The sequence below is a fragment of the Streptomyces sp. NPDC028928 genome (assembly GCF_055564915.1).
Genome location: NZ_JBVHVI010000001.1, coordinates 788,309 through 845,979, shown reverse-complemented (window position 1 = coordinate 845,979; position 57,671 = coordinate 788,309). Strand labels below are relative to the sequence as shown.

Here is a 57,671-nt window from a genome sequence, read left to right as displayed (position 1 = left end):
TGCCCCTCGGTCACCTCGCCGGCGACCGGCGTGACGGTCATCCTGGGCGCCGGATCGTCGTCATGGACCGTGACCCCGCCCCGGTAGGAACCGACGACCGCACCGCGGACCGCCTTCACGAGCACGTCGTACGACACGTCGGCGCCGTAGCGGGTGTTGCCCTTCACCTCGACCGGTACATCGATGTCCTGACCGCCCGGACGCACCGTCACCAGCCGGTCCTCGGCCTTCCCGGTGGCCGGGTCGATCACGTACACCCGGACCTGACCACTGCCGCCCCGGCCCGTCACCTGGACCGGAACCCGGTAGGTGCGCACGCCCGAGTCACCCTCGTCCACGGTCGTCCGGCCGATGTCCACGCGCGGCAGCGCGTCGACCCGCACCGCCGGCGTCCCGGACCGCCAGCCCCACGCGTCCATCAGCCAGGCCCGACCGGACGCCGAACGAGGCGTCAGCTCAAGGGACTTGACCGAACCCAGGTCGAGCCCGGCGCGGCCGGCCGCGGTCAGCGGCACGCGGATCTCCTGCGCCCAGTAGGAGGCGGTCCGCTCACTGCCGGGCAGCCCGGCGGCCTTGACCCGGCCGAGCCTCGCCTTCTTGCCGGAAGCGTCGGTCAGCGACACGTCCACCTGCGCGGCCCCGGAGTTCGGCGGCACGAACAGCCGCAGCGCCAGCGCCTTCGAACCGGACAGCGAGACCGGCTTCTTCGCGGTCACCCGGGCCGGGGTGCCGGCGCGGGTCCAGCGCAGCGCGATCGCGTGCCGGCCCGCCTCCCGGTCGGTCTCCCACTGCGCGAAGTGCGGCGAGGACCCCTGGGCGCCCGTCCCCAGGCAGGCCTTGGCCGGGCTCGGGTCCACCGCGGCGCACAGCCTGCCGCCGGTCACCGACACCCCGCCGTCCGGCAGGAACCCACCGCCCCGGCGGGCCCCCACCGCGTGGCTGAGCACCCGGGCCGGGTCCGCCGACGGCGCCCGCTTCCCGGAACCGTCCAGCAGCGGCCGGACCCGGTCGTCCCCGGCGAGGAACAGCCGCGCCGCGGCCGCGATGTACGTCGAACCGGCCCGGTGCTGCTGGTCGGCGGTGAGCCGGGTCGCGGTCCGCTTGCCGCACACCGGATCGTGATGCTGCGGGTCGTCGGAGAAGTCGTCGTCGGCGGGCGCCGTCGCCTGGCCCGGCGTCCACTCCGAGTTGAAGAAGTTGTGGTTGGCGCCGATCACGTACACCGCGCTGTGCAGCGCGGAGCCGTTGCCGACCGCGCGGGTGCCGTCGACGTACACCTCGCCCTGCAGGTCGGAGACGTCGCCGTCACACCCCGGCAGAATCGTCATCGACGGCACGTCCGGCACCGGGTTCTGACCGAAGACGGTCGGGCCGATGAGGACGGTGCCCCGGATGTTCCAGCGCACCGGCCCGTGATAGCCGTCCTGTCCGGCGGGCGGCGGGGCGAGGCTGTCCAGCGCGGCCCGGTTGACGCCCTCGCCGCCCCGCGAGTGCCCGACCAGCAGCACCCGCGACAGATCGGCGCGGGGTGCCTCACGGACCACCTTCGGCGCGGTCTCGGGGTGCTCGGCCCAGCCGGCCCAGCGGGCCAGGTGCAGCCGCACCAGCGAGGACCGGGCCTGCGCGCCGCCGTCCTCCGCCGCGAAGTCCTGCCCGTTGATCCCGTTGGCCGAGATCGACACGGTCACATAGCCCTGGGAGGCGAGCAGCTTCTGGTCCCGCAGATAGCCGCGGTGACTGGGCACCGGCTTGGTACCGGCCGGGCAGGGCCAGGCACCGGTGACGTCCTCGCGCCCCTTGTAGCAGGTGAAGTGCCGGCCGTGCAGGAACAACGCGAGCGGGCGCTTGCCGGACGCACCGACCGGCGCCACGACCACCGCGCGCATCTCCACCGGCGCCGGGAAGCCCGGCAGCCGGACCGACTTCAGCCCGTACTCGCCGGTCCTGGTGCGGTACGCGCCCGGCTTGCCCGGGTCGACGCCGTTCGCCGGCAGCGGTGCCGGCAACCGGGCCGCCGACGCGGCACCGGACGCCTGCCGCGCGTCCAACCGCCGTCCACCGGACCAGACTTCCAGCCCGTCAAGCGCCGTAGTCCGCCGCCCCTCGAGCGGCAGCCGGAACGTGTGCCCGTCCGCACCCGGCCGCGGCACGCCCAACAGCTTTCCTCCGGCGCGGAATTCGACCCGCGCGTCCCCCATCGGCAGCCGCCGGTCCGACCGCCACACCAGCTGCGGCGCCGAGCCCCCGCCGGCCAGCCGCCACCCCGGCGGCAGCGGCGCGTCGCCGTCAGCCACCAACGCGCGTATTCCTCCGGGTGGTTGGGAGTGGGCGACTGCCACCCCCGGGGGTGCCCCCGCCACCGCGAGCAACGCGGCGGCGGTCACCCATATGCGCCGGGCACGGACCACATTTCCTCCTCGAACCCCGACCACGGACGTCCCGGCCCTCCCGGGCGTCCCTCGCCCCCGGAGGATGGAAAGCGAGGACTGTGGGTTGCCTGTGAAGGAGAGGTGATGGATCACATCGGGGGGCGAGGGCGTGATTCGGCCGGATGGGGGAGCGGGGTCGGCCCAACTGCGTTCGAAAGTCGTCCTGTTCAGGCTGGGAGGCCAGCTCGCCGCCCGCCCCGGACTGAGCCGCCCCTGCATTCGCGCCCACGGCGCCCGCGAGGTCCGGCCGGGCGCTCAGCGGTGTGCGGCGCGTAGGGCGGTCAGGTCCACGCCCGGTAGGGCTCGTCCAGCAGCTGGAAGACCGGCTCGCCGCGCACCGGGTCCTTGGCCGTGGACAGCCGCACCCGGTCGCCGCTGTGGATCCCGACCGGCGGGCCCATGACCCGGCCCCGTACGACGAACCCCTCGGCCATCTCTATCAGCGACACATTGCGCGCAGCCGGCGTGTTGCGGTGCACCACGGTGGAGTGGCGGACCGTGCCGACGCCCTCGCTGCGCTCGGTGCGCAGCTCGCTGCCCTGGCAGACCGGACACAGCAGCCGGTGGTACATCGCGGTGCCGCACCAGGTGCAGCGCTGGAAGAGGATGGCGTCCTTGGAGTCCGCGGCGGCGGGATCGAGAACACCCGCAGCGGAACCGGCCGCTGGATGCGAGGTGCTTGCTGAGTGGTGGTACACGCTGGTCAACTCCCTGCGCTCGGCCTCCCGCGTGCCCGGCGCGGACCGCGCACGCGTGTGCACGGTTGCCGTGCCACCGCGCACGCCGACAGGGTATGGCACTGAGTGTCACTCGTAAAGGCACTCGGTACCCAGAATTGTCGCCGGCGGGCATCCCCGGCGGGTCAGGTGCGGCCGAGGGCCGTCTCCAGTTCCTGCACCATCCGCCACAGCGGGGCGTCCCGGCGGGACACCAGCACGACCACGTCGTCGGGCTGCCCCGTCGAGGCCTCGGCGCCGCCGGGGCCGATCCAGGCGGCCGCGGCCGGGGTGGCTGTCGCCCGGGTGGTCGACGTCGGGGCGGCCGCGGCCTGGGGGGTCGTGGCCTGGGGGGTCGTGGCCTGGGGGGTCATGGCCGGGGTGGTCGCCGACCGGCCGAACGTCATCTGCACGTACCCCAGCGCGTGGTCCACCGCCGCGCCCGGGTCGCCCTTGCCGTCCGAGCGCAGCCAGGAGCGCAGCGCGTTGTTGTGCGCGGCGACGACCGCGGCCGCGATCACGTCGGCGCGCAGGGTCCCGTCGGGCCGTCCCGCGAACCGCGCGCGCAGGTACTCGGCGAGCGCGCGTTCGTAGCGCCACACCACCGACAGCTCGTACGCGCGCAGGCCCGGCACCTTCCGGGTGAGGCGGTAGCGCTGCACGGAGAAGGTCGGGTTCTCGGCGTACATCCGCAGCACCAGCCGGGCCGCGTCGCACACCCGCCGTACCGGCTCGTGCTCGGCGCCGCCCGCCGCGAGAAAGGCGGTCATGTCGGCCAGACAGCGCTCGTGGTCGGGGAAGACCACGTCCTCCTTGGAGGGGAAGTAACGGAAGAACGAACGCCGGCCCACCCCGGCCAGGGCCACGATGTCGTCCACGGTGGTCTGCTCGTACCCGCGTTCCAGGAAGAGCCGGAAGGCCGCCGCCACCAGGGCGTCCCGGATCGGCGGCTTCGCGGCCGGCGCCGCGCTGCTGGAGCTCATGGACGGGAACGTAGCACCCGGACCGGTTTCGTGACACTCAGTGCAGCGGGAGCACGCTGATGAGGGAACTGAGTGCTTCTGAGGTGAGCCACCCGAACACCGGAGCGATCGAATTGAATGGAACCGATCGATACGATGGGGGCCAGAAAAAGAACGTCTCCGGATCACCGAGCCCGGACCACCGCGCCAGGGGGAGCCCCATGCGACTGCACGTCGATCAACGCCACGAGCGGGTGCTCGAACTCGTCCGGGAGCGAGGCAGCATCCGCGTGGCCGAACTGGCGGCCGAGCTCGGCGTCTCCGCGGTCACCCTGCGCCGCGACGTGGAGACCCTCGCGGCCCAGGGCCGGGTGCAGCGGCTGCACGGAGCGGTGGTCTGGCCCGGCGACCGCACCCGCGCCACGACTCCGGCCGCCGCCGGCGACGAACGCACCGGGACCGCCGAAGGCGCCGTGATCGGCATGATCGTGCCGACCACCGTGTCCATCTTCGCCGACATCGTGCGCGGCGCCCGCGAGGCCGTCGGCGCCCACGGCGGACGCCTCGTCCTCGGCGTCTCCGGCTACGTCGACACCGAGGACTCCGTGCAGGCGGAGCACCTCGTCGCGGGCGGCGCGCAGGGGCTGCTGGCGGCGCCCAGCTGGTTCGGCGGCGTCCCCGCCGACGGGCAGGAGAAGTGGCTCGTGGAGTGCGGGGTGCCCAGCGTCCTGGTCGAACGCTCCGCCCCGCCCGGCAACCCCGCCGCCGAACTCGACCGGGTCCGCACCGACCGCGCGCACGGCGCCGCCGCGGCCGTCGGCCACTTCGCCGCCCTCGGCCACCGCCGCATCACCGCCGTCCTCCAGGAAGGCCCGCACGCCGAGCGGATCAGCGCCGGGTTCGAGGCCGCCGTCCGCGCCCGCGGCATCGGCATCGACCGCGGCGCCCCCAGCGTCCGCGAACACGGCGACTACGAGGCCTCCGTCGACTACCTGGTGGAGGCCGTCCGCGAACGCGGCGTCACCGCCGCACTGGTGCACAGCGACGAGGACGCCATCGTGCTCGTGCCCCGGCTCCAGGCACGCGGTATCCGCGTCCCCGACGACCTCGCCCTCATCGCCTACGACGACCAGGTCGCCGGACTCGCCGACGTCCCCCTCACCGCCGTCGCCCCGCCCACCCACGCGGTGGGCGAACTCGCCGCCGAGCTGCTGTTGCGCCGCATCGCCGAACGCAACGGCGACCTGCCGGCCGGGCCCCGCCGACACCTCGACCTCCTCCCGGAGTTGCGCATCCGCTCCTCCTGCGGTGGGCGACCGCCTGCTGCGGCTTCCTGAGCCGGTCCGCGCGAACCGCTCACGAACTGAGCGCGCCGCGATCGTTTTGATTATCTCGGTCGAACGCTCTTGACGTTGATCGGATGCGCACAAAGGATGTCCTGCGACCGCCTCTTCCCGTACGAGGTCTCACAGGAGCCGTGCCATGACGCGTACGTCACGATCGTTTCGCACAGTCACCGCCGCCACCGTCACCGCCCTGGGGCTGCTCGCCACCGCCTGCGGCGGCGGTGACAGCTCGACCGACGCCGCGTCCGACGGCAAGCCGGTGACCATCGACTACTGGACCTGGACCCTCGGCGCCAAGTCGACCGTCGACGCGTTCAACAGGTCCCACCAGGACATCCAGGTCAGATTCACCGAGATCCCCAGCGGCACCGAGGGGTACAGCAAGCTGGCCAACGCCGTGAAGGCCGGCAACGCGCCCGACGTCGCCACGATCGAGTACCAGATGGTCCCCGAGTTCGCCAGCCAGGGCAATCTGATCGACTTGACCAAGTACGCCGGTGAAACGGTCAAGACGAAATTTCCGAAGCCTGTCCAGTCGCTGGTGACCTTCGGCGGCCGGACCTGGACCGTCCCCTACGACATCGCGCCGCAGATCTTCTACTACCGCACCGACCTGTTCGAGAAGTACGGCCTCACCGTCCCCAAGACCTGGGACGACTTCCGTCAGGCGGCCGAGAAGGTCAAGCAGCGGGACAAGAACGTCCGCCTCGCCTCCATCCCGAAGAACGACCCGGCCCTGCTGGCCGCACTCGCCTGGCAGGCGGGCGGCAAGTGGTTCGGCACCGAGGGCGACGCCTGGAAGACCGGCGTGGACGACGCCGCCACCAAGAAGGTCACCGCCTACTGGGACGGTCTCGTCAAGGACGACCTCGTGCAGACCTTCACCGGCTACAGCCCCGAGGAGACCAAGGCCCGCGCCGAGGGCAGGACGCTGGCCTTCCTCGGCGCCTCCTGGTCGGCCGGCGGCATGAAGACCGCCCTGCCCGACCTCAAGGGCAAGTGGGCCGCGGCCCCCCTGCCCAACTGGGGCACCCCCGCCGCCGGCAACTACGGCGGCACCTCCTACGGCGTCCTCAAAGGCAGCGAACACCCCGAGGCCGCCGCCGAGTTCATCACCTGGCTCACCACGAACAAGGCCGGCGTCGAGGCCCGGCTCGCCGACCTCCAGTCCCCGAGCAGCGCGCTGCCCGCCGACCCGGACATGCGCAAGGTCGCCGCGGCGAAGTTCGACACCGCCTACTTCAACGGCCAGGACCTCTACTCCCTCGCCTCCCGGCAGGCCGACACCATCGTCCCCGGCTGGACCTGGGGTCCCGACCAGATGGACGTCTACACCGCCATCCAGGACACCACCGCCAAGTCGGACTTCACCGCAGGCGTCGAGGCGGGCGAGGACCAGGCCCGCTCAGGCATCGCCGACCGGGGTCTGAAGCTCACGAAGTAGCCCCGGCGGAGAGCGGCCGGGGACAGGGGGAGCGTCGGCCGCAGCGAGCTCCGCGCCGGCGGCAGGCGTCCCGGGGCGGGGGCACACCTCGCCTGCCGACAGCACCACCGGAACCGGCACACGCGACGCCTCCGGCCTTCGTCGCCCCGCTCCCGCCCCTGCCCCGCCCCGCGCATCCGGGCCCACACCCACCCCCACACCCACCGCCCCCGCCCCAAGGAGCCGCCGTGTCAGCCCCCTCGGCCCGCCCCGCCGGCCCACCGACCGGCCACCGCTACCAGGACCAACGGGCGCGGCGTCAAGCCGCAGCCGTTCTCATCGCGCCCTTCTTCCTGCTGTTCGCCCTCGTCATGATCGCGCCGATCGGATACGCACTCTGGATGAGCCTGTTCCAGGAACGCTCCTCCGGGCTCGGCTTCGGCGGCACACAGCGGGTGTTCGCCGGGCTCGCCAACTACACCGCAGCCCTCTCCGACGCCGGCTTCCGTGACTCCTTCGCGCACATCGCGCTCTACTGCGCCCTCTACATCCCGGTGATGATCGGGGGCTCCCTCGCTCTCGCCCTGCTCGTGGACTCCGCCCTCGCCCGCGCGAAACGTTTCTTCCAGTTGGCGCTCTTCCTGCCGCACGCGATTCCCGGACTGATCGCCTCGATCATCTGGATCTACCTCTACACCCCGGGTCTGAGCCCCGTGCTCGACTGGCTCGAAACGGCCGGCGTCACCTGGGACTTCTACGCGAACGATCACGTCCTGCTCTCGATGGTCAACCTGTCCGCCTGGCAGTGGACCGGCTACAACACGGTCATCTTCTACGCCGCCCTGCAGGCCGTCCCGCGCGAAGTGATCGAAGCGGCCGTCATGGACGGAGCCGGTGCCCTGCGCACCGCCCTGCGCATCAAGATCCCGATGATCGCCTCGGCGATCGTCATGACCGTCCTGTTCACCTGTGTCGGCGCCATCCAGATCTTCACCGAACCGAAGCTGCTGAACCAGCGCGGAGCACCCTCGATCGACACCGAGTGGTCGCCCACCCTGTTCATCTGGAAAGCCGGCTTCGTCCAGCACGACTACGGCATCGCGGCGGCCGGCTCCCTGCTGCTCGCCGCGCTCGGCATCGTCCTCTCCCTCATCGTCACCCGGCTCGGAAACCGCTGGAAGGCGGCGGCATGACCACCCTCACCCATCCGAAACCCGCCCCCACCCCCGCCCGCCGGTCCGCCACCGGCCGGCGCGCCCGACCCGGTGGCCGGCCCGGCACCCGCCGCCGCACCCCGGTGCCCGTCCTTCTCTCCAAGGGCGTCGTCAACGGACTGCTGATCCTCGCCGCCTGCTACACCCTCATGCCGGTCAGCTGGCTCCTCATCGCCGCCACCAAGAACCACCGCGACCTCTTCGCCACCTCCGGCTTCGCCCTCGGCGACCTGAACCTCCTCGCCAACCTGCACCGGCTGTTCACCTTCGACGACGGCATCTACCTGCGCTGGTTCGGCAACAGCGTGCTCTACTCCGTCGTCGGCTCCGCCGCCTCCAGCCTCATTTGCGTCGCCACCGGCTACGCCTTCGACAAGTACGACTTCCGGGGCAAGGAGAAGCTGTTCGGACTGGTCCTCGGCGGCGTCCTCGTCCCGAGCACCGTCATCCAGCTGCCCATGTACCTGCTCGCCACCAAGGCCGGCGTCGTCAACACCTACGGGGCGCTGCTGCTGCCCGCCCTCGTCAACCCGTTCGGCGTCTACCTCGCCCGGGTCTTCTCCGAGGGCTACGTACCCGACGAGGTGCTGGAGGCCGCCCGCGTCGACGGCGCCGGCGAACTGCGCACCTTCGCCCGTATCGGACTGCCCATGCTCGCGCCCGGCTTCATGACGATCTTCCTGTTCTCCTTCACGGCCAGCTGGAACAATTTCTTCGGCGCGCTCGTCATGCTCAACGACGATCACCTCTACCCGGTCAACCTGGGCCTGTTCATGTGGAACAGCGTCACCCAGCAGCAGCCCGAGTACTACGCGCTCGTGATCACCGGCTCGCTCGTGGCCGTCCTCCCGCTGATCGCCGCCTTCGTCTGCCTGCAGCGCTTCTGGCGCTCCGGCCTGACCGCCGGCGCGGTGAAGTGAAGGTGACCGTGACCCAGACCCAGACCCAGACCCAGACTCCAGCCCACCCGCGCCCTCGCTCCCGCCCGCGCACCGTCCTCGCCATGGGCACCGACATCCACCGGACCCTGCTCGCCGACGGTCACCTCGACCGGCTCCGCACCGTCGCCCGCGTCGACACGACCACGACGATCACCGCGATCAACACGGTCACCGACGCCGACCCGGCGCACACCGCCCGCCTCGCCCACGCCGAAGTGCTCTTCACCCACTGGGGAGCGCCCCCGCTCACGGAGGACGCGCTGCGCCGCATGCCCCGGCTGCGGGCCGTCGTCCACGCGGCCGGCTCCGTCAAGCACCATGTCACCGACGCCGTCTGGAAGCGCGGCATCACCGTGTCCTCCGCGGCCGAGGCCAACGCCGTCCCGGTCGCCGAGTTCACCCTGGCCGCCATCCTGTTCGCGGGCAAACGGGTCGTGGACATCGCCCGCTCCTACACCCGCACCCGCACCCCGCCCGCCCTCCTGCCGTACTACCGCGGGCACGGCAACTACCGGCGCACCGTCGGCGTCGTCGGCGCCTCCCGCGTCGGCCGCCGCCTGCTCGGCCTGCTCCGCCCGTTCGACCTGCACGTCCTGCTGCACGACCCCTACCTCGACCCCGCACGGGCCCGCGCCCTGGGCGCCGAACCGGCCGGACTGGACGAACTCGCCGCCCGCAGCGACGTCGTGACCATCCACGCGCCCCAACTCCCCGAGACGCGGCACATGTTCGACGCCCGCCGACTGGCCCTCCTCAAGGACGGGGCGACCCTCGTCAACACCGCCCGCGGCTCCCTGGTCGACACCGACGCCCTCCTCCCGCACCTGCTCACCGGCCGCCTCAACGCCGTACTCGACGTCACCGAGCCCGCCACACCCCCCGCCGGCTCCCCCCTCTACACGCTGCCGAACGTCCTGCTCACCCCTCACATCGCCGGATCCCTCGGCACCGAACTGGGCCGCATGACCGACTGGGCCATCGACGAAGTCACCCGCTACGCCGGCGGTCTGCCCTTCGCCCACGGCGTCGGCCCCGAGGAACTGACCCGCTCCGCATAAGACGGCCGCAAGACGGCCGCAAGACGGCCACAAAGACGGCCACAAAGACGGCCGCAAGACGCCCCGCCACCGTGCGAGCAAAGGAGCTTCATGCCCGACCGCCGCGTCCTCGTCGTCGGCATCGACGGCGTCCGCCTGGACACCCTGCGCCGCCTGCCCACCCCGCACCTCGACGCCCTCACCACCGACGGTTTCCTCACCCCGGTCGAGGTGGACGACGCCACCCCGACCATGTCCGGCCCCTGCTGGGCGACCGTCGTCACCGGGGTGAACGTCGCCAAACACGGCGTGTGGAGCAACGACCTCACCGGCCACCGCCTCGACGTCTTCCCCGACTTCACCACCCGGCTCGACCACCACGACGGCCGGCGCACCTTCGTCGCCGCCGGCTGGCGCCCCCTGCTCCAGCCCCGCGACGGCGGCCCCCTCTTCCGCGCACCCTCCCGCACGGTGTACATCGCCCCGCGCGCCGACACCCCCGAGGCCTGGGACGAGTGCGACGAACGCATCACCGAGGCAGCCGCACGCGTCCTCGCCGAGGACGACGTCGACGCCTCCTTCGTCTACCTCGGCGCACCCGACGAGACCGCCCACGTCCTCGGCTGCGCGGAGGCCTACGACACGGCCGTGCGCCGCGCCGACACCCGCCTCGGCCGGCTGCTCGACGCCGTACGCTCCCGCCCCGGCTTCGAGGCGGAGGAGTGGACCTACCTCGTCGTCACCGACCACGGGCATGCGCAGGCGGGCGGACACGGCGGCCGGTCCGCCGCCGAACGCACCGCCTGGCTGGCCGCCGCCGGCCCCGGCATCGGCACGGCCCCGCGGCGGCCCGTCCGGCACGCCGACGTCGCAGCCCAGGTCTACGCCGCACTCGGCCGCCACCCCGACCGCCACTGGACCCTGGACGGCCGCCCCTTCGCGGCCCGCCCGCACGCCGTCCTGCTCGACCTCGACGGCACCCTCGCCGACACCGAGTCCCTGTGGCTGCGCACCGTCCGCGAGACCGCACCCGGGATCACCACGGACGACCTCTTCGCCACCCTCGGCCGTTCCGTCGCCGACACCGCCGCCCACCTGCACACCCTCACCGGCACCGACCCCGGCCCGCTCGCCGCCGGCCTGGAGGACCGCTTCGCCACCGCCGTCCAGCAGGAGGCCGCTCCGCTGCCCGGAGCCCTGGAACTCCTCGCCCTCCTCCACGAGTCGGACATCCCGGCGGCCGTGGTGTCGGCGTCCCCGCGGCCCGTCGTGGACGCCGTCCTGAAGCGGCTGGACGCGCAGGGCGCCCCCGCGTTCGCGGCCACCGTCGCCGCCGGCGAGACCCCCCGCACCAAGCCCGCCCCCGACCCCTACCTCGCCGCGGCCCGCGCCCTCGGCACCGACCCGGCCGCCTGCCTCGCCGTCGAGGACTCACCCACCGGCGTCACCGCGGCCGAGGCGGCCGGCTGCCGGGTGCTCGCCGTCCCGTCGTACACACCGATCGAGACCGCACCGGGCCGCACGGTCCGCCGCAAACTGACCGGCCTCGGCATCACCGAACTGTGGGCGGCCGGTCTCTGAGGGAAGGGGGAGCGCGGGCGGTCGCCGGGGGCGCCGGAAGACCCCCGCACCCTGCGGCGTAACCTTTCTCCGCCACCGCCACCGCCACCGCCACCGCCACCGCCACCGCCACCGCCACCACCGACCCGACCCGAACCGCCCCCGCACCGCACCGCCCCGTCCCCGAGGAGCCCCCATGCCCGCCGCCCGCCCCCGCCTGCTGTACGTCACCGACCTGGCGTACCAGGCCCGCGGGCGCCGCTACTGCGACGAGGACATCCACCTCACCTCCCGGCTGCGCGCCCACTTCGACCTCGCCCTGTGCCATCCGCTGGACGCGGCGGCCCTGATGGACGGCTTCGACGCCGTCGTCGTCCGCAACAGCGGACCCGTCCTCGGCTACCAGAAGGAGTACGAGGACTTCCGCGCCCGGGCGCTCGCCGCCGGCACCCGGGTGTACAACCCGCTCACCGGGAAGGCCGACATGGCCGGCAAGCGGTACCTGCTCGATCTGACCTCCGCCGGCTACCCCGTGATCCCGACCGTCGACCGCGTCGAGGACCTGGACCGGCTGCCGGCCGCCGAACGGTACGTGGTGAAGCCGAAGTTCGGCGCGGACTCCCTCGGCCTGCGGATCGTCCCCGGCAGCCGGCTCGCCGGACTCGCCGCCGGCGACGTCCTGATCCAGCCCTGCGTCGACTTCGCCTACGAGGTCTCCTTCTACTTCGTCGACGACGACTTCCAGTACGCCCTGTACGCCCCCGACCCCGAGCGCCGCTGGGAGCTGAAGCCGTACGCGGCCACCGCCGCCGACCTGGAGTTCGCGCGCCGGTTCATCGACTGGAACGACCTCGGCCACGGCATCCAGCGCGTCGACGCCTGCCGCGCCCCCGACGGCGGCCTGCTGCTGGTCGAACTGGAGGACCTCAACCCCTATCTGTCGCTGGACGCGCTGGAGGAGGAGGCCAGGGACGCCTTCGTCACCGCGTTCACGGCGTCCCTGAACCGGTTCGCGCAGGGGGCGCTCAGCCCAGCCTGACCGTGACCCGCTGGGTGGCGCCCGCCGTCCCGGTCAGATCGCCGAAGGTCAGGGTCAGCGACGAACCGGTGGCCGCCGAGGCGAGCGTGGCCGGCGCGGACGTCACCGCCGTGACCGTCCGCCGCCAGGTCAGGGTCAGACCGGTCCGCATCCGCATCGGATCGCTCACGGCGATCACCGCGGTACCGTCGGCGCGCTCACTGATCATCACGCAGCACGGATCGCTCGCGGTGAGCGTTCCGACCGTTCCGCCCAGCCAGAAGTTCACTCCGGTGAAACCGAGCGAAGTGACCGCCACGCCCTGCCGGCTGTTCGTGTTGGCGAGCACGGTCAGCCACCGGGTGTCCGCGGCCCGCGCCTGCGTACGGGCGGCCGTCGCGCCGGGCAGCAACTGGTACGCGTACGAGGCGCCGGCCGGGTCGGTGCCGTGATCGACGTACAGGGTCAGGTACCTGCGGGTCACGACGGTCGTGGAGCCGCCCTTGTTGATCGTGCTCCAGCTGCCGTCCCGGGCCTCGCGCAGCGCCCGCACCGTCGCCCCGCCCGGGAAGACATAGCCGCCGTGCCCGCCGATGTGCGCCCACTTGGTCCCGGTGAGCGTCTCCGACCACGGGTAGGCGGTGGGCTTGACCGTTCCGTCCGCCGTGAACGGGGCGCCGCCGGTGGGACCGAGGTTGCGGTTGTCGACCGTCGTCTCCACCGCGGTGCCGTCGGTGCAGGTGATGCCCGCGCCCAGACAGACGACGGTGTCGTCCAGGAAGAACCAGGACTTCTTGGCGACCAGGGTCGACTGCAGGCCCTTCAGGTACTGGCCGACCGCGGCCCGCTGTCCGTCGGTCGCGCCGCCCACCCAGTTCACGTCCGGCTTCGCCGCGCCCCAGTCACCGCCCGCCGCGTCCGCCAGCACCGTGCGGGAGACGGTCGTACCCGGCAGCCGGTACGGGTCGACGGTGGGCCAGAAGGCGTCGCTGTACTGGCCGTTGGCGAACGTGTCGCCCCACCAGTACAGCATCCCCGCACCGGTGTGCCAGCCGCGCAGGTTCTCGCCGTTGCCGGTCTCGTAGTAGGTGATCCTGCGGTCCGCCATGCTCAGCGAGGCCGCCCAGCCGGGCCGGCGGTGGGTGGCCCGCGCCATGCACGGGAACAGCCGGTGCCCGGCCGGCTCGGCCACCGCCGGCACCGACCCGTCGTCCCGCACACCCCGCAGCCGGGCCAGGTGCGGCAGGCCCAGCATCGGGTCGGCGAGCGGCGGGCTGTAGTAGTCGCGCTGCATCCAGCCCTTCACCAGCCCCCGCCAGCGCGCGTTCTCCGCCGCGCTCGCGCCCTGCCCGAGCAGCACGATCGAGGCCAGGACGGGGTGGCCGCGCAGATGGTCGTCCTGCTGGATCCCCTTCGGGTCCGCCGCCGCGATGCCCCGGCTGATGGCCCGGCCCGCCACGCCGTCCATCACCAGCCCGTTGTAGAGGAACGGCGCCCACGCGTTCTCCACCGCGTCGAACACGATCTGCCGCTGCGGGTCCGTCACCTCCCAGCGGGACCCGGTCAGCAGGGCGAACAGCAGGCCCAGTCCGCCGAGCAGCACCGAGCCGTAGGAGCCGGTGTACGGCACCGACGTGTGCTGGATGAAGGAACCGTCGGTGTACAGGCCGTCCCCCGAGGTCACGTACGGGAAGACGGGGGAGAGGGCGTCACGGGCCAGCGCCACCTTGGCCGCACTCGCCCCGACGACACCGCGCAGCGCCAGCACCCGGCACAGGTCGACCCGGTTCGCGCCCGTACTGGTCCCGCTGTAGCTCGCCACCGCCGAGTCGGGCACGAAGTGGTCCACCGCGGCCAGGTAGTTCGTGAGCTGCGCCGCCGACAGGGCGTCGTACATGAGCACGCACACGTCCAGCAGCGCCTGCGGGGCGCCGATCTGCCAGCTGTACCAGTTGCCGTACCGGGTCTGGCCCGCGTGGTAGACGTCGTCGTGGAGGTGGTCCAGCCCGGTGACGATCGCGTCGCGCAGGCCGGGGTCGCCGGTCAGCCCGGTGCCCGGCTGGCAGTACGCCTGCGCGAGCGTGCTCAGCCGGGTGCAACTGGTGTTCATGTTGCCCGAGTAGCCGTACGACTCCTGGTCCGTGTCGGGCTCCGGGTCGGCGTAGGCCAGGTCCGGCCACAGGGAGCCGGGGGCGGGGGCCATCGCGGCGAGGTACCGGCCCGCCGTGTCGCCCAGGTCGGCGAGCCGGGACCGGAACGGTTCGGCGGCGGGGTCGAAGCCCTCGCCGAGGATCAGGGTGCGCCACTTCGCCCGGAGCGTCGCGAACTCGTCCGCGGCGGCGGCCGCGCGGGTGGTGCCGAGCCCCAGGGCTGCGGCGGTGCCGGAACCGGCGGCCAGGAAGGCACGGCGTGACCAGGAACGGGGCCATGGACGGGACGAGGGACGGGACCAGGGAGTCGTCATGACGGCGCTTTCTAGCACCCACTTGTTCAAACGCTCAACACTTCTTGCCGAATTGATCGTATCGATCGTTTGGTTGGGGGAGGGGCGCCGGGACGGGGCTGCTGAACGGGGTCGCGACGGGCGCCGTATCTGAGCACGGGGCCGTGGAAGCCCCCGTATCCGCGGGACGGAAGGAGAGCCAGGTGCCGACACCGCCCGACCCCGAACAACCGCCGCCCGGGCCGGTTCTGGAGCCCGTCCGGGTCCTGCGGCTCCGCCGCTTCGACGCCCTCGCCGAGCTGATGCGCGACTTCCGGCCCGAGCACGTGACGCCCGGCCCCGCGACGTACGAGCCCCTCGCGGAGGCCGACACCCAGCAACTCCCGCCCGTCCCCACGGCCGGACCCGCCACGGCCACCCCCGGCTCCGGCCCGGGCCCGCGTCGGGCCGTCGTCGCCGTGGCCCTGGCGGCGGCCGCGCTCGTCGGGTTCGCCGCAGCCCTGCTGCTCCCCGGCCGCCAGCAGGCCGCCGCGACCGCCCGCCCGGCCCCGTCCGCCTCCTCGGCTCCCTCAGCCTCCTCGGCGCCGGCGGCGACAGCCCCGTCCGCCACCGCACCGGCCCCGCCGGCCCCCACCGCATCGGTCGCCTCCACCGCCGCGACCGACCCCGACGGCCCCGGCGTCCTCCGCCAGGGCGACGCCGGCCCCGACGTCGCCGACCTCCAGCAACGCCTGCTGCGCGTCCCGGACGTCTACCGCGGCGGCTCCACCAGCGGCACCTACGACACCACGCTCACCGAGGCCGTGGCCCGCTTCCAGCTCTGGTACGGCATCAGCGGCGACGAGACGGGCGTCTACGGCGACGACACGCGCCGTGCGCTGGAGTCCCGCACCGGCTTCGGCGACGATGCATGAGAGGACGGGACCGAGCGGCGGCGGACGGGAGAGCAACGGCATGGCGGACGACAGCGGCACGGGCGGCCGGGCGGCCGAGCCGAGCGCCTTCTTCGAGCGACTCGACCCGGACATGTGCGTGGTCACCGCCGTGGCGGGCGGTGAGCGCGCCGGCTGCCTCGTCGGGTTCGCCTCGCAGTGCTCCATCCAGCCGCTCCGCTTCGCCGTGTGGCTGTCCAAGGTCAACCACACCTACCGGGTCGCCCGCGCCGCCCAGTACCTCGCCGTCCATCTGCTCGGCCGCGACCAGCGGGATCTCGCGGAACTCTTCGGCGGCGAGACGGGCGACGAGACCGACAAGTTCGCGCGGCTCGACTGGCGGGAGGAGCACGGCGGCGCCCTCGTCCTTCAGGACGCGGCGGCCTGGTTCGTCGGCACCATCCTGCACCGCACCGACGGCGGCGACCACGTCGGTTTCGTGCTCGACCCGGTCCAGTGGGGCGAGGGGCGGGGCGGGCCGCTGCTGCGGCTCTCCGACGCCGTCACCATCGACGCCGGCCACCCCGTCGACTGAGCGGCGCCGTCAGCCGTCCGCCGCGTCCTGCTCCTCCTCCAGGGGCCTCCGGATGTCCAGCACGCACACGTCGTCCCGCCGTTCGTCCGCCAGCATCGTCGCGAGCAGTGCCTCCAGGGAGCCGGAGTCGCCGCAGCCGTGCGTGCGCACCGCCTCGGCCAGCCGGTCGAAGCCGGCGTCGAGGCCCTCGCCGGGGCGTTCGACCAGGCCGTCGGTGTACAGCAGCAGCCGGTCACCGGGTTCCAGCCGCAGTTCCCGCGACTCGTAGGCGGGCGCGGACATCGCGCCGAGCAGCATGCCGCCGGGCCGGTCGAGGAAGCGCACCTCGCCCCGGCGCACCAGCAGCGGCGGCGGGTGCCCGGCCTGCGCCCAGGCCAGGACGTGCCGGTCGGGGTCGTAGCGGGCCAGCACCATGGTGGCGGTGGTCTGGCTGTCGCGGGAGTGCAGCAGCAGCTGGTTGAGCCGCGCCAGCGCCCCGGTGAGCGAGGAGCCGGTGCTGACCATGCCCTTCGCGGTGAATCTGAGCTGGGCCATGGTGGCCACCGCGCCGATGCCGTGGCCCGCCACGTCACCGACCACGAACAGCGCGTCGGAGTCGGGCAGTTCGATGGCGCTGAACCAGTCGCCGCCGACGTGGATGCCGGCCTGGGCGGGCAGGTAGGCGACCTCGACGCGCAGTCCGGCCAGCCGCACCGGCTTGCTCGGCAGCGGCAGCAGGGCGTGCTGGAGCCGGGCGGCCAGGGCCCGCTCGGCCTGGAGGATGCCGCGCTGCAGGAGCATCGCGCGTTCGCTCTCCACCAGCGCGAGTTCCGCGCTGCGCTGCGCGGTGAGGTCCTGGACGAAGCCGTGGACCTCGACCGGCGTCCCGTCGGGCGCGGTGACGGCCTCCGCGACCATCCGCAGATGCCGGACGCCCGTGGGCGCCTCGATCCGGAATGGTACGTCGAACGGCCGCCCCTCGGAGACGAGTTCGTCGATCGCGCGGGTCAGCGGCCCGGTGTCCTCGGCGAGGGCCAGGCGGGGCAGCTCCTCCAGCGGCACCGGCCCCTGCCCGGGCCGCCGGCCGAGCACGGCGTACGTCTGCGCGGCCCAGGACGCCTCCTGGGTGACCAGGTTCCAGTTCGCCCAGCCCAGGTTGCCGAGCCGCTGCACGTCGGCGAGGCGCTGCTCCTGCCGGTCCACCGGGTCGTGCCGCAGCCAGGTCACCACCAGGCCCTCGCCGAGCGGGGCCGCCCGCACCGTGTAGGTGGCGGTCACGGGCACGTCGTCGACCACGTCCTGGTAGGCGAACGGCTCGGCCTCGAAGGGGAGCCCGGTCTCCAGGGCCCGCAGGTAGCCCTGCCACAGCGGTTCGCCCGCGACCGACGGGTAGCTCTCCAGGACGTGTGTGCCGACCATCTCCCGGCCGGTCCGGCCGAACACGTCGACCGCCTCCGGGGTGGCGGCGTCGATGCGGTAGTCCTCCACCTCGCCGGAGGGGGCGCGCAGCGGGGTCAGCAGGATGGCCGCGCCCGGCAGCGCGTCGAACACCGCCTGCACGGTGTGGGCGACATCCCCCGGCGCCGCGTTCTGCGGGCTGTCGAAAACCCATAGCCGGCCCGCGCACAGCCGGGCCACGGCCCGCAGCAGCTCCCGCTCGCGCGGCGCGAACGGCCCGCCCCGCCGGCGCAGCACCCCGAGGGCGACGTGCGCGGCGTCCCCGGCCGGCACGGGCAGCCAGGCCCGGCTCAGCCACCGCTCCGGGGGATCCCCGATGAGCAGGTACCGGGTGCGGTCGGTGGCGAGGTCCTCCAGCCAGAGGGGTTCCCCGGACTGTACGGCGTCCAGCGCGGCCACGCCGGTCAGCGGGGGCACCTGGCGCCACTGGGCGGCGAGGGTGGGCTCGATGCCGGCGTAGCCGATGAGCCCCAGCCCGCCCTCGGGCAGCCGCTCGTACAGCATCACCGCGTCGGCGTCCGCCTCGGGCGCGAGGTGGTCCAGCAGGCAGCCGGCCAGTTCGTGCGGCGAGCCGACCTGGACCAGGTCACGGCCGATGCGGCCGAGCACGTCCGCCAGGTCCGTGGTGCCGGCCGGCGCACTCCCGGCGGAGCCGACGGAGCCGAGGGCGGTGAGCGGGGGCGCGGCCGGGGCGGCGGGCTGTGTCCTGGGCGGCAGGCCGCCCAGAGTGAGCCAGCACTGTTCGAGGAGGGTGCGGTTGCCGTCCCGGGCGCGCTGGGCCAGCTCCTCGTGGGCCGCGTTCGGGGTACAGCCGGTGACGGCCATCAGCACGCCCTTGGCCCGCTCCAGGACCGCCGAGGTCGCGGCCAGGTCCCGCAGCCGTTCCATCTCCGCGCGCTGCCGAGCGACGACCTTGGCCAGCGCCGCCAGATCTGCGTTGGCGTCGCGGCCCACCGGAGGCAGAGGCTCGCTCGTCACGCGATGAGCATTGCACACCCGGGGCCGTTCGATCACTCGTCTGCCGGGTCCGGATTCATACGACCTTCCGGCAAGCTCTCCGGCGGGGGGTCGGTGCAGGTCGGGGGAGGGTCAGCGGCCCGTGCCACGTCCGGCCAGGGCCTCGCTGACCGCGCGGACGCTGCGCGCGATGTGCTGCAACTGGAGGACCTCCGCCGCGTACAGCTTGATCGTGTGTTCGATCACCGATTCGGGCAGTCCGAGCACGGGCAGTTCGGCGCGCGCCGTCTGCAGGGCGGTCCGTGCGACCCGGATCTCCTGCTGCACCTGGATCTGCGCGTGCCGGGCGAGCAGGACCGGGTGCCGGATGAGCGCCGGATAGCTGGCGTACCGCGCGGGGATCAGGTCGCGCAGCCACTTGGCCGCCGAGCGCTCCCAGTCGTACGAGCCCGGCGTCTTGACCTGACAGGGCCAGTCGGGACTGATGCGCGTGCTGGTCAGGGTCATGATCATCGCTTCCGGTGTGCGGCGTCGTGAGGGTGGTCGACGGATTCGGGGCGGCCCCGGCCTAGGGGATGACCGGGGCCGCCACGGGCGCGTCGCGCAGACGACACGCCCCCGCACACCCCGGGCGCCGACGTGGGTAGGGGACGGCGACAGGGGTGCCCGTGCGGTGGCCCCGGACGCGGGGAACCGGCACTGCGTCCGCCGAGCAGTATTTATATATGCCGAGTGGTTTGCAAGACGTATGAAAACATTCATGCGTGATATGCGGTGAATCATCCCCGTCCAGGGGGCGGATGACCGCAAGATCTTCACGGATGGCCGGCACGGCCGGAAGAATCGGCCGGGCGATGCGCTCAGTCCTTGAGGAAGAACTGTGCTCAGTCCTTGAGGAAGAACTGGTGCTGGTCGGAGAGCTGTTCGTACTTCTCCAGCCGGGCCTGGGTGCGCTCCGGATCGGCGTCGGTCATGGCCTGGAGCAGCGCCGCGGCCAGCACGCCGGGCGCGGCGTAGGAGTCGAACACCAGCCGGGACCCGGTGCCGGTGGCGAAGGTGATGTCGGCCTCGTCGGCCAGCGGCCCGAGCGCCAGGTCGGTCACCAGCGCGACCTTCAGACCCGCACCGCGCGCCACCCGGACGGCCTGGAGCGTCTCCTGGGAGTGCCGGGGCATGGCGAAGGCCAGCACCCAGCTGCCGCCGGCCTCGCGGGACTGCAGCAGCGCGTCGTAGGCCACGCTGCCGCCGCGGGTCACCAGCCGCACGTCCGGGTGGATACGGCGGGCGGCATAGCCGAAGTACTCGGCGAGCGACACCGAGATGCGCAGGCCCAGCACGGTCAGCGGGGTCGAGCGGGACAGTTCGCGCCCGACGCGGATGACCCGGTCGGGGTCCGCGAAGTCGCGCCGCAGGTTCTCCAGGTTCTCGATCTCGGCGTCGACGGCCGCCTGCAGCTCGTTGGCCCGGTCCTCCTCGCCGGGACCGCCGGCCAGGCTGCTCAGCGCGATCGACTGGAGCTTCTCGCGCAGCGCGGGGTAGCCGCTGAAGCCGACGGCGGCGGCGAAGCGGGTCACCGAGGGCTGGCTGACCCCGACCCGGTCGGCCAGCTCGGTGATCGACAGGAACGCGGCCTCGGTGATGTGCTCGATCAGGTACTGGGCGATGCGCCGCTGCCCCGGCGACAGACGCGGCCCGTCGAAGAGTTCCCGCAGCCGGGAGGTCGGGGCGGCCTCGGCCTCGGGCACCGTCTTGCCCGACGTGATCGCTGATGCCTGTGCGCGTGCCTGCTGCGGCGAGGGCACCGGTCGGCCTCCTTTGTCTGCCACGATCACTCAACATAGCTCACCCACCGCCGTGACCAGCGGGTTGGATCAGCGGCGTCACCTCCGGTACAGGCTGATGGAATGGCCCACCGAGCCGACCGGCCGGCTGTCCGCGATCAGCTCGGCGAGCCGTCCGCGCGCCTTGGCGACGGCGGAGTCCGACACCACCAGCAGCCCGTGCACCCGGTCCGGCGGCACCGTGCGCGGATCGGCGGCGCGGATGCCGTAGTACGACGGCACGCCACTGCCCTTGTACACCAGCCACACCCGTTCGCCGGGGTACCGCTCGCGGAGCCGGTCGGCGAGCCGGCCCAGGTCCTGCCCCCAGTCCACGTTCGCGTCGTGCAGCAGCCGGTGGGTGTGCGCCGGCCCGCCGAACGCCTCGTTCGCGTACGGCAGGTAGTACGGGAACGTCCGCACCGAACTCACCGCCGCCCACAGCACCAGCGCGCCCGTCAGCAACCCGGCCCACCGCCGGCGCGGCACCAGCACACAGGCCGCGGCCACCGCGCAGAACACCGGTACGAACAGCGCGTACCGGGTGCCGAAGTCCCGCGATCCCGTCATCGCCGCCGCCAGCAGGACCACCGGCGGCAGCAGCAGATACGGCGCCGCGGGCCGCAGCCGCCGCCGCGCCACGACCGCCACGGCACCGGCCGCGCCCAGCGCCAGCAGTCCGAGCGGGGTCTTCACCAGCAGCGCGGCCGGCAGGTAGTACCACAGCGAACCGGTGTACAGACGCCCGAACAGATACCCCTGCCAGGGGCGGTCCTCCAGCCCGAACTGCACCCGCATCCCGGCCCGGTACGCCCGTGGCACCGGCAGCAGCTCCACCAGCCGGCCCCGCAGCCCGTGCACGGCCGGCACCGGCTCGGCGGGCAGGAACCGCAGCCGAGGGTCGACGGCCAGATACACGGCCCACACGACGACGATCGCGGCGACCGCCACGACCACGGCACCCACGAGCGCCACCACCGCCCGCCGCTCCGCGAGCCGACGCAAGACCGCCCGGGCGGACAGGAAAGCCGGCAGCGGCCGCCGCGCGGTCCACGCCGAGACCGCTGCCAGGCCCATCACCACCGGTACCGCCGGCAGCGCGCTCATCTTGGTCGCCACGGCCGCGCCCAGAGCCGCGCCGGCCAGCGGCAGGTACCGGGCGGGACGGCGCCGGGCCCGCCAGGCGAGCCAGGCCGACGTCAGGACGAAAGCGGCCGCCGGCAGGTCCAGCGTGGCCAGCGAGCCGTGCGCGATCACGTCGGGGGAGAAGGCGTACAGGGCGAGCGCGGCCGGCCCGGCCGCCGTACCCGCCAGGTCCCGGGCGAACGCGAACACGACCAGCCCGCACAGCAGCGTCAGCGCGATCACCGGCAGCCGCGCCCACAGCATCAGCCGCCAGGGGTCGTTGCCCGAGGCGTACAGCAGGTGCCGGCCCACCTGACCCTGGTCGCCGGTGTACGACGGGTCGTAGTGCGGGTCCGCCACCGCCACCCCGGCGGCGATCAGCAGTTTCCCGAGCGGCGGATGCTCGGGGTTGTAGCGCAGCCGGTGTTCGCGCAGGTAGTCGGTGGCCGTCGCGACGTACACCGGCTCGTCGATGGTGGGGGTCTGCTGGACGGCCGTGGTGACCATCGCCGCGGCCATCTGCGCCAGCAGCAGGACGACCAGGAGCGGCGGCAGCCACCGCCGGTACCGGCGCAGCAGCGCGTCCCGGCCGGCCGGGACCTGCCGTACCGGCTCCGCGGGAGCCTCCGTGGTGAGGACCGGGTGCTGTTCGTGCGCCATCATCCGCCCAGCGGCGGCACCGGCCGTGCGGTGGCCGGAGGGTGCGGGGACCTGATCACGGCCCTACTGTCGCACCGCTCCCGCCGCCGCGGCCGTCACCGCCGCACCAGTCGTACCGACAGGCCTTCTGCCGTGTACACGGGTACGGCCCGCAGCCCGCCGGAGTTCACCTCGCTCCGCTCGAACCACCCGGACAGCTCTGGTGCCGGCATCGTGTGCGACGGTGTGCGGTCCCGGGGAGATGTGCGAGGACGATGAACGCGTGCCGCACCGCACACCACCGAACGCGCCCTGCGCCCGCCGTCAGCCCGCCGCGCGCAGCGCGGTGGCCGGCACCACCAGGTCCGCCCGGTCCCGGGTCGTCGCGACCAGGTCGGCGTTGCGCTGGTCGGTGCCCAGCACCCAGGCCACGGCCGCCGCGTGCTCCTTGCCGAACTCCTCGTGCCGGGCGACCAGCCGGCGGATCCGCTCCTCCTCGTCGATCTCGCAGAACCACACCTCGTCCAGGCACGGCCGCACCCGCGCCCACGAACCCTCCCGCAGCAGCAGGTAGTTCCCCTCGGTCACCACCAGTCGGGCCTGCGGCGGCACCGGGATCGCCCCGGCGATCGGCTGCTCCAGCACCCGCTCGAACCCCGGCGCGTACACCACGTCGTCGGTCTCCTCGCGCAGCCGCCGTAGCAGCGCCGCGTACCCGCCCGCGTCGAAGGTGTCCGGCGCGCCCTTGCGGTCCCGGCGGCCCAGCCGGTCCAGTTCGCGGTCGGCGAGGTGGAAGCCGTCCATGGGCACATGCGCCGCCCACGGCGGGCCGTCCCCGTTCAGGGCCGCCACCAGGCGCTCGGCCAGCGTCGTCTTGCCCGCGCCGGGACTGCCCGCGATACCGAGCAGGGCCCGCCCGCCGCCCCGGGGCAGAGCGCGGGCGCGGGCGAGGAGGCCGTCGAAGGCCGGCGGCAGGGAGTCGGAGGTCAGCGGCACACTGCAGAGTGTGGCACCGCCCGCCCGCACGGTATGTGGCGTGCGCCACTCACTGGAGTGTCCGGTACGGGGAACAGTCCTCGGTATGAGTCAGCTCGCTCTGCCCGACACCATCCAGGCCTGCCTCTTCGACCTCGACGGGGTCGTCACCAAGACGGCCGTCGTGCACGCGGCGGCCTGGAAGGAGACGTTCGACGCCTTCCTGCGCGCCTACGAGGGCGAGCAGGGACGGCCGTTCGACGCCGTCACCGACTACGACGAGTACGTGGACGGCCGCCCCCGCGCCGACGGAGTCCGCGCCTTCCTCGCCTCGCGCGGCATCCACCTGCCCGAGGGCGGCCCCGGCGACCCGCCGGACGCCCGCACCGTCCACGGCCTCGGCAACCGCAAGAACGAGCTGCTGCTGGAGCGGATCCGCACCGGCGGGGTCGAGGCCTACGAGGGCACCCTGCGCTATCTGGAGGCGGTCCGCGCCGAGGGCCTGCGCACCGCGATCGTCTCCTCCAGCGCCAACTGCCGGGACGTGCTGCGCTCCGTCGGCGCCGAGCACTTCTTCGACGTACGCATCGACGGCGTGGTGGCCGTGGAGCGGAACCTGCCGGGCAAGCCGCACCCCGACACCTTCCTCGCCGCCGCCCGGGACCTCGGCGTCGAGGCGTCCCACGCGGCCGTCTTCGAGGACGCGCTGGCCGGCATGGACGCGGGCCGGGCCGGCGGCTTCGGATATGTCGTCGGCGTGGACCGGGTGGGCCAGACCGACGCGCTGTACGCGCACGGCGCCGACATCGTCGTCAAGGACCTCGCCGAACTCGGAGGCAAGCAGTGATCACCGACCGGTCGTACGCCGTCGAACCGTGGACCGTCCGGGAGACCGCGCTCGACCTCGACGTGCTCGCCCAGAGCGAGTCGGTGTTCGCCCTGTCCAACGGGCACGTCGGCTGGCGCGGCAACCTCGACGAGGGCGAACCGCACGGACTGCCCGGCAGCTACCTCAACGGCGTCCACGAGGTGCACCCGCTGCCGTACGCCGAGGCCGGCTACGGCTATCCGGAGTCCGGGCAGACCGTCATCAACGTCACCAACGGCAAGGTCCTGCGACTGCTCGTCGACGACGAGCCGTTCGACCTGCGCTACGGCCGGCTCGTCTCCCACGAACGCGTCCTCGACCTGCGCCGCGGGGTGCTGGAGCGGACCTGCGAGTGGACCTCACCGGCCGGCTCCACGGTCCGGGTGCGCTCCACCCGGCTGGTGTCGCTGACCCAGCGGGCGATCGCCGCCGTGGCCTACGAGGTGGAGGCCGTCGGCAGCCGCAGCCGGGTGGTGATCCAGTCGGAGCTGGTCGCCAACGAGAGCCTGCCCGAGCCCGACGGCGACCCCCGCGCGGCGCGGGCGCTGAAGTCACCGCTGGAGCAGGAGGACGGCTTCGCCTCCGGAAACCGGCTGCGGCTGGTGCACCGCACCCGGCGCAGCGGCCTCAGGGTCGCCGTCGCCGCCGACCACACCGTCACCGGCCCCGAACGCACCACCACCCGCAGCGAGAGCGGCATCGACGTCGCCCGGCTCACCGTCACCTCCGTGCTGGAGCCCGGCCAGAGCCTGCGGGTGGAGAAACTGGTCGCGCACGGCTGGTCCGGCGCCCGGTCGCTGCCCGCGATGGCCGACCAGGTCGACGCGGCGCTCGCCGCCGCCGGCCACGACGGCTGGCAGGGGCTGCTCGCCGACCAGCGGGCCTGCCTGGACGACTTCTGGGCCCGCGCCGACGTCGAGGTGGAGGGCGACGAGGAGATCCAGCAGGCCGTCCGCTTCGCGCTGTTCCACGTCCTGCAGGCCGGCTCGCGCGCCGAGCAGCGCGCCATCCCCGCGAAGGGACTGACCGGCTCCGGCTACGACGGGCACGCGTTCTGGGACACCGAGATGTTCGTGCTGCCCGTGCTCACCCACACCGCGCCCGCCGCCGTCGCCGAGGCGCTGCGCTGGCGGTACAACACCCTGGACGAGGCCCGCGAACGCGCCGCCCAACTGGGCCTCGCCGGGGCCGCGTTCCCCTGGCGGACCATCGCGGGACCGGAGGGCTCCGCGTACTGGCCGGCCGGCACCGCCGCCTTCCATGTGAACGCCGGCATAGCCGACGCCGTCGTCCGGTACGTCGAGGCCACCGGCGACACCGCGTTCGAACGGGAGACCGGCGTGGAGCTGCTCGTCGAGACCGCCCGGCTGTGGCGGTCGCTGGGCCACCACGACACCCACGGCGTCTTCCACCTCGACGGTGTCACCGGCCCCGACGAGTACAGCGCGGTCGCCGACGACAACACGTACACCAACCTGATGGCCCGCCAGAACCTGCGCGCCGCGGCCGACGCCGTGGAACACCATCCCGGCGAGGCACGGCGGCTCGGCGTGGACGAGGAGGAGAGCGCGGCCTGGCGGGACGCCGCCGACGCCATGCACGTTCCCTACAACGCCGAACTCGGCGTCCACGAACAGCACGCCGGCTTCACCCGCTACCAGCGCTGGGACTTCGACGGCACCCGCCCCGACCAGTACCCGCTGCTGCTGCACTTCCCCTACTTCGACCTCTACCGCAAACAGGTCGTCAAGCAGGCCGACCTGGTGTTTGCCATGTACACCTGCGGCGACTGGTTCGAGGAGGAGCACGGCGAGGAGCAGATCGCCCGGAACTTCGCCTACTACGAGCCGCTGACCGTCCGCGACTCCTCCCTGTCCGCCTGCTGCCAGGCCGTCATCGCCGCCCGGACCGGCCACCTGGACCTCGCCTACGCCTACACCGCCGAGGCCGCGCTGATGGACCTGCAGGACCTGGAGCACAACACCCGGGACGGGCTGCACATCGCCTCGCTCGCGGGCACCTGGATGGCGCTGGTCGCGGGCTTCGGCGGCATGCGGCGCGCCGGCGACCGGCTGCGGTTCGCGCCCCGCCTGCCCGAGCGGCTGCGCCGGCTCGCCTTCCACGTCCAGTTCCGCGGGCGCAGGCTGCGCGTGGACATCGGCGCGGACAAGGTGACGTACGCGCTGCTGGACGGGCCGCCGCTGACGCTGAGTCACCACGGTGAGCCGGTGAGGGTCGCCACGGAGGAACCGGCCGTCCGGGCCGTACCGCCGGTGATCCGCCGGCCCGCGCCCGACCAGCCGCCGCACCGCGTGCCGAACAGCGGCTGAACCGCGCGCGCGGCGCTGCGCGGTGGGCCGGCCTCAGGCGCCGCCCGCGGCCCGTTCTGCGGCTCCGCTCGCGGCGCGGTCCGCGGCCCGTTCTGCGGATCCGTCTCCGGCTCGGCCCCGGCTCAGCAGCTCGCGCAGGGCCCGTTCCTCCTCGGCGCTCAGCCCGGTCACGAACTGCCGGAGCGCGGCGATCGGGTCCGGCCCCCGGTCCAGGGCCTCGTGCATCGCCGCGGCGGTCATCTCGGCCGCGTTCTTCGCCGCCCGGTACGCCCCGCGCCGCCCGTCGGCGTCGCGGAGCACCAGACCCTTGTCGTACAGGCGTGTGAGGATGGTGTGGACCGTGTTGTACGCGAGTCCGCCGCCGATCTCCTGCTGGATCTCCGCCGGGGTCAGCGGTCGCTCGGTGGCCCACAGGGCGGCCAGCACCTCACCCTCCAGCTCCCCGGCGCCGCGCCGCTCCGCCCTGCCGCGGGACCCTGTGCCAGCCATGCCCCAACCTTACAGCGCGTAGGGCCGTCGGCCGGATGGCCCCGCCCGCCGGGCACCGCCGGACGGCCCGCGTTAGCTTGGCCGTGATGTTCCGGAGGGGTGGTCATGGCCGGCAGTGCGCACGCGACACTCGACGCGGCGAGCCGCGAGGGCGCGCGCCGCGCGTCCGCCGGCTCCGCGCGTGCCGGCTGGCCGTCGGCGGCCGTCGCCGCGGCCTTCACCCTGGCCCAACTCGTCCTCGTACGGCCGGGCCTGGGGCTCGGCTGGGACGAGACGGTGTACGTCAGCCAGGTCAGCGGACACGCGCCCGCCTCCTTCTTCAGCGCACCCCGCGCGCGGGGCGTCTCCCTGCTGGTCGCACCCGTCGCGGCCTGGTCGTCGTCCACCGCCCTGCTACGGGTCTACCTCGCCCTCCTTGCCGGCCTCGCCCTGTTCCTGGCACTTCGCGCCTGGCGCGGACTCTTCCCCGGCCGCGTACTCGCCCTCGCCGGCGCCCTGTTCGCCTCCCTGTGGGTGACCCTGTTCTACGGCCCGCAGGCCATGCCCAACTACTGGGTCGCCGTCGCCGCCCTGGCCGCCGTCGGCTGCTTCCTGCGCGCCCGCGCCGAGCGGACCGCGCTGTGGGGCCTGGCGGGCAGCGCGGTGCTCATGGCGTGGATGCGGCCGGTGGACGCGGTGTGGGCGGCCCTGCCCCTGCTCGCCCTCGGCCTGACCCGCCGCCACCGGCGGGCGCTGCTCGTCCTGCTCGCCGGGCTCACGGCCGGCGCCGCCGAGTGGGTGATCGAGGCGTACACGCGCTACGGCGGTCTGGCGCGCCGGCTGTCCGACGGCTCGGAGATCCAGGGCGGCCTCGGCTGGCACGTCGCCGTCGTCGACCAACTGCGCAGCCTGGGCGGGCGCACGCTGTGCCGGCCGTGCACCGGCGCCCTGCCGCATCCGCTGCTCACCCTCTGGTGGTTCGCGCTGCCCCTGCTCGCCGTGCTCGCCCTCGCGCTCGCCGTGCGGGCCCGGCGTACGACGACGTCCACGGCACTGCCGCTCGCCTGCGCGGCGACCGCCGCGTTCCCCTACCTGTTCCTGATCGGCTACGCGGCCCCCCGCTTCCTCCTCCCCACCTACGCCCTCCTCGCCGTCCCCGCCGCCACCACCCTCACCCACCTGCTGACCCCCACGTCCCGGTCCCACGACCAGACCACGCCCCCGGCCCGCCGCCGGACTCCCCGTCCGGGCTCACGTCCGGCTCGGCGCTCGCCCTGGCGCCCGGCCCTGTTCCTGACACCGCGTCTGTACCGGCGCCCGGCCCAGCGCTCGCCCTCCCGCCCGACCCAGCCCCGGGCCACGTCCCCGGACCAGCCCCCGGCCTCCGCTCCGCCCCAGGCCCAGGCTTCGGCCCGCCGCCGGACGTCGGGTCGGCTCCGCCGCTTGGCTCGGTGCCCGGAGCTGCGCTCGGCCCCGGGCCCGGCCCATCCCCCGGACCCGGCCCGGGCCTTCGCCTCGGCTCCGCCCCAGGTTCCGGCCCGGCCCCAGGCTTCGGCCCGCCGCCGGGCTCCGGGTTGGCTCTGCCGGCTGGTTCGGCGTCCGGAGGTGCGCTCGGCCTCGGGTGTGGCCCAGCCCCGGGCCACGTCCCCGGACCGGGCCATGGCCCAGGCCCAGCCCTCGGCCTCGGCTCCGCCCCAGGCTTCGGCCCGCCGCCGGACTCCGCGTTGGCTCCGGCGCCCGGCCCGCCCCCCGGCCTCGGCTTCCCTCCGGCTCCCGGCCGCCCAGGCCCCGCCCCGGCGCCCGCTCGTCACCGTGCTGGTCTGTGCCGTGCTCGTCGCTCATCTCGCGGTGCAGCTCGCCGTGCTCGTGCACACGGTGGGCAACACCGCCGCCGCCCACCGGGAGTGGGCCCGCACCGCGGTGGAGCTGGGGCGGCGGGGGGTCCGTCCGCCCTGCCTGGTGACCGGGCACGAGGCCCTTCCGATCGCCTTCGCGGCCGGATGCTCCTCCGGTGCGACGGCCGGACCCAACGCGAACATCACCGAGGACGGCATCACCCGGACCACCCGGCGGATGCCGGTCGCCACGCTGGTGCGGGCCGGGGCCGCGCCGCCCGGTTACGCCCGCGACTGGCCGTCCGTGCCCGTCGGCGCGGTCCGGCTCTACTACGTCGTACCGGGCGCCGGCCCATGACGGCCCCGGCCGGACTCACCGCCTTCCCCGGCCGCCGCCGTACCCACGCGCAGGCCGGTGTCTGCGTCGCCGTCCTGCTCGGCGCGCTGTACCTGGCCCGGCGGCACTGGCCCGCCGTCGAGAGCGGGGCGGGGCGGCTGGCGGTCGCCGACCAGGGCTGGCTGCTGCTCGGCGCGACCGCGGCCCTGGGCACCTGGGCGGCCTCCGCCCTCGCCCAGCAGGGCGCCGTCGTACCGCGGCTGCCCGGACCCCGGCTGGTCGCCGCCCAGTTCGCCGCCTCCGCCGCCAACCACCTGCTGCCCGCCGGGCTCGGCGCGGGCGCGGTGAACCTGCGGTTCCTGATGCGCTGCGGGCTGCCGGCCGGACGCTCGGCCGGCGCGCTCGCCGTCAAGGCCACCGCGGGCGCCGCCGCCCGCCTGACCCTGATCGCGCTGCTCGCCCCGGCCTGTCCGGGCCTGCTGCGCCTCCCGCACGTCCCCCCGACGGCGGTCGCCGCCCTACTGCTCGTCGCCGTACTCGTGGCGGTCCTGCTCGCCACCGCCCTGTGGCCCCGCTGCCGGCGGGCGCTCACCGCCGTACGGGCCGACCTGCGCGCACTGCACTCCTGCCCGGCCCGCGCGGCGGCCCTGTGGGGCGGCTCGCTCGCCTTCGCCGCCCTGCACGCGCTGGTCCTCATCGCCGTCACCCGCGCCGTCGAGCTGTCCCTCGCCCCGCTCCCGGTGGCCCTGCTGTACCTCGCCGCCAGCGGCGCCGCCGCCCTGCTGCCCACATCGGGCGGTCTCGGCTCGCTGGACGCCGCACTGGCCCTCGCCCTCACCGCCGCCGGCACGCCCGGCGCCGCCGCCGCGTCCGCGGTGCTCGGCTACCGGCTGCTGACCGTCTGGCTGCCGCTGCTCCCCGGACTGCTGGTGCTCGCGGTGCTGGTGCGCCGCAGGGCCCTGTGAGCGCCGGGGAGTTTCCCGGGCGCCCGGGGCAGGTAGGAGACGGGTACTGCCGGCGGACACAGGAGGGGGAGTCATGCGGGGGAACGACAGCGCGGGCCTGCCGGACGCGGCCTTCTTCACACCGGGATCGTCGTCCTTCACCGAGTTCCTGGCCGCGCACCGCCCCGGGCTGCTGCCCACCGCGCCCCCGTTGCCGCCGGGCACCCGGATGGCGCCCGACCGGTTCCCGCACGGCACCACCGTGCTCGCCCTGACCTACCGCGACGGCGTACTGATCGCCGGCGACCGCAGGGCCACCATGGGCAACCTCATCGCGCAGCGCGACCTGGAGAAGGTGCACCCCGCCGACGACCACACGGCCGTCGCCTTCGCCGGCACCGTCGGCCTCGCCCTGGACATGGTGCGGCTCTACCAGGTCGAGCTGGCCCACTTCGAGAAGATCGAGGGCGTTCCGATGACCCTCGGGGCCAAGGCGACCCGCCTCGCGGCCATGATCCGGCAGAACCTGGCCCAGGCCATGCAGGGGCTCGCCGTCGTCCCGCTGCTCGTCGGCTACGACCTCACCGCGCCCGGCGGCGGCCGCGGCCGCATCTTCAGCTACGACGCCGCCGGCGGACTGTACGAGAAGCAGCACTTCCACGCCGAGGGCAGCGGCTCCCCGTACGCCCGGGGCGCCCTGAAGAAGCTGCACCGGCCGGACCTGACCCGCCGGGAGGCGGCCCTCGTCGCGCTCCAGGCGCTGTACGACGCGGCGGACGACGACTCGGCCACCGGCGGCCCGGACCTCGGCCGCCGTATCTTCCCCGTCGTCTCGGTCATCACCGAGGACGGCTTCGAGCGGCTGCCGGAGACGGAGACGGAGCAGCTCAGCCGCGAGACGGTCGAGCAGCGCACCGGCCGCCCGGACGGCCCGCACGCCACGCTCTGACCGTCCCACGTCCGGCTTTCCCTCCCCATGGGGAAGGCCTGCCACGCCCTTTACTGCACATGGGTTGCAGCTACAGATGGACGGCACAAGGCTGTGGAGCGTGGAGTCCCTCCCTCGACGGCCGTCCCTGATTCCGCTCCGCCCCTCCCCGCAGGAGCGGATCAGGGGCGGCGGGACGGCCGACCGGGCGCGGCGGGGTTAACCACCCGGCCACGGGAAACGCGGACCAGGACCGCCCGCGAACCCGAAGGAGGCGACCATGAGCGACCAGCAGTCCGAGCAGACCCCGATGGCCGACGACGCCTACCAGCCCACCGGAAGCAACGAGGAACAGGAGGACGCCGGTCCCCTGGACCTGCAGGACGCGGTCGGCGAACGCACCTACGACGACATGCTCGACGAGGGCTACTCCCCGCCCGAACGCCCCCTCGGCGTCACCCGGCACGGCACCACCGCCGCCGAGCAGCACACGGGGGAGACCCTGGACCAACGGCTCGGCCAGGAGGTCCCCGACGTGACCCCGCCGGCCGGCGACGAGATCGGCGACCTGCCCGGCGGCGAGGGCGAACCGGTCGACCCCGAGGCGGGCGAGTTCCGTGCCGGCCGCCTGGTCGCCCCGGACGAGGGCGCCCACACCGACACCACCAAGGAGGAGGTCGCCCAGGACGTGGGCATCGACGGGGGAGCGGCCGGCGCTGAGGAGGCCGCGGTGCACGTGATCCCGGACGACACCGGACTGCCGGAGTGAGCGCACACGGCACCGGGGGGGGGGGGGGGGGGGGGGGGGGGGGGGGGGGTGGGGGGTGTGGGGGGGTGGGGGGGGGGGGGGGGGGTGGTGTGCGGGGGGGGGGGGGGGGTGGCGGGCGTGGGGGAGCCAGGGGGAAAGGGGATACCGAAGGACAACGGATCTAGAAGGGAAGCAAAAAAGACACGGGCGGGGCGTACCCACCCCCGCCCGGTGCCCCCGTTGGTGTCCCTGAGTTCCCCGGATCGCCCTAGGGCAGCAGCTTCTCGATGGCTGCCGGGCCCTCCGACTCCAGCTTGCGACGCGCCCAGTCGAGGTTCCTCGGTGTGACGTCCCTGCCCGCCGCCATCACCATGTCCTCAGGGGTGACGTCCCTGGGGGGCGCGGAGTGGAGCAGGGCGTCCGGGGTGCAGACGTCGTCCGACGAACGGGACTCTTCGGGTGTGGATGTCGACATGATGCCTCCTCCTCGGTCCGGATGACCGCATCCGTGCCGGTGCCTGTCGAACGGGCACACTCTCACCATTCCCCTCCCCGGCGCACCCTGCATCTTCAGGCGCCCCGGGAGCGGCTGGGGAGCGCCTTCCCACCCCACACGGAACCACTCGCTCCTAAGCTGGAAACCACCCGCACCAGCCGCGCACCGCACCGCACACCGGGAGGCCGCCGATGGCCGCGACGCCGTATCCCGAGGACGCCACCCGCAGCCCCCGCTACCTGCCCATCGCCGAACACGGGCTCATCGGCGACCTGCGCACGGTGGCCCTGGTCGGCAGCAACGGCACGATCGACTGGTACTGCTGCCCCGCCTTCGACTCCCCCAGCGTCTTCGCGGCCGTCCTCGACGCCGAGCGCGGCGGCTGTTTCGAGCTCGCCGCCGCCGTACCGGCCCGCACCAAGCAGTTCTACTTCCCCGACACCAACGTACTGATCACCCGGTTCTTCACCGAGGACGGCGTCGGCGAGGTGCAGGACTTCATGCCGGTCGCCCATGACGCACGCGGTGAGGCGGGCCGGCACCGGCTGATCCGGCGCGTGGTGTGCGTCCGCGGCACCGTCCCCTTCCGCGCCCTGATCGCCCCCCGCTTCGACTACGGCGCCGCCCCGCACACCCTGAGCACCCTGGACGGCATGATCCTGTTCGAGTCCCCCGGCCAGTCGCTGGCTCTCACCTCCACCGTGGCCCTGGAGTGCGACGCACGGGACGCCCGCGCCGACTTCAAGCTCGGCGAGGGCGAGTCAGCGGTGTTCGCCCTCGACCAGGTCACCGGCGAGGTGACCCCGCGCGGCTGCGCCCACGCCGAGGCGGAGCACCAGTTCAACGCCACGGTCACCTACTGGCGGCGCTGGCTGCACCAGTCCCGCTACCGGGGCCGCTGGCGCGAGATGGTGCACCGCTCCGCGCTCACCCTGAAGCTCCTCACCTATGCCCCCACCGGCGCCATCGTCGCCGCCCCCACCACCAGCCTGCCCGAACAGCTCGGCGGCGAGCGCAACTGGGACTACCGGTACGTGTGGGTGCGCGACGCCGCCTTCGCCGTCTACGCGCTGCTGCGGCTCGGCTTCACCGGCGAGGCCGAGGCGTTCATGGGATTCCTCACCACGCACATCAGCCCCGGCTGCGGCGACGGCTCCGGCCCGCTGCAGATCATGTACGGCATCGACGGCCGCACCGACCTGCCCGAACGCGAACTCCCGCACCTGTCCGGCCACCAGGGCTCCGCCCCGGTCCGGGTCGGCAACGCCGCCGCCGGCCAGCTCCAGCTCGACATCTACGGCGCCCTGATCGACTCCATCTACCTCTACGACAAGTGGGCCCAGCCCATCTCCAGCGGCCAGTGGGACGACGTCTGCCACCTGGTCGACTGGGTGTGCGACCACTGGGACCAGCCCGACGAGGGCGTGTGGGAGACCCGTGGCGGACGCAAGGACTTCCTCTACTCGCGGCTGATGTGCTGGGTCGCGATCGAGCGGGCCATCCGCCTCGCCACCCACCGCGGGCTGCCCGCCGACCACCGGCGCTGGCGCCAGGCCCGGGACGCCATCTACCGGCGGATCATGGACCGCGGCTGGTCGGAGCGCCGGCGCGCCTTCGTGCAGTACGAGGGCGGGGACGTCCTGGACGCCTCCCTGCTGATGATGCCGCTCGCCAAGTTCATCGCCCCCACCGACCCCAAGTGGCTGTCCACCCTGGACGCCCTCACCGAGGACCTCGTCTCCGACTCCCTCGTCTACCGCTACGACCCGCAGGCCAGCCCCGACGGACTCCGAGGCGACGAGGGCACCTTCTCCATCTGCTCCTTCTGGTACGTCGAGGCGCTCGTCCGGGCCGGCCGGCTCGACGAGGCCCGGCTGGCCTTCGAGAAGATGCTCACCTACGCCAACCACCTCGGCCTGTACGCCGAGGAAATCGGCCGCACCGGCGAGCAGCAGGGCAACTTCCCGCAGGCGTTCACCCATCTCTCCCTCATCAGCGCCGCCTTCAACCTGGACCGCGCCCTCGGCTGAACCCTGCCCTGCCGCCGGGCTCGATCGGGCGGTGTGTCCGCAGGTCGCACGGGTACCCGGGGGGTCGACAAGCGGAACCGACACACGGTTCACAGAAGGAGGAAACCCCGGATGACCAGCACCAGCGAGACCGGCGACGTCACCGGCACCCGTGACAAGGACTACAACCTGATCTGGTACGTCGAGGCGTGCCTGAGCAACGCCCTGCGTCTGGAGCAGTACATCCAGGACGCCGAGCGTGACAAGGACAACGAGGTCGTGGAGCTGTTCCGCAAGGCCCAGTCCGACAGCCGCAAGGGTGCCGAAATGGGCAAGCAGTTGCTGCGCTCCCGGCTCAACGGCGGCTGACCGCCGCCCCGCTCAGGCGAACCGGGAACCGGGGACGGGCCCGGCGGACCGCACACGCGCCCGGTCGCCGCGCAGCCATGTGCCGGCCACGGCCGTGGCGAACGCGGCGAAGGCGGTGTCGTCGTCCGCCGGGCCGTCGCCGTCCCCGTCGTCGGCGGCCGGGTCCGCACCGGTGATCCCGGCGGCGATCTCCGCCTCCGGACGGTCGTCCGCCGGCCCGCGTTCGAGGCTTCCGCCGGCGCCCTGCCTCAGCTGCTCGCCCCACGGCGCCACCACCGACTGGTGCAGCAGCGCGGCACTGTCCGGGGTGAGCGCGGGCGGGTCCGTCCAGCAGCACGCGTGCGCGTGCAGCACCTGCCCGGGCACCCGTTCGAACAGCTCTCCGATCAGTTCCGGCCCGCCGTCGTGCGCAGCGAGCCCGTCCAGGTCGTACGCCACGACGACCGTGTCCGTCCGGCCCGGCGCGAACGGCTCGGCCGGCAGGCCCAGGACCTCCGCCGCGGCGAGACCGAGGATCCGCGAGTCCCGGTCCGGCAGCAGCGACACCGACCGCGGCCGGACCCCGGTGGCGGACAGCAGGGTCCGCAGCCGCAGCAGACCCCGCAGACACTGCTCCGGGCTGTCCTGCAGCCAGGCGTAGCGGCCGTTCATCCCGTCGTCGAAGCCGTACGGGGACAGCGTGCCGAGGACCGTCCCGCCCATCACGTACTGCCAGCCCCGCAGGTCCGCCGCGTCGAGCCGGCCCGCCCGCTCGGCGTCCGCGGCCCGCGCGAGCACACGGTTCTGCCGCTCCCGCGCGGGCTGCCACCGCGCGTCCTCCGGGTCGGACAGCAGCGCGTGCTGGCGCCGGGCCAGCTCCAGGTCGCCCGCGAGCACCGCGTTGTACACCAGCAGGTAGCGGTCCGGCCAGTCGGCGAAGCGGCCTTCGTGACGGGCGAGTTCGCTCGCCGCCTCCCGGTGCCGGCCCTCGTCCTCGTACGCCGACACCAGCTCCCGCAGCACGGGCAGCGCCCCGCCGCTGCGGCGCAGCGCCTCCCGCAGCGCGGGAATCGCCAGGTCCGCCACCCCTCGCTCGACGCAGGCGTACCCGTAGTCGTAGAGCGCCCGCGCGTCGTCGGGCGCGGTGGCCAGGGCGGCCGAGGCGTCGGCCAGGTCGGCGAAGCCGGCGGAGCCGGCCGCCCGCCCCACGACCAGGGCCACCTCGGCGAGCGGCTGGTCCTCCCCGGCGGCCCGGACCTGCCGCAGGGCACCGGGCACATCCCCGGCGTCCAGGGTTTCCCAGGCGGTGAGCAGTGCGGGGGACGTGGGCCGGCGGGTCCGGCGCTTGCGCGAGAACATGCCGGAGATCATCACCCGGCGTCCGCGGCGGCCTCAAGGTATTTCCCCGCGCCCCCCACGCTCAGGGCAGCGGCTGCTCCGCCCAGATCACCTTGCCGTGCGGGGTGTACCGGGTGCCCCAGCGTTCGGCGAGCTGGGCCACCAGGAACAGGCCCCGGCCGCCCTCGTCGGTGCTCGCCGCGTACCGCAGATGCGGCGAGGTCGTGCTGCTGTCGGAGACCTCGCAGATCAGCGTGCGGTCGCGCAGCAGCCGCACCTCGATCGGGCCGCGCCCGTAGCGGATGGCGTTGGTGACCAGCTCGCTCAGGATCAGCTCCGTGGTGAACGCCAGCTCCTCCACACCCCAGTCGGCCAGCCGCCGGGTCACCGAGGCCCGTACCTCCGACACGGCCGCCGGTTCGGTGGGCACCTGCCACTGCGCGACCCGGTCGCCGCCCAGCACCCGGGTGCGGGCGACGATCAGCGCCACGTCGTCGCTCGGCCGGGCCGGCAGCCGGTCCAGCACGGTACGGCAGGTGTCCTCGGGGGAGGCGCCCGGCGTCCGGCGCAGGGCGTCGCGCAGCATGCCGAGCCCCTCGTCGATGTCCCGTTCCCGGTCCTCGATCAGCCCGTCGGTGTACAGCACCAGCCGGCTGTCCTCCGCCAGCTCCAGCTCCGCCGTCTCGAACGGCAGCCCGCCCAGGCCCAGCGGCGGTCCCGCGGGCAGGTCCGGGAACTCCACGGCGCCGTCCGGGTGCACCAGCGCGGGCGGCGGATGGCCGGCCCGCGCCATGGTGCACCGCCGGGACACCGGGTCGTAGATCGCGTACAGGCAGGTCGCGCCCGTCACCACGGCCGCGCCCGACGCCGGGGTCTCGTCCTGGTCGATCCGGCCGACCAGCTCGTCCAGCAGGCCGAGGAGCTCGTCCGGCGGCAGGTCGAGGGAGGAGAAGTTGTGCACCGCCGTGCGCAGCCGGCCCATGGTCGCCGCCGCGTGCAGCCCGTGCCCCACCACGTCCCCGACGACCAGCGCCACCCGGGCACCGGACAGCGGCAGCACGTCGAACCAGTCGCCGCCCACCCCCGCCTGGGCCGGCAGATACCGGTAGGCGATCTCCAGGGCGCCCTGCTCGGGCAGGGACCGCGGCAGCAGGCTGCGCTGCAGGGTGACCGCCATGCTGTGCTCGCGGGTGTACCGCCGGGCGTTGTCGATCGACACCGCCGCCCGCGCCACCAGCTCCTCCGCGAGGGCCAGCTCCTCGGCGTCGAACGGCTGCGGCTTCTCCGCCCGCCAGAAGTTCGCCAGGCCCAGCACCAGACTGCCCGCCCGCAGCGGCACGGTGATCAGCGAGTGGATGCCGTACGCCAGCACCTGGTCGGTGCGCTCCAGGTCCTGCGCCCGCCAGCCCGGCTCCTCGCGCAGCCGCTCCACGACGACCGACTGCCCGGTGGTCAGGGCGCGGGCCTGCGGCGAGGTGGCCACGAACCGGATCCGCTCGCCGACCGGGTACAGCGGGTACTCCTTCCGGATGCCCGCACAGGCCACGCGCCGCAGCGCCGTCCCCGGCCGCGGCTCCTCCCCGCTCAGCACCGCGTCGAACAGGTCCACCGTCGCGAAGTCCGCGAACCGGGGCACCGCCAGCCCGGCCAGCTCCTCCGCCGTCCGCGTCACGTCCAGGCTGGTGCCGATGCCCACCCCGGCGTCGTACAGCATGTTCAGCCGTTCCCGCGCGACGTCCGCGCGGCCCGACAGGGCCCGCAGCTCGGTGGAGTCGCGCAGGGTGGTGACGCTGCCGGGCGGGCCGCCGCGCAGATCGGTGGGCCGCTGGTTGATGGCCAGCAGACGGTCCTTGACCAGGTGCACCTCGTCCGTGGCGACCCGGCCCGAGGCCAGCAGCCCCGCCGTCTCGTCGTCCAGGCAGAGCTCCAGCACATGCCGCCGCTCCGCGTCCGCGGGCAGGTCCAGCAGCCGGTGCGCCTCGTCGTTGGCGAGCAGCAGCCTGCCGTCCCCGCCGACGATCAGCACACCCTCGCGGACCGCGTGCAGCACCGCGTCGTGGTGCTCGTACATCCGGGTCATCTCGTACGGCCCGAGGCCGTGCGTCTGGCGCAGCAGCCGTCTGCTGACCAGGGCCGTGCCCGCGGTGGCCAGCACCAGCGCGGCGGCCGCCGCGGCGAGCAGCAGCGGCAGCTGCTGGTCGGCCGCCCCGCCCACGTGCGCGGTGGTGACTCCGGCCGACACCAGGCCCACCACCGTGCCGTCGGAGTCCTTCACCGGCACCACGACCTGCACGAGCGGCCCGATGGTGCCGGTGATGTGCTCGGTGACCGTGCCGCCGGCCAGCGCCGGGGCGATCGTGCCGACGAACTTCTTGCCGATGCGGTCGGTCTTGGGGTGCGTGTAGCGGATGCCGTCGGTGTTCATCACGACGATGAAGTCCACGCCGGTCGCCAGGCGGGCCGCCTCCGCGCGCGGCTGCAGCACGGCCGAGGGGTCGGGCGAGCGCAGCGCGGCGGCCGTGCCGGGCGCGTTGGCGAACGTCTCGGCCACGGCGAGGGAACGGTTCGTCGCCTCCACGTCGCTGTCGTGCCGCACCTGGAGCACCTGGGCCACCACCGCCGCGACGACCAGCAGCAGCACGATCACCACCTGCAGGACGAACACCTGACCGGCCACACTGCGCCCGGTCACCGCCGACCGCAGCACCCCAGGCCGACTGCCGCCCGCGCCGCCTGCCGGTGGCGGTGGGCTGTGCGGTGCGCGCGGGTGCCCGAGAGAACGGGGCGGCCGAGTCGCGGGCCGGCCGGGCAGTCGCACCATGTGCCCATGTCTACACTGCCCGGCGCCATCAGGCGAGACCGTCACCCGGGGCGCCGACACCCGACCGGAGGCAGGGCACCGGCCCGGCGGTGTGCGGGGGAACGGCGCGGTGCCCGTCCAGCCGACGGGGTCGTCCGGTCATCCGTCGCCGGAGACGGCCGGGCGGCGGGCGGCGAGGAGGAGGGCCACGTCGTCGGGACGGTCGGTGGCGTGCCGCGCGGTGGCCGTGAGCCGGTCGGCGACCCCGGCCAGGGACCGCCCGCCGCGCCGGCCGGCCGTGGCACCCGCCTCGGCGAGCGCCAGCCGCAGCGCCGCGATGCCGTCGTCGATGTCGGCGCCGGGCCGCTCCACCAGACCGTCGGTGTACAGCGCGAGGATCGCCTCCGGTTCGAGCAGCAGCTCGGTCACCGGGTACCGGGCCTGCGGATCCACCCCGAGGACGACACCACCCGGGATGTCCAGCAGCCGGGTCCGGCCGTCGGGGCAGCGCAGCAACGGCGGCGGATGGCCCGCCCGGGCGACGCCGGCGCGGCCGGTCGCGGGGTCCAGGCGCAGATAGCAGCAACTGGCGAACTGGCCCGGGTCCAGGTCGATCAGCAGGAGGTTGGTGCCGCTCAGCACCTCGTCCGGCGGCCGGTCGCCCAGCGCGAACGCCCGGACCGCGCTGCGCAGCTGGCCCATGGTGGCCGCCGCCTGCACCCCGTGCCCCTGCACATCGCCGATGACCAGCGCGAGCCCGTCCCCGGCCTCCACCACGTCGTACCAGTCGCCGCCCACGTCCATGCCCTGGGTGCCCGGCAGATAGCGCCCCGCGGTCTCCACCCGCGGATGCGCCGACAGCCGGCGCGGCAGCAGCGCCTGCTGCAGACCGCGGGCGAGGGCCGCCTCGTCGTCGTAGCGGCGGGCCCGCTCCATCGCGTGCGCGATCAGCCCGGCGAGCGCGGTGAGGACCGTACGCTCCTCCGTGCTGAAGCTGCGCGAGCCGTCGAAGCCGAGGATGCAGGAGCCGACCGGCCGGCCGGAGGCGATCAGCGGCAGGAAGGCCCGCGCCCCCTCGTCCGCGTCGAGCGCGATCCCCGGGTAGGCCGCCGCGATCTGCCCCATCGACTCGAAGAACAGCGGCCGGCCGGTGGTCAGGGTCTCCACCCCGGGCAGATGGGCGTCGAGGCCGACACCTTCGAACGGGGCGAGGAAGCCCTGCGGGAACCCCGTCTCCCAGGCCAGGTACAGATGCCGGTCCTGGAGCAGGTAGATGGCCAGACGCCGGCCGCCGAACGCGGGCAGCAGCTCCTGCATCACCACCTCCGACACCTGCCGGGCCGTCACCGCGTCCGTCAGCGCGATGGCCAGCGCGATCGGCCGGTACAGCGGCGCCATCGCGTGCCCGCGCGCCACCGTGTCCTCGGAGACGTGCGCGCGGGGGACCGGTTCCGGTGTGGCGTCCATCCGGCTGGCCGGGACGAGCGTGCAGGTCAGCAGGTCCGTGCCGGGGTGCACCGACACGGCCAGCCAGTCGCCCTCGCCGGCCTCGTCCCGGTCGTCGGCGGGCCGCAGGGCGTGGAAGTGCACCGGCTCCGGGGACAGCAGGGCACCGCGCAGATGGTCGTCGTACGGCGGCCCGGTCAGCCAGGGCAGCGCGTCCCACAGCGCCCGCCCGAGCAGCGACTCCCGGGGCCGGCCCGCGAGCCGGGCCGCCGCCGGGTTGACGTACACGATCAGCCCCAGCCGGTCCAGGCAGAACACACCCTGCGGCAGCAGGTCGGCCGCGCCGTCCGCGGCGGCGGACGTACCCGGATCGAACACCACCCCGGCGACCGCCGGCCCGGCCCCGTCGGCACCGGCCGGCCACAGGTCCAGCAGCCGCGGTGTGCCGTCCCGGGCGCGCAGGCTCAGCGGCGCGCCCGGCGGTTTCCCGGCGGCGGCGTCGCGCAGCGCGGCCAGGATCCGGTGGGCGTCGGCCGGGGCCACGGCGTCCGCGAGCGCCGCCGCCGTCCCCGCGAACTCGCCGGGGCGCAGCCCGAGGAGGGCGTGCAGCCGGCCGTCCGCGTGCACCGCGGACGTCGCCGGGTCCCAGCTGAACCGTCCTACGGCGGCCCGAGCGGGCCCGCTCACCGGCGGCCGCAGGCACAGCGGCTCCCCGTCCCAGAACACCGCGCTCGTGTCCCCGCCGGCCAGGCCGAGCAGCTCGGCACCCAGGCCCTCGGCCAGCCGGGCGAGCACATCCCGGTCGAACAGCTCGTCCACCGTGTCCGACACCGCCGGGTGCAGCACGGTGAGCACCCCGAGCGGCTCGGTCCCGCCGGGCACCGGCATGTGCACGGACCCGAACGGGAAGGGCAGGCCGGCCGCGAACTGCGGATACCGGCGCATGGTCTCCGCGGCGTTCGGGAGGACCACCGGGACACCGAGCCGGTAGGCGTCGGCGACCGGGAACGGCCGGTCGACATGCAGCCGCCACCAGGGCCGGAACAGCGGCCCGGGCAGCCCCACGAGCACCGACAGCCGCAGCAGCCCCGGCACACCGGACCGCAGGTACACCCCCGCCACCCGCCCCCCGGCCGCGGTGAGCGCCCCGGCCGAGGCATCGGCCAGCAACGCGGTCAGCCGGGCCCGCCCACGGACCGCCTCCTCGTCACTCCCAGCCATCGGCCCTACCTCGTCCCATGTGCCTCCGGGTGGATGACACAGCAAGAATGCGCCACGGGACACCCCGAACGCACGTGGGCGGGTGGAGAGAAGGCGGGGTTGCTTCGCGGTCTTCCTGCCCCCGACCGGGCCTGTCGGCCCAGCCGGGCGAGAACAGCCGGGCCGGGCTCGCGCCGCCCGGCCGGAGCGCTGCTGGGAGAGGACTAGCGAACGGGGCCGGAGGCAGGTGACGGCTCCGAGCCCTTCTTCAGCCGGTCGAGGATCTCCCGCTCCGAGGGCCGTAGCGGCGGCTCGGAGATCTGGGGGAGGAGAGGGCCGGTCAGGGCGGCCAGCAGGGCCTTGGGGTGCAGTACCCGCCTCGGGGCCGCGTTGAGGCTGGTGACGTCCCACAGGGCTGCCGCCGCGTCGAGGGAACCCGTGGCGGCCTTGGTCAGACGGCGTGCGTAATGCGCGGCGACGCGGTCGGCGAGGTTGGGCTGCCCGCCGATCACACCGGGGTACAGGACGTCCATGCCGACGGCGGTGGCCCACGCGGTGTCCACGTGGCGGGCCGCGCCGCGAAGGACGCGTCGGGACAGGCCGGGGGCGGTGAGGCCGGTCCGGCGCAGTTCGCGGGCCAGGACCTGGGCGCCGAGTGCCGCCACCGACATGCCCTGGCCGTAGGCGGGGTTGAAGGTCGCCAGCGCGTCGCCGAGCACGATGAACCGCTCGGGCCATCGCGCCGACCTCTCGAAGTACCGGCGGGCGTTGCTCGTGCTGCGGCCACGGCTGACCACCACGTCGGTGAGGGCCTCCGCGCCGGAGATGAGCTGACCGACGATCGGGTGGGGCAGATCGAGCGTGTACCGGAGGAAGCCCTCGGGGTCCTCGGGCGGTTCGCCTCCGCGGGTGCCTCCCGCGCTGACCATCCACCGGTTCCCCTCGATCGGCAGCACCATCGCGCTGCGGCCGGGCCGGCCGTCGTAGGGATTCGCCTGCACCACCGTCAGCGGGAACGACTCCGCACCCGCCGGTGTGCGGTAGATCCGCGTGGCGTTGGTCAGACCGGAGTCGAGCCTCTGCTCTTCGACGCCCGTGATGCCGATCCCGCCGAGCCACTTCAGGCTGCCCGAGCCACGACCGCTCGCGTCGACGACCAGGTCCGCTTCCACCTCGGACCCGAGACGCTCCTCCGCGCCGCTGATCCGGACACCGCGGACCCGGTCGGCATCGCCGAGGAGCCCTTCCACCGCGGCCTGGTGGATCGAGACGTTCCGGTAGGAGTCGAGCAACGCCTGCCGGAGAACCCAGTCCAGCAGGGCACGCGTACAGGTGATCATGTACGGCCCGTCCCGCCGCCATCTGCGGAACCAGCCACTGTCCGCGGTGCGGGCCAGCATGCCGTTGCCGAGGGCGATCTCGTGGGCCCCCGCGTCCAGGAGCCGGTCACGCACGCTCACCGGGAAGAGGGACTCCAGGGCGGACAGCCCGCCGGCCATGAGCAGATGGGCATGCCGGCCCTGGGGAACACCCCGCCGGTTCTCGGGGCCCTCCGGAAGCTCGTCCCTGTCGAGAACGACGATCTGGAGCGTGGGCTCGGCGAGGGACAGGGCCGCGGCGGCCACCAGCCCGGCGATGCCGGCTCCGACCACGACAGCTTTGTGCGACAACTGGTTCTCCTTGTAGTGCTGATGGGCCGACGTCACCGGGTTCTCACCTGATCCGGTGCCGCCTCACCGAGGCGGTGCACGGCGTTCGCCAGCTCGACCAGATCGATGGTGACGCGGAACTTCTCCGGCGGATCGGCAGGTCCGTCGCCCTTGCCCGACGCCCGGCGTATCCCGTCGATGATCATCGCCTCCTCCGAGGCGATGCGCGCCCTTTCCCGCTGCTCGCCGCGCTCCACGGCGGCCGCGTACGTCGCGTGGCCGACCCGTTGGTCGAAGTACGCCGTCAACTGCAGGAGCGCGTCGCGGATGTTGGCCTCCAGCAGGTAGAGGCGGTTGCTGGGCAGCTGCCACCAGAGCTGCCACCAGGTCGGTTCCGCGACCGGTGTCGCCGCCACGTCCTTCACCGCCGACCACAGGGGCCGTAGCGCCCGGTAGGTGGCCAGGCTCTGCCGCTCCGCGGCGGCCGCGGAGGCGAGACGCGGCAGGACGAACCCGGCCGAGTAGATCAGGGCGCCGAGCGCGGCGGCCGGCGGCGCGACCGAGGTGGACAGGAAGTCCAGGTCGTAACCCAGCCAGCGGGCGACGACCGCGGTGACCTTGGCGAGCGTGAATCCGAGGGCGTCGAGCAGCAGACCGGCCAGGATCAGCCGGAGGCCGAGGCGGAGCAGCCCGGTGACCTCGTCGCGCGCCCACTTCAGACAGACGGCGCTCAGAACGATCGTGCTCGCCAGGTGACCCAGCAGGTAGAGGGCGATCATCTCCCGCATGTACGGGGTGTTCGCGTAGTACGTGTCCAGGTCGGTGAGGCGCTCCGTGTGCGCGTCCGCGAGGCTGAACAGCACGACGATGGCGACGATGAGCGTGCCGTAGACGGCCACCGCCAACCGGGTCATCCGGCGTATCTGCTCCTTCGGACCGCCCTTCCAGTGGATCAGCAGGATGATCAGGGAGCAGCTCAGGGCGGAGATCGAGCTGTACGTCAGCGGGGCGCCCACATTGGGGATGCCGGTGGCGTGGTTGACGGCGGCGAGCGTCACCGGAGCGGACCAGAAGAAGCACAGGGCGGCGATGAACGCGGTGGCCCGCGTGGCGATGGACAGCGGTGAGCGGGGAGTCCTGCGCGGCCGGCGGAGCATTATGGCGGCCAGAGCCAGAAGGAGAGACGCCATATACACGACAAGGCTCATCTTTCGGTGGCTCCGTTCAGGTCCTCTGGCTGTGGGGGGACTCGTGCACTCGGTCCGCTGGTCACACCGACCGAGCCGCGGCGGGGCCCGGCTCGACGGCCCGCGCCTCACGCTCGCACCTCTTCACGGCATCGGCGATGAGGACGAGGGACTCCGCGTCGCGCGGGTGGGAGAGCCGGGCCGGCGCACCGGCGGGGTCCAGCACCGGCTGGGTGCTGCGCCGCACGGCCGCGGCGATGGTCGCGGCCCACGCGGCGGAGGTGGCTCTGGACCAGTCGCCGGTCCTCTCGAACTCCACGTCGAGCGTGTGATCGTAGAGCCTCTCGTCGTAGAGCGTCTCGATCGCGAGGAGACCGTTGTGAATGGTGCTCCAGCGCCAGGTGCCCCACAGGAACGGCGAGCGCGGCCGCTCCACACGCAGGGCACGGTCCGTGAGCACCGGATCCAGTACGGCATCGAGAGGCGCCAGACGGAAGAAGTCACGCCAGGCCGACAGATGGTGGCCGGCCATGGGCAGGAGCACTCCCACCACGGTGAGCACCGCCCCCAGACCCGCACACAGGGGCGGGATGGACGTACCGAGCACCGCCCAGTCCCGACCGGTCCACCGGGCGACCACAGCGATCAGTTTGCAGATGCTGTACCCGGAACTGATCACCGTGCCCGTGCCGATCGTCAGCAGACTGGCCCGCAGCCACGGACGCCTCCGCACTTCCGCTTCGAATCCCCAGCGCAGCGACCAGACCGCACTGACCGTTACGGCCGTCAGATGAGCGATCAGATACAGGACGACCATTTCGGAGATCCAGGGGGTCGTCGCGTAGTACGTGTCGAAGTCGCTGCTGCGTTCCTCGGTGGCGTCCCCGAGTGTGAACAGGGCGGCGATGCCGGCGAGTACGGCCGTGTACCCGTAGAGCCAGCTCAGTGTCGTCCGGCGCAGTGAGGGGCCGCCACGCCAGCAGGCGATCATGATCAGCAGTGCCGCGCTGTACGCGGTGATCGACGCGTAGGTCAGGGGAGCGGCCAGGTTGGGCACACCGCTGACCCGATTGATCACCTGCACCGAAGCGGGCGCCCCGAAGAGAAAGCAGAGCGATGCGAGCGCCAGCACCCCGTTGACCGCGCGAAGTGATCGTTCGCTCCAGTGCCGGATCAGATCGGGCAGCTTGACCAGCAGGCCGACCCACAGCAGGCCGCAGCTTATGTAGTTGATCGACCCGCTCATTTCCGGTTCCCCCGATAGTTGAGGGAGTCTGCGATGCGGCGGGCCGTCTCGCCGGTGATCACATCGCGCTCCATCAGGGCACGCATCTCCTGTCCGACCCGGATCCCGAACAACTCGGCTTCTTTCTCGGGATCCTCGTCGAAACGGGAACGTGCGGCGGCCGGCTGCGCGCCGTGCACATGCCCGGCCTCCAGCGCTTCCCAGGCACCGTCCGCCAGTTGCTCGGGGGTGAAACCGTCCTTCTGCCGCATGTGCCACAGCTCGTGGCCGAAGATCTGCGCCTGATGCCAGATCTCCGCGTCCTGCTCGATGATGATGTCGTCCTGGTCCGCGCGCTCCAGCCACATCCCCGTGGCCTTGAACTCACGCGGGATGTGCACCCTGTGCACCACGAGCCTGCGGTCGCCGCGCCACCGCCGGGCCGACTCGACCAGGGCCTCGAACAACGCCTCGGGATCCCCCAAAGCCTCTCCCGCGGACAGGTCGTCGTCCACGCCGGTGCCGCTCAGCCTCGCCCGGATCGGAGCGATGAGCATCTCGGCGAACTGCCGCATCTCCCGGTCGCGCTGCCGTAACCTCTGCCATTGACGAAGCCGGGCCATCGCAGTCATAGGCAGCCGTCCCGCCCGCTCGGAGCAGCAGAAGTCACGAGGGCCCGGGGTGAGCCGAGCACTCCGGCGGCCCCGGAGATCACCACGCGGACCCCTTGCGCTGCCGGCCGCCGCTGTCGGCACCGGACGCGGCGGGCCGGGTGACGCCCTCCGCCCACTGGGCCATCGCCTGCACCCCGCTGGGCGACAGCAGTCCCCGCGCGGCCAGCCGCAGGATCTCGGGCGTACGAAGCTCGGCGAGGGGATCCGACTGCGACTCAAGGCGTTGCAGATGCCGTTGAAGCGCCTCGTTGAGCGCCTCGGGCTCGTCGGCGAAGAAGAACCCGGGCGGCAGCGAGAAGAACCGCCGGAGCCGGTCGGCGGACTCCAGACTGGGCAGGCCCTTTCGACGCCACTCGCTCATCGTCTGACGGGTCACGCCCGCTGCCGCGGCGATCTCTTCGAGGGTGTACTTCTTTCCGTCGTCGCGCCGGCGCGTCTCGCGGAGGAGGTCGAGCCGCTGCCGTACCCGCTCCGCCACCGAGACCTCCTCGGCCCGCCCGCCGGCGAGCAGGGTCTCGACCACGGCCTCGGGGATCCCCGTCTCGAAGGACAGGTCACGTGTGTTCAGCACGTCCGTCAACTCGGCCCGGCCGGCGGCATGGTGGATGCGTTCCAGGGTTCCGGCCAGTCTTGCGTAGGCATCGTCTGCTGCCACCGAGCATTCTCCTGGGCACGTCGCTGATCAGGGGGCGGGACGTAGGCGAGGGTATCCGCATCGCCTCGACTGGTCGACAGTGTCGAGAGAACCTGCATGGGTGCGCAGGCTGAGTTGACATCCCGTGGCGTGCGGTAGCAGGATCACCGCGCAGGGTGATCCAACAAACCAGTTGGGTGGTGTGGTTGCCGTAGCAGAGCCCTCAGCGGCGTCCAGGCTGTCCGTCCCTACCCCGCCGAGAGGTGACGCGATGTCTGACCCCTTGTTACTGCTCGGCGCGGGATCGGCAGCGGCTGGGGCGGAGTTCCCTCTCGCGCGGATCGCCGCCGCGCACCCGGTCGTACTCGTCGACACCACCGCGCCGGCCTGGGCCAGACCCTATCTGCTGAAGCACATCGCGGCCGACCTCACCCACCACCCGGCCACCGCGGACGCGGTGATGAGCTACGCCTCGCGTCACGACGTGTGCGGTGTGCTCAGCTATGTGCCGGATCATCTGGTCACTGCGTCGCGCATCGCCGGCCGGTTGGGCCTTCCGGCGGCCTCGGCCGAGTCGTTGGCCGTGTTGAGCGACACCACGGCGCTGCGCGGACTGCTGGCACGCCACCACGTGTGCCAGCCCCACATGCCGGAAGCCGTGGACGAGCATCTCGACGGGCCCGCGATCTCCGCCGAGACCGTGGTCCTGCCCGACGGTGACGTGCGGATCGTCGCCCTCACGCGTACGACCTTCGGCTCGACGGGCGGCCGGGAGGCGGCGCGTCACTCCGTCTACGCGCACGACAGCCTGCTGCACAACCCGGTCGTGCGGCAGATCGTCCAGCGCGTCGTACGGGCCGTCGGCATCACGTTCGGGGTCCTGCACATCAGCATGAGGCTGACCTCCCTCGGTCCGCGTGTCACCGATGTACAAGCCCGCTTGGCGGACGATCTCATCCCGTTGCTCGTCAAGCGGGCCACGGGGATAGACCTCCCGCTCGTCTCCGCGGCCCTGGCCGCGGGCAGGACCCCCGATCTCACGCCGACCCGGCAGAGAGCGGCCGCCATCCAGTTCGCCTACCCCGCCGTGAGCGGCCGGATCGAACACCTCGAGGTCTCGCCCGAGGCTGCCCGTCAGCCGCTGCTCGACCGCGTGGTCCTGCTCCAGCAGGCAGGGAACCACGTTCTCGCCTTGCCTGAAGCCGGACTGCACGACCGCCTGGCCTACTGGGTCGTGTCGGGTACCGACCAGGAACACTGCGCTGCCGTTCTCGACGACATGACGAAGCACGTGAGCGTCGGCATTACCGCTGCGGCCGTCAGCGGTCAGGCCGCGTGACGCCCGGTCAGGACCCGGCCGTCTCCCGCGGCAGCGGCCGGGCGGACCGCAGGCTGCGCAGGGCGAGGAGCAGGACGCCGATGTCGTCCAGATAGACCGGGTCCGGCAGCAGATCGGCGGGCAGCAGCAGATACGCGACCGCGCCCCAGAACACCCACCGCGGTCCCGTCGGCAGCCCCGCCCGCCGCAGCGTCCGCCGCGCACGCACCAGCCGTACCAGCAGACCGACCGCGACGGCGAGCAGCCCCGCGGCGACGACGGCGGCGATCGTCAGGAGGGTCGTGGTCGTGTCCATACTGATCCCTTGCCCTGGCTCCTCGTCCCGGCCGAGCCCCTACGACGACGACCGGTCATCGGCATGGCCGTCGGTGGCCCCGCTCCGGTCGGCCTCCCACGCGGGCCCGGCCGGTGTGCCGTTCGGTGAGGCGTGCGGTGAGGCCTCCGCGGCGGGCTCCGGCTGCTGCCGGCCCTTGGCGGTCAGCTTCAACCGCTCGAACGTCCGCGTCAACTGCTGCAGCGCGGTCGGCGTCCGGGCGGCGGCGGGCCGCTGCTGGGGCACGGCGGGCGCGGGGACGTCCCGGTAGGCGGCCAGGGCCTCCAGCGCCTGCTCGGCGGCCTGCTTGTACAGGTCCCGGGACTTCGTCATCGCCTCCAGCGCCTCGGCGTACATGGCGACCAGCCGCCGCTCACGCTCCAGCTGCTCCTGAAGGGTCATCAGGGTCCAGTTGTCGCGCAGGTCCGCCAGCGCCTCCTCGGCGCCCTGGGGCAGCGGCCGGGGCAGGGCGACGAAGTGCCGCAGCGCCGCGATGAGTTCGACCGGCTCCGAACCGTCCAGGAAGACGCTGCGCACGCTGTGCTCCCGGCCGTCGTAGCCGTCCTCCGGCGCCGGATCCGGCGGCAGCAGCACCGCGCCGCCGCGCGGCACCTCGACGCCGAGGTCCTTCAGCGCCCAGTTGACGCCGCGCAGCTGCTGCGGGGCGGCCCGGTGCTCCACCACGCGGTGCCGCAGACCGGGCGGCAGCAGCCGCGCCAGCGGCAGCCTGCCCCGCTCGTCCGGAGTCATCGCCTCGTGGACGACGACATGGACGCACCACGCCTCCCGGGCCGCGTCGCGCAGCCGGCGCCGCATCTCCTTGTCGTCCTCGGGCAGCGCGTTGACCTGACGGAGACGCAGGCCGGCGACCGTGGGGTGATGGTCCCAGGAGCCGTCCTCGTCCTCGCCCGAGCCGGCCTCGGGCCAGAACAGGGTCGCGGGCGAGGGCCACGCGTCGTCCCACGGGCGTTCCGCCTCCGCGACCAGCCGCCACTCGTGGCCCTGCGGCCGGCCCTGACGCGGTACGAGGGTGAGCCGGGCCCGCACGGTCACGGTGCCGCCGGCCCGCCAGCGCGCCTCGAAGACCCGCAGCTCCGGATCCTCGCCCGTGGGCGGCTCGGCGAAGTCGTCGATGTCCCCGCTGTCCTTGTGCCGGCGCAGGGTGCGGCGGACGACCTCCTCGGGGGCGGGACCCGTGTGGCGGCCCCGGGCCGCCCAGAGGGTCTGCGGGATGGTGGCGCGGTCGCTGGCGGAGTTCGACATGAGCCAATCTGCTGATGGGGGCGGGTGAGCTTCCCAGTATCACTGCTCGGCGGGCGACACGGCGGCCGGGGGCCCGGCCCCGCGCGTCGCCCGGAGGTGTGGCCGGCGCACGGGGGGTGCGCCGCACGCCCGGGGCGCGTGCCGTACGCCCGGGGTGTGTGCCGTACGCGCGTGGTGCGTGGTGTACGCCCGGCATGTGCGCGGTGCGCGTCAGGTGACCGCCGCACACCCGTGCCCGGCCGCCGCGCACGGCGCCCACAATGTCCGGCGAACGGGGTTCGCCCGTCCATCCGCTCCGGGGCGGACCCCGTTCACTCCCTGCGCCCGCCCCGATACGGCGCACTCCACGGACGGCCGGCTGGATACGCCCGATCGCGTGACACCGCGCGATATATATCGGCCACCGATATATCCTGGCCGTATGACAGCGAAGAGCATGACCCGAGCGGCGTTCTTCGTCCTCACGGCGCTCGCCGACCAGCCGCGGCACGGCTACGGCATCCTGCGCGAGGTCGAGGACCTGTCCGACGGGGAGGTGCGGTTGCGGGTCGGCACGCTGTACGGCGTGCTGGACCGGCTCACCGCGGACGGCCTGATCGTGCTGGACCGGGAGGAGGTGCAGCAGGGCCGGCTGCGGCGCTACTACCGGCTCACCGACGAGGGCGTGGCGGCACTCGACGCGGAGGCCGAGCGGATGGCGGCCGGCGCCGGGGCCGCCAAGCGGCGCATCGCTGCCGGCCGCCGCGCCGGTGCCCCGGCCCGTCCCGCAGCCGACGGCCCGGCCGGCCTCCGACCCCCCACCACGCCCGGACTCGCGGGAGGCTACGCATGACCACGCTGCTGGAGACCCGCTACCGCACCGTCCTGCGCCTGCTCCCCGCCTCCTACCGGCGCGAACGGGAGGAGGAGATGGTCGAGACGTACCTGGGGGACATCGACCGCGAGCTCCAGGACCAGAGCCGGCCCACGCTCGGCGAGGTGGCCAGCATCGCCGCGCTCGCCGTGCGCTGCCGGCTCGGCGCGCCCGGCGCACCCCGCAGGTACGCCGTGCTCGGCTCGGCCGTCCGCCTCTTCGCCCTGTCCGCCGTGCTGCTCCAGGCGGTCTGCGCGGTCGTCGACCGGGTCCTGGAGCTGACCTGGGCGTTCACCCACGGTGCGAGCGGGCGGCAGATGTTCCTCACCGGGTTCACCGGCCGCGGTGCGACGGACACGGTCGTCGCCGTGCTCGCCTGGACGCTTCCCCTGCTGTGGACGGTGGCCTACTTCGCCCTGCTGCACGACCGCCGCCGCCTGGCCCGGTACAGCGCCCTCGGCGCGGCCCTGCCCGCGCTGTGGCCCCTGGTCCGTCCGCTGGCCGGGGACGGGGTGCCGCCGGGGGTGCCGTGGTACGAGACGTCGGCCGCGCTGCTGGCCTGGCTGCCGGCGCTCGCCCTGTGCGCCGCCCACCACCGGGACGCGCCTGCGGCCCGGCTGCCCGCCGGCTCGCCGGGCCTGGTGTTCCTGGCCGGGTGCGTGGTGACCGGTGGGTCCGTCGTGCTGCTGCCGGGCGCCGCGGACCTCGTGTGGGCGCCCGCCACCGGTTTCGTCGTGGGCGCTCTCGGCTGGCTGCTGTGGCGCGCCCGGCGCGGGGACGGTACGTCCCCCGGGGCCGCCCTCGCCCTGGCGGCGCTCGGCCTGCTCGTCCTGGCGGTGCGGGTGGCGGCCCTCTATCCCTGGCTGCACGTCCCCGGGGCGGGCGTGCTCCTCGGTGGCGGCCTCGGCCAGACGGCGGCCCTCGTCCTGCTGACCGCGGCACTCGCCGTGGTCGGGGGCCGGGACCTCGCCCGGCGCTGACCGGCCCCTCAGCCGTCTCCAGCTCCTCAGCCGTCTCCGGCTCCTCAGCTGTCCCGGGCTCAGTGCGGGAACGCCCGGGGCGGTCGCTGCCGGGGCACCTCGTCGCGGAACTCGGCGATGACCGTGCTGATCTGCCGCATCAGCACGGTGTCCTCCAGCCGTTCCAGATAGAGGTTGGCGTGCGCCAGCGCGGGCAGATCCACGCAGAAGTAGAGGGCCATCAGCGGGTTGACGAACAGCTCGCTGTCCCGGGTGCGTTCGGTGAACCGGACATCGCCGAACTCGCCGCTCACCGCCGCCGCGACGGACCCCTGCACGATGCTCGGACGGCTCGCGTGGCAGCGCTGGGCGTGGGCCACCGCGTCCAGGTAGGCGGCGCCCTCCGGGCTCTCGCGCGGGAGTGAGAACGCGCCCAGATAGCCGCCCGCGCGGTCCAGGGCGGCCAGGTTCTCCAGCGCCAGCGCGTGATTGACCCCGTGATAGGCGTCCACGCCGAAGCCCAGGCAGGCCACCAGCCGGTGCGGTATCTCCGTGAGCCCGGAGACGGCGGCCAGGCTCGCCATGTCCTCCTCGGGCGTGCCGAGCCCGTGCTCGTCGCCGCGCATCAGGATGTCCGTGCCGCCGTCCACCAGCACGATCGCGTCCACCCCGCCGAGGTGCGCGAGAAGCGCCCGGTAGGCGGCGCGCAGCGGCGCGACACCGGTCAGCGGAAAGGCGTACACGGTGTCGGGCAGGCCCTGCGACCGCAGCCACCGGGCGAGCGCACGCTCGGGGAAGTAGTCGCCGCGCAACGGCGTGTCCGGGCGGACGGCGGCGACATCCGCCTCGACCCAGGTGTCCAGGTCCAGGCCGTACAGGTCGGCGAAGGACAGGTTGGCCAGGTGCACCTCCTTGCCGGCCGCCCGCAGGGCGAGGGCGAGGGGAAGCCCGGCGTAGACGTCGAAGCCGCCGCCGGCGCCGGCGACGAGCACGCGACGGGCCTCGCGCAGGCGGGCGAAGAAGGGGGGTTCGGACAGCGAGAACATCGCAGGACCCTAACAGGGCCCTCCCCGGGGGCGGTTCAGGGTTTTCGCGGTACGACCCCGGAGGCGACCCCGATTGTCCACAGGACCGGGCCGCCCGCCTGCGGCGGTTGTCCACAGGCCCGGACGGGTGTCGGAGCCTCGTGCCAAGATCGCCGCATGCTCACTCACGACCTGCTGCCCGCGGAACCCCACCGGTCCAGGACCTATGCCCTCTGGGTCAGGTCCCACGATCCGGGCGCCGAGAACACCGCCGGCGCCCTGCTCGACGAGGTGGCGGCGGCCGTGTCGTCCGCGTATCCGAAGATGGGGCGCTGCCTCGAGCGGCTGCGGCGGCCGGCGAGCGGACTGCCGCCCGCCCATCTGCCCTGGTTCTGGGACACGGTGGCACACCGGCTGCTGGGATACCCCGGCGGCGCCGCGGCCAAGGCCTACTCCCTGGCCCGCAAGGCGGAGCAGGAGCACGCGCTGCCCGTCGACCCCGGCTGGCGGCGGGCCGACGCGCTGCTCTTCGCGGCGCGCGGAGCCCTGCCGGTGAAGGAGCTGAGCGAGCATCAGCGCTGGCTGGCCGGGCAGTTGGCACCCGTCGAGGCACACGAGGAGTACGTGCGCGTGCTGACCGCCTGGGCGGCCTCGCCCGGGGATCTCCCCGCCGACCTCGCACGCCGGATCGGCGCGTCCGCGCGGGCCGCCGGCCTCGGCACCGACGAGGACGCCCGGGTCCTGGGACAGGTCCTCGGTGCCGCCCGCGGCAAGGCGGTCCCGGACGCCCTGCTGGAGGCCGCCGCCGGACCGCTGGGCGACCATCCGCAAAGCCTTGAGGTGCAGTCCGCCTTGCTCGACCTGTTCCCGGAATCCCGCAAGGACGCGGCGGCCTGGCTGCGGCTGCTGCTGCGCGGCGGCATCGTGGACGCGGCGGCGGCCGGGCACCTCGAACCGGAGGGCGGGCCGGCCGGCTGGCTGGGCCGGTACACACGCACGTACCGGCACCAGAAGGTGGCGTACGGCGGCGTGGCGAGCCAGCCCATGCCCGCCGAACTCTTCGAGATCGTCTCCCGGTTCGCGCCCCGGCTGCGCGCCGCGGGCACGCCCGTGGTGATCCACGAGGACAAGTACCGCTGGCCGGCCCTGGACGCCGACCTCCTGGACGCCTGTCTCGCCGAGGGCATCGAGGTGGCGGACCCGGGCGACGCCGTAGGGCTGACGTTCTGGGACGACCGGTCGCGCCGCGACCTGAAGGCACTGGCCGCCCACCCGGTGTTCGGCCGCCGCCTCGAAGGCACGGTGCACGAAGGGCTGCGCGGCTCCGGCACCGCGATCACCCGGCTGCCGCGGAACGCCGGCATCGCCGCCGAGGTGCACACCCGCGTCGAGGGCCTGCTCGGCGCGCTGCGCGGCGGCGGGCTCGCCGCGGCCGACGAGGCGGTCACCGAACTGTCCGGCCTGCTGGACCGGCCCACCGCCGTCGCCCTGGACGGCATCGAAGAAGCGCTGGCCGCGCTGGACCTCACCGGTCCGCTGGCCCGTGCCCTGCGCGCCGGACTGCCCGAGGAACTGGGCTGGCCCGCCCTGGACGCGGCCCTCGAGGAGTTCGACGCGGCCGACACCCTCCAGGTCACCTGCACCTGGCCGGTCCTCACCGTCTTCGGCGGCGACCGCGCCGTGGCCGTCGACCCCGCCGGCACCCGCGCGACCTGCTCCTTCCGGGTGCCGGACGAGGCGACCTCGCACGCCGTCCACTACGTCGGCGGCCACTTCCTCGTCAGCTGGCGCACCGGCGACCGCTACTCGACCGCCGACCAGGCGTACTGGGCCGACCGCCCGGAAGAGGTGTTCACCCCGGAGGACCGGTTCGGTCTGCGGCCGTACGGCGGACTGATCCAGGGCGGGTTCGGGTACCAGTTCGAGACCCCGGACCGCGGCGGCCGGTTCGACGGGCAGCGGGTGCTGCGGCCGGGAGGGCGCGAGGGCATCGGCGGGCACGACTTCCAGATGAGCGACGGCCGGCGCTTCTTCGGCGCCCAGGTGTTCCACACCCGCGGCAACTGGACGCCGTACGACCCCGCGACCGGCGTCCCGGCGGCCGACCGCACCCTGCCCGACTTCCACCGCGACCGGGAACTCCCTCCCGGCATGGAGGAGTTCGAAGGCGGCCAGTACCTCGCGGTGCTCCCCGAGGACGCCCCGGCCTCACCGTTCGGCCAGGACGGACGGCTCGTCGGCTGCCGTGTCCTCAACCGCACGCCCTACCAGGGCCCCTCACCCACCGAGTTCCTGCTGGAGTCGGCCGACGGCCGCTCCGCCCGCTACCGCAGCCGCCGCTTCGGCCGCCACCCCTGGGGCGTCATCGGCCTCCCCGAGGGCGGCGAGGACGCCGTCACCGTCGGCGAGGTGACCGTCCGCTGCCACGCCGCCGCGGACAACTCGCTGCTCTGGCAGGTCCACGGCTTCGTCCCGCCCTCCGGACGCGACCGCGACCACCCGCCCACCCTCGGCGAGCACGCCGGTCCGGTGCCACCGCCCGCGTTCTGGCACTTCCTCACCCCGCGCGACGCACGCTCCTCGAAGGCGCTGCGCACCGTCTCCGACGCGACCGTGCGCGCCCTCCTGGACGCCGCCCGGGAGACCCGGGACGACGGCGAACTGCGCGCCCGGGTCACCGGGCTGCTGCCCGAGGCCGGCGACGCCCGCGTGCGCGACGGGGTGGTGCGTGCGGCCCGGCTCGCGGCCGACGTGCTGCGCCGCCGCGCGGAGCTGTCCCGGCGCGTCGGCATCATGCGCTCGGGCCCGGTCGTGACCCTCCCCGCCGGCATCCCCGACACCGATCTCGTCCCCGCCCTGTCCGGCCTCCTGCCCGACCTGCGCGTCTACGAGGCCCACGCCCCCGAGCGGCATCCCGGCACCCTCACCGCCGTTGCCGCAGACGGCCGCTTCCTGCGCGGCGAGATCGACGACGAGACCCGCAGCCTCGCCCCGCCTGCACACCCCGCGGAATGGCAGGTGTTGCTCGGCGCCATCGACGCCGTCGCCTGGCGGGCCGCCGTCGAGACCACACCCGAGGCCGACCGCACCGCCCTGAACGCCCTGCTGCGGACCTGGAGCCGGCAGCCCTTCGCCGAACCCGGCGGCACCTGGCGCACCGGCCGCGCCCCGCAGGAGGAGCTGACCGCCGTGACCGGCGCCGCGGCGGGCCCGCCACGCGGCGGACTCCGCCGCTTCGTCCAGCCGGCCACGGCCCCCGCACCGGCCGGCACCGAGGAGGCGCAGACCGTCACGCTCACCCGGGACGACGGCGGGCGCCTCACCCGCCTCCTGGAGCTGGTCGAACAGAACGGACCGGTCCCGCTGACCCCGGAGGCCCTCGCCGTGTTCTCCTGGCGCACCGGAGTACGACGCCCCGTCGCCACCCTGGCCCTCGCCGGGCTCCCGCGCCGCGCGGGGCACGACGACCACGCCAGGATGCTGCGTTCCAGGCCCTACAAGGCGAACAGGACCACGGCCGCGGAGTACGACGGCTTCTGGCACCGTCTCGGCGCCCACGGCCGGCGCCGGCTGCTCGCCGCCGGGGTCCCGGAGGACCCCGCCGACCTGTGGACGGCGGACGGGCTCGTCCGGGCCGCGGAACGGATGGCGGCCGTCTGGGCCGAGCTGCTCGGCACCCGGCCCTATGTCGACGAGGAGCTGGCGGACGCCCTGGAGGCCGACCTGGGCCTGTCCGCCGAGTGGGCCAGCGCCCTGCCCGCCGGCCGCCCGCCGGCCGAACCGGGCGGACACCTCCTGGTCGGCAGCCGCACCGGCCGGCTCCACCTGCATCAGGCAGCGCCGGACGGCACGGCCGGCGCGTGGATACGCCGGGACCGCGCGCCGCACACCGAGACGCTGTCCGTGATCGCCTGGGCCCTCACCGAGCGGCCGGTCGGCGACCCCGCGGCCGAGGGAGCGCTGAAGCTGTACGAGGGCCTGCGAGCGTGGTTCGCCGCGCCGGACACGCTGCTCGAGCTGCTGCCGTCCCCCGCCCTGGCCCGGGCCGCCGCCGGGGATCCGGCCTTCCGGCCCTTCGCGGGCACCCTGCTCCCGTGCCCGGAGCCGCTCCTGGACACCGTCCCGGAAGCACCCACCGCGCTGGAGGACGGGACGTTCGTCGTCGCGGTGCCCAGCGGGGACCTCTTCCTGCGGACGGCCGCCCTCGCGGAACCGGAGCGCGTGGCCGCGGCGCTGGACCTGTGCGACCGGCTGGACCTGTCCCGGCTCCGGGAGGAGGTCACGGGGATACGGGCGCTGCTCGACGGGCTGGCCCGGACGGCAGCCCGCGCCGCCGGGACACCGGTGCCCGCGGGCGGTTACGAGGCCAACCCCGCGCTCAGCGCCCCGGACCTGGTCACCGAGGTCGCGCAGCGGCTCGGTGTCGGTACGGACGCCGCCGCGCTCCACCTCCAGCTGCGCGCGCTCGCCCGGCCCACGGATCGCAACGTCCGCCGCTGGAACGGCTGGTCGGCCGCCCGGCACAAGGCGGCGCAGGCGGAGTTGGTGGCGGTCGGCGCGGTGCAGACCGGCCGGCGGGCCCGGGCCGGGCGCACGGCCTTCGCCCCCGACACCTGGGAGACCCTCGACGCACCCCATCTGCCCGTGGAGAGCGGCAAGTTGGGCACGCACGGCGCGGTGCGGGCGGGCAAGGGCGTGTACGGCCCCTTCACCCGGCTGCTGTCCCCGGTGCCGCTGCACGAGCTGTTCGCCCGGGCGGCGCGGGCCTGAGCGGAGACGGCGCGGGCCTGGACGGCGGCGGCATTGGCCTGAACGGGGCGGCGGCTGAACGGCGGCGGGGGGGGGGGGGGGGGGGGGGGGGGGGGGGGGGGGGGGGGGGGGGGGGGGGGGGGGGTTGGTTGTTCCGCTGTGTCCCTTCCCCCCTCCCCCCCTTCCCCCCCCTCTCT

The 57,671-nt window shown here is 74.0% G+C and carries 42 protein-coding genes and 1 pseudogene (1 of these 43 cut by a window edge); 21 read left to right on the top strand and 22 right to left on the bottom strand.

Annotated elements, in window-relative coordinates; genetic code table 11:
- The 3 genes from ACZ4U1_RS03800 to ACZ4U1_RS03790 all read right to left on the bottom strand — a co-directional run.
- Positions 1-2,408, bottom strand: partial view of an alpha/beta hydrolase gene (locus ACZ4U1_RS03800; protein ID WP_467899184.1) — the 5' portion only. 358 nt of this gene lie to the left of the window's left edge; only the first 2,408 of its 2,766 coding nucleotides appear in the window; it begins with the start codon at positions 2,406-2,408; its stop codon lies beyond the left edge, outside the window.
- Positions 2,409-2,710: 302 nt separating this feature from the next.
- A complete protein-coding gene (locus ACZ4U1_RS03795) occupies positions 2,711-3,127 on the bottom strand; it encodes a Zn-ribbon domain-containing OB-fold protein (protein ID WP_467900072.1) in 417 nt (138 codons plus the stop codon).
- Positions 3,128-3,291: 164 nt separating this feature from the next.
- The gene (locus ACZ4U1_RS03790; protein WP_467899182.1) at positions 3,292-4,128 is read right to left on the bottom strand and encodes a TetR family transcriptional regulator; all 837 of its coding nucleotides are present in this window, start codon (positions 4,126-4,128) and stop codon (positions 3,292-3,294) included.
- Positions 4,129-4,328: 200 nt separating this feature from the next.
- Between ACZ4U1_RS03790 and ACZ4U1_RS03785 the strand changes: the two genes are divergently transcribed.
- The 7 genes from ACZ4U1_RS03785 (at position 4,329) to ACZ4U1_RS03755 (ending at position 12,667) form a co-directional block, all read left to right on the top strand.
- The gene (locus ACZ4U1_RS03785; protein ID WP_467899180.1) at positions 4,329-5,444 is read left to right on the top strand and encodes a substrate-binding domain-containing protein; all 1,116 of its coding nucleotides are present in this window, start codon (positions 4,329-4,331) and stop codon (positions 5,442-5,444) included.
- A gap of 145 nt (positions 5,445-5,589) precedes the next feature.
- Positions 5,590-6,897 (top strand): ABC transporter substrate-binding protein, encoded by a 1,308-nt coding sequence (locus ACZ4U1_RS03780; RefSeq protein ID WP_467899177.1) that lies wholly within the window; start codon positions 5,590-5,592, stop codon positions 6,895-6,897.
- Positions 6,898-7,247: 350 nt separating this feature from the next.
- Positions 7,248-8,069, top strand: a complete 822-nt coding sequence (locus ACZ4U1_RS03775) for a carbohydrate ABC transporter permease (RefSeq protein WP_467900070.1) — start codon at positions 7,248-7,250, stop codon at positions 8,067-8,069.
- Entirely contained in the window at positions 8,066-9,010 is a 945-nt protein-coding gene (locus ACZ4U1_RS03770) for a carbohydrate ABC transporter permease (RefSeq protein ID WP_467899175.1), read from the top strand. The genes ACZ4U1_RS03775 and ACZ4U1_RS03770 overlap by 4 nt, the downstream gene beginning before the upstream one ends.
- Positions 9,011-9,093: 83 nt before the next feature.
- Positions 9,094-10,089 (top strand): hydroxyacid dehydrogenase, encoded by a 996-nt coding sequence (locus ACZ4U1_RS03765; protein ID WP_467900069.1) that lies wholly within the window; start codon positions 9,094-9,096, stop codon positions 10,087-10,089.
- Positions 10,090-10,179: 90 nt separating this feature from the next.
- A complete protein-coding gene (locus ACZ4U1_RS03760) occupies positions 10,180-11,649 on the top strand; it encodes an HAD-IA family hydrolase (RefSeq protein WP_467899173.1) in 1,470 nt (489 codons plus the stop codon).
- Between the two features lie 175 nt (positions 11,650-11,824).
- The gene (locus tag ACZ4U1_RS03755) at positions 11,825-12,667 is read left to right on the top strand and encodes an ATP-grasp domain-containing protein (RefSeq protein WP_467899172.1); all 843 of its coding nucleotides are present in this window, start codon (positions 11,825-11,827) and stop codon (positions 12,665-12,667) included.
- On the opposite strand, the gene ACZ4U1_RS03750 is transcribed toward ACZ4U1_RS03755, so the two are convergent.
- Positions 12,654-15,110 carry a polysaccharide lyase 8 family protein gene (locus tag ACZ4U1_RS03750; RefSeq protein WP_467899170.1) on the bottom strand — a complete coding sequence of 819 codons (2,457 nt, stop codon included), beginning with the start codon at positions 15,108-15,110 and terminating at the stop codon, positions 12,654-12,656. The two genes, ACZ4U1_RS03755 and ACZ4U1_RS03750, sit on opposite strands and share 14 nt — an antisense overlap.
- Positions 15,111-15,292: 182 nt before the next feature.
- On the opposite strand from ACZ4U1_RS03750, the gene ACZ4U1_RS03745 reads away from it, so the two are divergent.
- A complete protein-coding gene (locus ACZ4U1_RS03745) occupies positions 15,293-16,003 on the top strand; it encodes a peptidoglycan-binding protein (protein ID WP_467899168.1) in 711 nt (236 codons plus the stop codon).
- 40 nt (positions 16,004-16,043) lie between these two features.
- Positions 16,044-16,556 (top strand): flavin reductase family protein, encoded by a 513-nt coding sequence (locus ACZ4U1_RS03740; protein WP_467899166.1) that lies wholly within the window; start codon positions 16,044-16,046, stop codon positions 16,554-16,556.
- Positions 16,557-16,565: 9 nt separating this feature from the next.
- Here ACZ4U1_RS03740 and ACZ4U1_RS03735 read toward each other — a convergent pair whose 3' ends face one another.
- From ACZ4U1_RS03735 to ACZ4U1_RS03715, 5 genes are all read right to left on the bottom strand, one after another.
- A complete protein-coding gene (locus tag ACZ4U1_RS03735; protein ID WP_467900067.1) occupies positions 16,566-18,881 on the bottom strand; it encodes a SpoIIE family protein phosphatase in 2,316 nt (771 codons plus the stop codon).
- Positions 18,882-19,082: 201 nt separating this feature from the next.
- Positions 19,083-19,463, bottom strand: a complete 381-nt coding sequence (locus ACZ4U1_RS03730; protein WP_467899164.1) for a hypothetical protein — start codon at positions 19,461-19,463, stop codon at positions 19,083-19,085.
- 371 nt (positions 19,464-19,834) lie between these two features.
- Positions 19,835-20,752: a MurR/RpiR family transcriptional regulator gene (locus ACZ4U1_RS03725; protein ID WP_467899162.1), complete on the bottom strand. Its 918-nt coding sequence runs from the start codon at positions 20,750-20,752 to the stop codon at positions 19,835-19,837.
- 78 nt (positions 20,753-20,830) lie between these two features.
- Positions 20,831-22,558 (bottom strand): phospholipid carrier-dependent glycosyltransferase, encoded by a 1,728-nt coding sequence (locus ACZ4U1_RS03720; RefSeq protein WP_467899160.1) that lies wholly within the window; start codon positions 22,556-22,558, stop codon positions 20,831-20,833.
- Between the two features lie 300 nt (positions 22,559-22,858).
- Positions 22,859-23,509, bottom strand: coding sequence for a nucleoside/nucleotide kinase family protein (locus ACZ4U1_RS03715; RefSeq protein ID WP_467900065.1), 651 nt, complete (start codon positions 23,507-23,509; stop codon positions 22,859-22,861).
- A 106-nt stretch (positions 23,510-23,615) separates the two neighbouring features.
- On the opposite strand from ACZ4U1_RS03715, the gene ACZ4U1_RS03710 reads away from it, so the two are divergent.
- The gene (locus ACZ4U1_RS03710) at positions 23,616-24,356 is read left to right on the top strand and encodes an HAD family hydrolase (protein WP_467899158.1); all 741 of its coding nucleotides are present in this window, start codon (positions 23,616-23,618) and stop codon (positions 24,354-24,356) included.
- On the top strand, positions 24,353-26,707 hold the full coding sequence (locus ACZ4U1_RS03705; protein ID WP_467899156.1) for a glycoside hydrolase family 65 protein: 2,355 nt from the start codon (positions 24,353-24,355) through the stop codon (positions 26,705-26,707). The genes ACZ4U1_RS03710 and ACZ4U1_RS03705 overlap by 4 nt, the downstream gene beginning before the upstream one ends.
- A gap of 33 nt (positions 26,708-26,740) precedes the next feature.
- On the opposite strand, the gene ACZ4U1_RS03700 is transcribed toward ACZ4U1_RS03705, so the two are convergent.
- Positions 26,741-27,196: a BlaI/MecI/CopY family transcriptional regulator gene (locus ACZ4U1_RS03700; RefSeq protein ID WP_467899154.1), complete on the bottom strand. Its 456-nt coding sequence runs from the start codon at positions 27,194-27,196 to the stop codon at positions 26,741-26,743.
- A 105-nt stretch (positions 27,197-27,301) separates the two neighbouring features.
- On the opposite strand from ACZ4U1_RS03700, the pseudogene ACZ4U1_RS03695 reads away from it, so the two are divergent.
- The 4 genes and pseudogenes from ACZ4U1_RS03695 to ACZ4U1_RS03680 form a co-directional block, all read left to right on the top strand.
- A pseudogene (locus ACZ4U1_RS03695) lies at positions 27,302-28,363 on the top strand (hypothetical protein); the annotation flags it as partial.
- Positions 28,364-29,364: 1,001 nt separating this feature from the next.
- Positions 29,365-30,312 carry a lysylphosphatidylglycerol synthase domain-containing protein gene (locus tag ACZ4U1_RS03690; RefSeq protein ID WP_467899152.1) on the top strand — a complete coding sequence of 316 codons (948 nt, stop codon included), beginning with the start codon at positions 29,365-29,367 and terminating at the stop codon, positions 30,310-30,312.
- Positions 30,313-30,385: 73 nt separating this feature from the next.
- Positions 30,386-31,240: a proteasome subunit beta gene (gene prcB, locus ACZ4U1_RS03685; RefSeq protein WP_467899150.1), complete on the top strand. Its 855-nt coding sequence runs from the start codon at positions 30,386-30,388 to the stop codon at positions 31,238-31,240.
- 259 nt (positions 31,241-31,499) lie between these two features.
- A complete protein-coding gene (locus ACZ4U1_RS03680) occupies positions 31,500-31,988 on the top strand; it encodes a DUF5709 domain-containing protein (RefSeq protein ID WP_467899148.1) in 489 nt (162 codons plus the stop codon).
- A 247-nt stretch (positions 31,989-32,235) separates the two neighbouring features.
- Here ACZ4U1_RS03680 and ACZ4U1_RS03675 read toward each other — a convergent pair whose 3' ends face one another.
- Positions 32,236-32,442 (bottom strand): hypothetical protein, encoded by a 207-nt coding sequence (locus ACZ4U1_RS03675; RefSeq protein WP_467899146.1) that lies wholly within the window; start codon positions 32,440-32,442, stop codon positions 32,236-32,238.
- A 212-nt stretch (positions 32,443-32,654) separates the two neighbouring features.
- Between ACZ4U1_RS03675 and ACZ4U1_RS03670 the strand changes: the two genes are divergently transcribed.
- Positions 32,655-34,493: a glycoside hydrolase family 15 protein gene (locus ACZ4U1_RS03670; protein WP_467899144.1), complete on the top strand. Its 1,839-nt coding sequence runs from the start codon at positions 32,655-32,657 to the stop codon at positions 34,491-34,493.
- Positions 34,494-34,604: 111 nt separating this feature from the next.
- Entirely contained in the window at positions 34,605-34,841 is a 237-nt protein-coding gene (locus tag ACZ4U1_RS03665; RefSeq protein ID WP_467899142.1) for a hypothetical protein, read from the top strand.
- A gap of 12 nt (positions 34,842-34,853) precedes the next feature.
- On the opposite strand, the gene ACZ4U1_RS03660 is transcribed toward ACZ4U1_RS03665, so the two are convergent.
- From ACZ4U1_RS03660 to ACZ4U1_RS03625, 8 genes are all read right to left on the bottom strand, one after another.
- Positions 34,854-36,179 carry a hypothetical protein gene (locus ACZ4U1_RS03660; RefSeq protein ID WP_467899140.1) on the bottom strand — a complete coding sequence of 442 codons (1,326 nt, stop codon included), beginning with the start codon at positions 36,177-36,179 and terminating at the stop codon, positions 34,854-34,856.
- A gap of 61 nt (positions 36,180-36,240) precedes the next feature.
- Positions 36,241-38,979, bottom strand: coding sequence for a SpoIIE family protein phosphatase (locus ACZ4U1_RS03655; RefSeq protein ID WP_467899138.1), 2,739 nt, complete (start codon positions 38,977-38,979; stop codon positions 36,241-36,243).
- 138 nt (positions 38,980-39,117) lie between these two features.
- The gene (locus ACZ4U1_RS03650) at positions 39,118-41,625 is read right to left on the bottom strand and encodes a SpoIIE family protein phosphatase (protein WP_467899136.1); all 2,508 of its coding nucleotides are present in this window, start codon (positions 41,623-41,625) and stop codon (positions 39,118-39,120) included.
- Positions 41,626-41,828: 203 nt separating this feature from the next.
- Positions 41,829-43,274: an FAD-dependent oxidoreductase gene (locus tag ACZ4U1_RS03645; protein ID WP_467900063.1), complete on the bottom strand. Its 1,446-nt coding sequence runs from the start codon at positions 43,272-43,274 to the stop codon at positions 41,829-41,831.
- 32 nt (positions 43,275-43,306) lie between these two features.
- Entirely contained in the window at positions 43,307-44,443 is a 1,137-nt protein-coding gene (locus ACZ4U1_RS03640) for an MAB_1171c family putative transporter (protein ID WP_467899134.1), read from the bottom strand.
- A 79-nt stretch (positions 44,444-44,522) separates the two neighbouring features.
- Complete coding sequence (locus ACZ4U1_RS03635) at positions 44,523-45,686, bottom strand: MAB_1171c family putative transporter (RefSeq protein ID WP_467899132.1); 1,164 nt, start codon at positions 45,684-45,686, stop codon at positions 44,523-44,525.
- A complete protein-coding gene (locus tag ACZ4U1_RS03630) occupies positions 45,683-46,180 on the bottom strand; it encodes a toxin (RefSeq protein ID WP_467899129.1) in 498 nt (165 codons plus the stop codon). Before ACZ4U1_RS03630 ends, ACZ4U1_RS03635 begins: the two co-directional genes overlap by 4 nt.
- A gap of 196 nt (positions 46,181-46,376) precedes the next feature.
- The gene (locus tag ACZ4U1_RS03625; RefSeq protein WP_467899128.1) at positions 46,377-46,994 is read right to left on the bottom strand and encodes a helix-turn-helix transcriptional regulator; all 618 of its coding nucleotides are present in this window, start codon (positions 46,992-46,994) and stop codon (positions 46,377-46,379) included.
- Positions 46,995-47,244: 250 nt separating this feature from the next.
- Between ACZ4U1_RS03625 and ACZ4U1_RS03620 the strand changes: the two genes are divergently transcribed.
- Positions 47,245-48,312: a hypothetical protein gene (locus ACZ4U1_RS03620; protein ID WP_467899126.1), complete on the top strand. Its 1,068-nt coding sequence runs from the start codon at positions 47,245-47,247 to the stop codon at positions 48,310-48,312.
- Positions 48,313-48,319: 7 nt separating this feature from the next.
- Here ACZ4U1_RS03620 and ACZ4U1_RS03615 read toward each other — a convergent pair whose 3' ends face one another.
- Both ACZ4U1_RS03615 and ACZ4U1_RS03610 read right to left on the bottom strand, forming a co-directional pair.
- Positions 48,320-48,607: a DUF1232 domain-containing protein gene (locus ACZ4U1_RS03615; protein ID WP_467899124.1), complete on the bottom strand. Its 288-nt coding sequence runs from the start codon at positions 48,605-48,607 to the stop codon at positions 48,320-48,322.
- A gap of 39 nt (positions 48,608-48,646) precedes the next feature.
- Positions 48,647-49,888, bottom strand: coding sequence for a hypothetical protein (locus ACZ4U1_RS03610; protein ID WP_467899122.1), 1,242 nt, complete (start codon positions 49,886-49,888; stop codon positions 48,647-48,649).
- A 436-nt stretch (positions 49,889-50,324) separates the two neighbouring features.
- Between ACZ4U1_RS03610 and ACZ4U1_RS03605 the strand changes: the two genes are divergently transcribed.
- Both ACZ4U1_RS03605 and ACZ4U1_RS03600 read left to right on the top strand, forming a co-directional pair.
- On the top strand, positions 50,325-50,720 hold the full coding sequence (locus ACZ4U1_RS03605) for a PadR family transcriptional regulator (RefSeq protein ID WP_467900061.1): 396 nt from the start codon (positions 50,325-50,327) through the stop codon (positions 50,718-50,720).
- The gene (locus ACZ4U1_RS03600) at positions 50,717-51,721 is read left to right on the top strand and encodes a hypothetical protein (protein WP_467899120.1); all 1,005 of its coding nucleotides are present in this window, start codon (positions 50,717-50,719) and stop codon (positions 51,719-51,721) included. The genes ACZ4U1_RS03605 and ACZ4U1_RS03600 overlap by 4 nt, the downstream gene beginning before the upstream one ends.
- Positions 51,722-51,780: 59 nt before the next feature.
- Here the strand turns inward: ACZ4U1_RS03600 and ACZ4U1_RS03595 are convergent, their stop codons facing one another.
- Entirely contained in the window at positions 51,781-52,746 is a 966-nt protein-coding gene (locus ACZ4U1_RS03595) for a DUF1152 domain-containing protein (protein ID WP_467899117.1), read from the bottom strand.
- A 156-nt stretch (positions 52,747-52,902) separates the two neighbouring features.
- Here ACZ4U1_RS03595 and ACZ4U1_RS03590 point away from each other — a divergent pair, with 156 nt between their 5' ends.
- Entirely contained in the window at positions 52,903-57,495 is a 4,593-nt protein-coding gene (locus ACZ4U1_RS03590) for a hypothetical protein (RefSeq protein ID WP_467899116.1), read from the top strand.
- Positions 57,496-57,671: the final 176 nt, after the last annotated feature.

Excerpts from the sequence above, each read along its gene's own strand:
- ACZ4U1_RS03790 (WP_467899182.1), bottom strand. The coding sequence starts at position 4,128 with ATGAGCTCCAGCAGCGCGGCGCCGGCCGCGAAGCCGCCGATCCGGGAC.
- ACZ4U1_RS03785 (WP_467899180.1), top strand. The coding sequence starts at position 4,329 with ATGCGACTGCACGTCGATCAACGCCACGAGCGGGTGCTCGAACTCGTC.
- ACZ4U1_RS03780 (WP_467899177.1), top strand. The coding sequence starts at position 5,590 with ATGACGCGTACGTCACGATCGTTTCGCACAGTCACCGCCGCCACCGTC.
- ACZ4U1_RS03775 (WP_467900070.1), top strand. The coding sequence starts at position 7,248 with ATGATCGCGCCGATCGGATACGCACTCTGGATGAGCCTGTTCCAGGAA.
- ACZ4U1_RS03770 (WP_467899175.1), top strand. The coding sequence starts at position 8,066 with ATGACCACCCTCACCCATCCGAAACCCGCCCCCACCCCCGCCCGCCGG.
- ACZ4U1_RS03765 (WP_467900069.1), top strand. The coding sequence starts at position 9,094 with ATGGGCACCGACATCCACCGGACCCTGCTCGCCGACGGTCACCTCGAC.
- ACZ4U1_RS03760 (WP_467899173.1), top strand. The coding sequence starts at position 10,180 with ATGCCCGACCGCCGCGTCCTCGTCGTCGGCATCGACGGCGTCCGCCTG.
- ACZ4U1_RS03755 (WP_467899172.1), top strand. The coding sequence starts at position 11,825 with ATGCCCGCCGCCCGCCCCCGCCTGCTGTACGTCACCGACCTGGCGTAC.
- ACZ4U1_RS03750 (WP_467899170.1), bottom strand. The coding sequence starts at position 15,110 with ATGACGACTCCCTGGTCCCGTCCCTCGTCCCGTCCATGGCCCCGTTCC.
- ACZ4U1_RS03740 (WP_467899166.1), top strand. The coding sequence starts at position 16,044 with ATGGCGGACGACAGCGGCACGGGCGGCCGGGCGGCCGAGCCGAGCGCC.
- ACZ4U1_RS03735 (WP_467900067.1), bottom strand. The coding sequence starts at position 18,881 with ATGGAACGGCTGCGGGACCTGGCCGCGACCTCGGCGGTCCTGGAGCGG.
- ACZ4U1_RS03730 (WP_467899164.1), bottom strand. The coding sequence starts at position 19,463 with ATGATCATGACCCTGACCAGCACGCGCATCAGTCCCGACTGGCCCTGT.
- ACZ4U1_RS03720 (WP_467899160.1), bottom strand. The coding sequence starts at position 22,558 with ATGATGGCGCACGAACAGCACCCGGTCCTCACCACGGAGGCTCCCGCG.
- ACZ4U1_RS03710 (WP_467899158.1), top strand. The coding sequence starts at position 23,616 with ATGAGTCAGCTCGCTCTGCCCGACACCATCCAGGCCTGCCTCTTCGAC.
- ACZ4U1_RS03700 (WP_467899154.1), bottom strand. The coding sequence starts at position 27,196 with ATGGCTGGCACAGGGTCCCGCGGCAGGGCGGAGCGGCGCGGCGCCGGG.
- ACZ4U1_RS03690 (WP_467899152.1), top strand. The coding sequence starts at position 29,365 with ATGACGGCCCCGGCCGGACTCACCGCCTTCCCCGGCCGCCGCCGTACC.
- prcB (WP_467899150.1), top strand. The coding sequence starts at position 30,386 with ATGCGGGGGAACGACAGCGCGGGCCTGCCGGACGCGGCCTTCTTCACA.
- ACZ4U1_RS03680 (WP_467899148.1), top strand. The coding sequence starts at position 31,500 with ATGAGCGACCAGCAGTCCGAGCAGACCCCGATGGCCGACGACGCCTAC.
- ACZ4U1_RS03675 (WP_467899146.1), bottom strand. The coding sequence starts at position 32,442 with ATGTCGACATCCACACCCGAAGAGTCCCGTTCGTCGGACGACGTCTGC.
- ACZ4U1_RS03670 (WP_467899144.1), top strand. The coding sequence starts at position 32,655 with ATGGCCGCGACGCCGTATCCCGAGGACGCCACCCGCAGCCCCCGCTAC.
- ACZ4U1_RS03665 (WP_467899142.1), top strand. The coding sequence starts at position 34,605 with ATGACCAGCACCAGCGAGACCGGCGACGTCACCGGCACCCGTGACAAG.
- ACZ4U1_RS03660 (WP_467899140.1), bottom strand. The coding sequence starts at position 36,179 with ATGTTCTCGCGCAAGCGCCGGACCCGCCGGCCCACGTCCCCCGCACTG.
- ACZ4U1_RS03655 (WP_467899138.1), bottom strand. The coding sequence starts at position 38,979 with ATGGTGCGACTGCCCGGCCGGCCCGCGACTCGGCCGCCCCGTTCTCTC.
- ACZ4U1_RS03650 (WP_467899136.1), bottom strand. The coding sequence starts at position 41,625 with ATGGCTGGGAGTGACGAGGAGGCGGTCCGTGGGCGGGCCCGGCTGACC.
- ACZ4U1_RS03640 (WP_467899134.1), bottom strand. The coding sequence starts at position 44,443 with ATGGCGTCTCTCCTTCTGGCTCTGGCCGCCATAATGCTCCGCCGGCCG.
- ACZ4U1_RS03635 (WP_467899132.1), bottom strand. The coding sequence starts at position 45,686 with ATGAGCGGGTCGATCAACTACATAAGCTGCGGCCTGCTGTGGGTCGGC.
- ACZ4U1_RS03620 (WP_467899126.1), top strand. The coding sequence starts at position 47,245 with ATGTCTGACCCCTTGTTACTGCTCGGCGCGGGATCGGCAGCGGCTGGG.
- ACZ4U1_RS03615 (WP_467899124.1), bottom strand. The coding sequence starts at position 48,607 with ATGGACACGACCACGACCCTCCTGACGATCGCCGCCGTCGTCGCCGCG.
- ACZ4U1_RS03610 (WP_467899122.1), bottom strand. The coding sequence starts at position 49,888 with ATGTCGAACTCCGCCAGCGACCGCGCCACCATCCCGCAGACCCTCTGG.
- ACZ4U1_RS03605 (WP_467900061.1), top strand. The coding sequence starts at position 50,325 with ATGACCCGAGCGGCGTTCTTCGTCCTCACGGCGCTCGCCGACCAGCCG.
- ACZ4U1_RS03600 (WP_467899120.1), top strand. The coding sequence starts at position 50,717 with ATGACCACGCTGCTGGAGACCCGCTACCGCACCGTCCTGCGCCTGCTC.
- ACZ4U1_RS03595 (WP_467899117.1), bottom strand. The coding sequence starts at position 52,746 with ATGTTCTCGCTGTCCGAACCCCCCTTCTTCGCCCGCCTGCGCGAGGCC.
- ACZ4U1_RS03590 (WP_467899116.1), top strand. The coding sequence starts at position 52,903 with ATGCTCACTCACGACCTGCTGCCCGCGGAACCCCACCGGTCCAGGACC.